Genomic DNA, 56685 nt, shown 5'->3' on the forward strand with positions numbered 1-56685 from the left:
TGGAGTGGTATATACATGGTTGCTGAACGCTTCCGGCATGTCGGGATTTATCGCCTGGCTTGGCATCGCCATCAGCCATTACCGTTTCCGCAAAGCGTATGTGGCGCAAGGAAAAAGTCTTGATGATTTACCGTATAAAGCGAAATGGTTTCCGTTTGGTCCGATCTTTGCCTTTGTTCTTTGCTCCATCGTCATTTTAGGGCAAAACTACCCAGCGTTCATAGGCGGGACGATCGACTGGTACGGAGTGCTTGTTTCCTATATCGGGTTGCCTCTTTTCCTTATCGTCTGGCTTGGCTATAAGTTCGCGAAAAAAACAAAAGTCATTCCATTGCATGAGTGCGATTTGGAACAAAAATAAGGACTTGGCATGCAGCACCAAGTCCTTATTTTTGTATTTTTTGTTCCTCGTCGTCAATGATTCCTTTTGTCGCGTTTTTAAATTCCCGCAACGTTTTTCCCGCCGCTTGTCCCAATTCCGGCAATTTTTTCGGTCCAAAAATCAACAACGCGAAGAAAACGATAAGGGCAATTTCGCCAAACCCGATGTTCATTTGATTCACTCCATATGTTGAGTTATTTTTTTTCATTATATCATACAAACAAGAAACGTGCCATCCGCATGTACGACTATCCTTCTTGCAAAAGGCGAACCGGTACTTCCATTTCTTCCTCCGGTTTGTTCTTGAGATAAATACGCGCCATTTTCCGTTCTTCATCCACGTGTTGAATCATTACTTGCTGGCCTTCGTATGTGACTGGTACGATTTTTCCTGACTCCGCGATTTGTTTTGCACGCACCATTTCCATTACAAATGTTCCCTCCCTTCCTCATCTGTTTTGGCGCTATCTTCCGCTAACGCGCGCAAACTTTTCCAGAATAACTCGTCGTTGCATACGGGATGGACAATTTGTTCTATCTCCCCTTCGTCCCCTTTTGCGTTGATGATTTGTAAAAGCTGGGTCATGTCGGTAGTTTCCCGTTCTTCCTTATCGATCATGCGCTTGCCACACCTTTCCAAATGAATAATCAACTATTGACCCCTTAAAAAAGAAGGAGTATGATTCGAATTGGTGTAAATAAGAAGGGAGGAAGACACTATGAGTGAGCGGGATTATTATTTCGATAACGCGAAATGCGTATTGATGCTCCTCGTCGTGTTCGGCCACTTTCTCCGCCCATATATCGACAATGTGCTATGGGTGCATAGCTTATACGTTTGGATTTTCTTTTTCCATATGCCAGCGTTCATCTTTATTTCCGGCTATTTCGCAAAAAAGTTTCATCAACAAGGATATTTTAAAAAAATTACGAAAAAGCTGCTTGTTCCCTATCTTATTTTTCAACTGCTCTACTCTATTTATTATTTCTTCTTATATGAAGAAGATTCGCTCGAATTTGATTTGTTAACTCCTCATTGGGGTTTATGGTTTTTGATCAGCTTGTTCAGCTGGAACGTGCTGTTATGGGTATTTGCCAAAATGCCAAAATCGATATCGCTGTCACTTGCCCTTCTTTTAGGGGTCGGAGCCGGAATGCTTGATGCGGAAAAATGGCTGAGCCTATCGCGTACATTTACGTTTTTCCCGTTCTTTTTGCTAGGATTTTTTCTTGAAAAAAGCGAGATTGAGCGCTTATTTACATGGCGCATTCGCTTATTTTCCATTGTTGCACTCATCACCATGTTCGTTCTGATTCATTTTGGTTTTCCGGATTTGCCACAGGAATGGCTGTACGGCTCTAAATCATATGATACACTTGGCGTTCCCGAAAAGGTTGGTGTTGCCGGACGTCTCATGATTTATGGGGCAAGCACACTGATGATGATCAGTTTTCTCGCTCTGATCCCAAACCAGCGTTATTCGTTTTCCGTGTTCGGGCAAAGAACGTTTTATATTTATATATTGCACGGGTTTATTTTAAAATATTTGCACGAGACAAAGTTTCCGAATTTTATCATGAGCGTTCACGGCTATCCGCTGCTGTTAGGATTGTCGTTTCTCGTTGTGTTCCTTCTTGGAAGCAAACCGATCGTACAAATCACACAACCGCTTTTAGAGCTGCGTTTGCCGAAAAGAAAACAAGCCGTTTCTTAGGCAAGCAAAAAAAGTGCCCTTACTTTTGGGCACCCTTTTTGCTTAAATGCACTGCTTGGGCCAGCTGTCTGGCAGCCACCGCCGGAGATGGGGCAGAAGCGATGGCGCTGATCACGGAAACACCGTCCGCCCCTGCCGCGATGACCTCGCCGACATTGCCCGCCGTAATGCCCCCAATAGCAACCAGCGGAATGGCGATGCCATGGCGGCGAAGCAAACGGATGATCCCCGGTCCTTGCGCTTTTTTCGCATCTTCCTTCGATTTCGTCGGATAGATGGGACCGACGCCGATATAATCGGCGCCAGCGGCGACTGCCGCTAGCGCTTCTTGCAAATTATGCGCGGAAACGCCAAGAATTTTATCACCAATTTTTTCACGGACGATGCGCGCGTCTCCATCCTCCTGCCCGATATGCACTCCATCTGCGTCGAGAGCGAGGGCTAGTTCGACATCGTCATTGACGATAAACGGAATGCCATGCTCTTGGCAAATGTGCTGCAATTGCTTGGCGAGCTCATATTTTTGTTCGCCAACTAGCGCACCGCTTCCTTTTTCTCGGAATTGAAAAAGCGTAATGCCGCCTGCAATCGCTTCCGCTAATATTTCTGCCGGCGGTTTGGCACAGTTTACGCTTCCCATGATAAAATATACTTCCAATTGTTCCCTCATTGCCTCACTTGCTATTCGCGCCACCTTTACTCACCTACCGCACCGTTTTTTTCCCGGTACGCCCAATGGTTCGTCGGACCGTGACCATGGCCGATGCCTAACGTATGGCTAATAGCGGCTTGAATGAACGATTTCGCCGTCTGCACCGCTTCCTGCACCGTTTTTCCTTTGGCAAGCTCGGCCGTGATCGCCGCGGCAAACGTGCAGCCTGTTCCATGCGTATGCTTCGTCTCAATCCGTTTGCCCGTAAAATAGGAAAACTCGCGGCCATTGTATAACAAATCGACCGTTTCCTCTCCATCATCGTCGTGGCCGCCTTTGATCACCACATATCGGACTCCCATTTCATAAAGGCGGCGCGCCGCTTCCCTACGGTCATCCATCGTGCGGATCATAAGACCGGTTAATGCTTCTGCTTCCGGAATATTTGGCGTGACGACCATCGCAAGCGGCAACAAATAGGTTTTCAGCGCATTTACCGCCTCTTCTTGCAGCAGTGGTGCGCCGCCTTTGGCGATCATAACCGGGTCGACAACGAGGCGATCCCAGTCAAACTGTTTCACTTTCGCAGCGACCACTTCAATAATTTCAGCGCTAAAAAGCATTCCTGTTTTCACTGCGTCTGCTCCTAAATCCGTCGCGACCGATTCGATTTGCTTTGCGACCGCTTCCGGCGACAGCGGGTATACTCCCTGCACGCCAAGCGTATTTTGCGCCGTTACCGCAGTGAGGGCGGACATGCCAAATACGCCTAATTCTTGAAATGTTTTTAAATCGGCCTGAATCCCGGCGCCGCCGCCGCTGTCAGAACCAGCAATTGTCAATGCTTTATATACCATGATTTTCTCCCTTCTTTACCCTTTTTGTTCGATGCGGCCGTATCGGCCAATCTCCTCCGCTCCGATGCGGGAAAGCGCGTTTAAAAAGGCGATTTGGAAGCTTCCAAGCCCCTGTTCTCCCGCTTCGCCCGCCGCGATTTCGGCGGCGACGCCATAGCTGATAAGCGCGGCCGCCGCTGCTTTCAGCACATCTTGTTCCACCGCGGCAAAAGCGCCGATCACAGAGGTCAATAAACAGCCCGTTCCTGTTACTTTCGTGAGCAGCGGATGTCCGTTATGGATAACGTACGTTGTCTTGCCGTCTGTGACAACATCGTCTTTTCCTGTGATCGCAACAACCGTTTGCAGCTGCGCCGCCGCTTTTTCCGCCAAAGCGACGACATCGCCGCTTCCTTCTCCGGCGTCGACCCCTTTAATCTTCCACGTTTCCCCAATGACATTGGCGATTTCCGCGGCATTGCCGCGAATAACGGACAGTTTGACAGCAGCGGCAATGTTGCGCGCCGTCTCCGTGCGGTATGGCGTCGCCCCAGCGCCGACCGGATCGAAAACAACCGGAACGCCGGCTTCATTCGCCGCTTTTCCGGCAATCAACATCGCTTCCACTTCTTCTGGATGCAGCGTTCCGATATTTAAGACAAGCGCCCCGGCTATTTTGGCCATATCGGCCACTTCCTCTTTGGCGTATGCCATCACCGGTGAGGCGCCAAGCGCCAGCAAGCCGTTGGCGGTAAAATTCGTGACGACAACATTGGTGATGTTATGTACAAGTGGATTAGCTTGTCTCACCTTTTGCAGCACGCTTGCCGCTTCCTGATTATTCACCATTCCCATCTTCTCCTTTTTTGTGAAAATAAAAAACACTTTGCGCGCAAGCAAAGTGTATAAGCGGCCCCATCCTCACTTTCCCTGCGCTGGCATTACCCAAACAGGTTCAAACGGTCAACGGCGGAATATAGCCGTACTCTCAGCCTGCTTCCGCAAGCTCCCGCATGCTATATCGTTGTTCATCAAACAGTCTACTCTTTCTGTTTCGATATTGCAAGCAAAATGTTAGGATGGGCGATGAGGTGGAATTTCCTGCACTCCTGCCCCTTCAGGCAGGGAAGAAGACTGGTGCCAACGATGCGGTATTGGCAGATTAAATAAGTCTAAATCGACGATATAGCGGGGCCGCCGTTTTGTTTCTTTGTAAATTTTTCCAATATATTCGCCAATCAATCCAAAGGCAATGAGCTGCAGGCCGCCAAGCAGCCAAATCGAGGTGATCAGCGACGTCCATCCTGTTTGCGTGTGGCCGGTAAATTTTAAAATAAGAAAATAGACGCCGAATAGTAAGCTGACGAAAAAAGAAACAAAGCCGATAAGAGAAATCATGCGGATTGGTGTAATGCTGAACGATGTGATTCCGTCGAGGGCAAACGCGATCATTTTCTTCAGCGGATACTTTGTCGTTCCGGCAACCCGTTCCTTGCGGTCATAGTACACCGTTGTTGAACGGAAGCCAAGCAAAGGAACAATGCCGCGCAAAAACATGTTCACCTCTTCAAACCGCTCGAGCGCCTCGACCGCACGCCGGCTCATTAAACGATAATCAGCATGATTATAAACGAGGTCGACCCCCATCGCTTTCATTAATTTGTAAAAACCTTGCGCCGTATGTCGTTTAAAAAACGTATCGGCATCGCGCCGCTTGCGCACCCCATACACAATTTCATAGCCTTCTTGAAATTTTTGGATAAAATCGCGAATGACCGCAATATCATCCTGCAAGTCGGCATCAATCGAAACGATGCAGTCCGAACGCGTTTTTGCGGCAAACATTCCCGCCAGCAATGCATTTTGATGGCCGGCATTGCGCGCCAGTTTCAGCCCCTTTACTTCCGGATAGCGCAAACTTGCTTTGTAAATGATGTCCCATGTCGCATCACGGCTCCCATCATCAACAAAAAGGAGCGTGCTGTCAGCCGAAATCAGCTTTTCCGCAATGAGCGCCTCCCGCAGCGCGCGGAGCTGGCGGATCGTTTCCGGCAACACTTCCTCTTCATTATAACAAGGCACGACAATCGTAAGCATCGGCTCACCCATTGGATTTCCCTCCTTATGGCATCACTTTGTACAAATAAATCTTCCATGCCGACTCTTTCGAGTGAAACACTTTTTCGAGCGCCAACTTATTTTGTTTGGCGTTTTTAATCGGCAGTGCCGAAAAAATGTAGCGGCCGCCCATTTGATAGAACACATCGGTGTTGAGATCTAAATGTTTAATCGTTCGTTTCGAATTCTTTTTAAACATATAATGTTTTCCCAGTTCATCGACAAAAATATAGCAGCGTCCGCCCCACTCATCGAAGTACTCGCGCAACTTTTTGTTTTTCGCGAGTTCGTTGGCGATGATTTGGCGGAACTGATGCTTATAGGAAAGCGGATAAAAATTGTTATACGTATCGAGCGTATAAAACCCGTTATATTGCGCAATCGCCGGATGAATGCCAATGCTGGCGACGCGGTATGTATGAACAGGACGGCCAATATACTCTTTTATTTCTTGAAACTGCTTTTCCGCATAAAACTCACGAAACGACGGCTTATGGCGATGGGCAATTTCTTCATTAAATGCAGTGAGCACCACCAACTGAGCGGCGATGGCGGCAAAACATAGCCTTTTCCACGCTTGTCCTTGCTGCCACAAAATTTTTAATGAGACAGCAAACAACACGTAAATAACCATCGGCCGCAAAAAGTGATAGCGGGCGAAATTAAATTTATCCAACAAGTCGAAGCGTTCTGTCAGTGGAGCCCAGCCTTTGTAAAACCAAAACGCATACCAGGTGGACAGCGCGAAATTGAGCACGTGCAAAAAGATAAATAATTTTTCCCGCTGCCATATTTTTTTCTTCCAGACGATATATAACGCAACTAGCGTCACCGGCAGAATGACAAGACCATGCATCGTCATCACATGCGTGTGGCCGAGAATATAGTTTTTGAAAATTAAGCGGATCACCCGCCAAAGCGGCAAACGGGCATGGAAGTATTCATCACGGCTCGTCGGTTCATCGGAAAATAACAGCGAATGAACGAGACGGTAATCAATCGCCAAATAAAGCAGCGTCATATAGACGATTGCCAAGAAAAAGCGCCAGTTCCAACCTCTTCCGCGGAGAACATCGACAAGCCACCATATGCCTAGCGCGCTTAAGAAAAAGAAAAAGCCAAGCACAAAGCTCGAATAAAACGGCAATAACGTAAGCACGGCATAATTTATCCATGAGCGCTCGCCGTTGCGGATATTGAGAAACGCCCATAGCGCGAGCGGCATGCCAAGTGTACTCAGCATCCCCGACGGCCAAAACGGCGTCAGCGCAAACGCAAGCGATGCTCCAACGCGGACCCATCCCCACTTTTCTCCAGGCATCACATGCTTTCTCAGCAACAAATACATGCCGATAAACGCAAAGACGCGTGTAATCGCCTGGCTTAAGCCATAGGCGTAAATCGAGGGAAACAGCGCATGAAGCCAAACGATCCCGCTAAACTCTGTACCGAACGCGTTGCGCGGCAGACCGTTAATGATTTGCGGGATGACCGCATGGACCGAGCCAAACAGTTCCCCGCTCCTAGTGACAACTTTGTACCAGGCAATGTTCGAATCTAAATTATCGTGGACTCGCATATGCGCATCCTCGCCGAGCAGAAAGTACGGCGATACAAACAAAGCAATCGCAAGGAATGAGAAGAATAGGAGTCGCTTTTCTATTGCCGGCACCTTTTCCCCTCCTTTGTCTATCAGTATCTTCCTTATATTTTCTAACGAAAGTGGAAAAATATTCATCTTTTTTGTGCAACAAAAAAAGACCATCCCAAAAAGCAACGGATCGTTGCTTTCTGGAAACGGCCTTTTCCCTTTTCATCGGCGCTTACGCAAACAAAGCGGCAGGATTTTTCAAAAACATTTGCTCTAGCTGTTCCTCTGTCACTCCTTCTTTCGTTAAAATTGGAATAATATGTTCGAATACATGTTCGACATGCCAGTTTTTCGTCATCGTCGCAAATGGTTCTGGCAGCTGCAGCGGACGGCCGAGCCAAATATTGACGGTATCATGAGCGAGCATAATCTTATCAGCAAAGCCTTCGCGAAGCAGCACGAGCAACGTGCGGATCCGTTCTTCATCCGTCGGGGCACCGACCATACCTTGAAGGCCAAAGCGGTCAAAAGCGATGTACACTCCGTATTGCAGCGTCTTTTTATGGTATTCCGGATCGGTGTTTCCGCACATATGGCCGATGACAATCTTTTGCGGAACGGCACCGTGCTCGAGCAAGTATGCCGCCTGTTCCGGCCCCATCGTTCCTTCCTGCGTATGGGTGATAATCACGATTCCTGTTTCTTTTTGCACGCGGGCCGCGGCGCGGAAAAACATTTTTTCATATTCGGTGATCCGGTTTTTGCTTGACGCCAGTTTGATGACGCCTGGTTTAATGCCGGTGCCAGCAATGCCGTTTGTAATTTCCGCCATAAACATGTCATATATTTCTTCTTCCGCCGTACCGAGCAGCCGGCGAAACTTAAAATACGGCGTTGCCCCTTCGCCTTCGTAATAATATCCAGTTGCACAGATAATGTTCAGCCCGGTCGCTTCGGAAATGCGGCGGAGCAGCTCCGGATTGCGGCCGCAGTCATTCGGCGTCGGATCGACAACGGTTTGGATGCCATGGGCCATCATTTTTTGCGCGACGGCAATTCCCGCCTCGAGCGCTTCCTCAAAGCGGAGCGGTCCGAGCGTCACATCGCCTTGAAACCCGGGATACCCAAAGACAAAATGCTCATGGATCAGCGTTTTGCCAAGCTCGCTCGCCGGCACAGGGCCGCAGACGGTCTCCACCATTCCTTTTTTCATGCTTTCGCCCCTTTTTCTAATTTTTGATACTCTTCCTCTTGCAATTTCCGCCACAGCAATTTTCCGCTTGATGTCATCGGCAAAGACGAGCGAAACTCGACAAGGCGCGGATATTTATAGGCGGCCATTTGCGTTTTTGCCCATTCAATAATTTCCTCCTCTGTTATTTTGCCGACGTATTCGTCCTGGAGCACAATAAACGCCTTCACCGTCTCGCCGCGGCGCGGATCAGGGACGCCGACAACGCACGCTTGCTGGACGGCCGGATGTTTATACAGAAGCGATTCAACTTCCGTCGGCCATACTTTATATCCGGACGCGTTGATCATCCGTTTGACACGGTCGACAATAAAGAAATATCCTTCCTCATCCATGCGGCCGATATCGCCAGTGCGGAAAAACCGCTTTCCGTCAAGTTCAATAAACGCTTCTTCCGTTTCTTTTTCGCGGCGGTAATAGCCTTTAAACACTTGCGGACCGTGCACGACGATTTCCCCGACTTCCCCGACGCCAAGCTCTTTTCCGGTCGCCGGGTCAATGATGCGCGCATCGACATCAAAGGACGGCACCCCTAAGCATTGCAGCTTCGGGCGGTCCGGCGGGTTGAAGTGTGTATGGGAAATCGTTTCCGAAAGCCCATATCCTTCGAAATATCGCACCCCTGTCACCTGAAATAATTTTTCGCCAACAGCTTCCGGAAGCGGCGCGCCCCCGCCAGAGATGCTCGTCAAAGAAGAAATGTCATATTTTGATAAGGAAGGATTGGATAGAAAATCAATCAGCATCGTGCTGATATTGACCCAGTGGCTGCACCCGTACAATTCGATTAAGCGCGCGGCGCTGTCGCGATTCCAGCGCGTCATCACCACCATGGCCGATCCCGCAAAAATCGGAAGATGCATGCTGTGAACCATTCCCGTCACATGAAAGAGCGGCAAGGTGACAAGGCAAACGGCATCGCTTGTTACGTTCGCCCAATGATAGGCGCTAATAATGCTGGCGTTGACCGTCCGGTGCGGATGAATGCATCCTTTTGGCACTCCCGTTGTTCCCGATGTATATGGAAGCACGGCAATATCGTCAACATGCCCTTGATATGGGTTTGGCGCAAGATTTGCTTCTAAACAATCGGCCCAATAGTAAACATGTTCATGGTCATACGCTTGCCGCGGCAATGCGACTTCATCCGGAAGCGCGACCGGCGAAGATTCGGAAATATAGTCCGAATAAGCGGCGACGATGATATGCTCGAGCGGGGTTGTAGATAATAGCGGCTCCGCTTTGGCAAACAGCTCCTGCCCGACAATGCCGACTTTCGTTTCGCAATCTTTGACGTAAAACGAAAGTTCTTCGGACGTGTTCATCGGGTTAATCGGAACAACAATCGCTTCGGCACGCAAAATCGCATAGTAGGAAATGATAAACTGCGGGGAATTTTGCATGTATAAAAGCACTCGGTCTCCTGGCTGAACGGAAAGCTTTTGCTGCAGATAGCCGGCGAGCGTGTTGACTTGCTCCCATAATTGCTTGTAAGAATAAGAGGCGCCGTAATAATGGATAGCAGTTTTCTGAGGATAGCGCTTCGCTGTCGTTTCTAAATGATCGACGATCGTCGTTTCCGGAACGGTCAGCGTTTTGCTCAACCGTTTTGGCCAATACGGAAAATGGCGTTTATTCATGGAATCCCCTCTCCTCCATCTATAAAATTTCAATAGAAAGCGGTTACAATCCCATGCATTAGTAAAACAATATGTCGCCTTTTAATCTATTGCCTCTATCATTTGTACCACTTATTAACTAACCGGTCAGTATGCCATGTGTATGCATTTTCTTTCATGATACCGTATCTTTTCAGTAATATCAATAATATTTTGAATATTCCTTTTATACAAACACTTTGTCATCCATAACCATGAAAGGCGCCAAGAGCAGAGAACAAGCGGTACGGGAGATGTGGCGCGTTTTGCGTCCGAACGGAAGGCTGGTGACCGATATGCAGCGAGTATCGGAATACACCAAGATACTCACGCCTTTAGCCAACCGCATCGAGACGAGAAAAGTGTTTTACACGTTTCCGTTTTCAGAAATCGTGGTTGCTTATAAAAAATAGCACGGCTAAAAAGGACCAAATCGATTTCCCCGTCTGTTCCCCGTAAAAGCCCATTCGCTAACCGGGCGACAAAATAAAAGGCCGGCGCAATGCCGGCGTTATAGGAGGCGGCGCAACACTGGGACGCATTCCGACATCGAAGCGACGATGACATCGGCGTCGCCTTGCTTAGCCAGTCCATACGCATCGATAAAAATAGTGCGGCAGCCAAGCCGTCGTGCCGGGAGGATGTCATTTTCCAAATTGTCGCCGATGCTGATCACCTCTTCATACTGGATATGATAACGATCCCGAATCGTTTGCAGATGGCTTGCTGTTTTGATCGGCTTGCCCGCTTGAAAAATCTTATGATGAAAAACATCAGCCAGTTTTAGTTTGTGCAAAATCGCCTCGCTATCCGGTTCCGGGCTGTTCGTCATTAAAATGAGCACGGTACGGTTTTTCAGTTGCTCTAGCGTTTCGGCCAGCCCGGGAACTCCGTTCATCGCAAAATCCGGCCCCATCATCCATTCTCTCGTTTCTAAAAACGCCGCATATGTATCTTCATTCGTTAAACCATAATGACGGCCGATCGAGCTTGGCACCCACCAAAAATCGCCGATGCTAAACAAGCGGTCAAGATCAATCGTCACCCGCTCCGGATATATTTTTTTCACTTCCTCCTCGTCCAGCTTTTTCCCATCCCAGTGGTATGCCTCGTTAACGATGCCGTTTTGCAAAAACAGAATAAGATCTTCTCCTGCGTCGTACACACTGCCGATGCGAAGCGGATGGCGGCCGGAGAGAACCGCGCGGTAATCTTCCCAAAAACGGTGTTGGTCTTCTTCGCGCAGCCGCTTGGCGACCTGTTCCGCATAATATTCAAAGTGATGGGTTTCTTCATACAATGTTCCGTCCAAATCAAAGACAATTGCTTTTACGTTTGCCCCGTCCATCTTGTTTCCCCTTTCTTTATCGTTGCGATCGGTTTATCATTTTTTCGGTTGCAGGAGCAACAATGCACTGCCGACGTACATTTTTGGTTCGGCATTTACACAAGCAAAGCAGTCAGTTATTGCGGCATGTTTATTCTGCGCCTTTTTATATTACAGAACGGCATAGGGGGATGCAAATGATGGAAACTATCATTCTCCTGAAACAAGAGACGGCAAGTTGAGCCGAGATAATTCGCCAAACCGCTGAATCACAATATCCGCCTCACGCAGCTCTTCATCGTTGGCAAATCCAAACCGGCATCCAATCGTCCAAAGTCCATTATCCTTCGCCGCCTCGATATCGGAACGCCGGTCCCCTACCATCACCGCTCTTTCAATCTCGTAATCATTCAACAATTGCTTGACTAACGCGGATTTCGACGGCAGGGAAAACCGATCGAGGCTGTAAAAGTCGATAAAATAGCGCTCGAGCTGGAAGGCGGTCCGAATCGCGTCGAGATAGCGCTGGCGCCCGTTGCTTGCGACAAAAAGCGGTATTCCTTGATCGGCAAGGGCCGCAAGCGTCGTGAGCACGTCTGGGTATAATCGCCCGTTTCCTTGCTCGATTTCAGCAATGATATCATCCAAAAACCATTCGGCTGCTCGGCCGCGCACCGCTTCGTCCGCTTCCGGCATCAACCGGCGCCATACTTCTAAAACCGGAGCGCCAAGAATGCGCAAATATTCCCGGACTGGCGTATCTCCTTGCCACAGCCCTTCGCGGCGCAGACGGTCAAACGTCTTATGCAGGGCAGGAACAAGAACGGTTTCCGTTTGAAACAGCGTGCCGTCCATATCAAAAATGACGGCAAACGGAATTTTGCCCATTGGGTTCCCTCCTTTTGAAACAACCGCAAAATCGAATCCATGATTTTGACAAAATGAGCTGGCGCGGATGCGTTTGCAGAAGGACAAGCGCCAGCTCGCCATCTTTGTTCACCGTTCCCATATACAACGGCTTCATATTCATGATTACATCTAGCGGCAAATGGTTTTCTCCTTCATGCTGTTATATACGGGATGGGCGTGGAATTAGCGGTTTGGAAGAGCGAGCCGTCCTTTGTGAACGAGGAAGGATCGATGCCGCCGAAAAACAAATTTGGTTTGCCCTTTCTGTTTCATTACTAACCCCCATGCGATATTGGACGCCATCGGAGTGATTGGCACCAATTCATTGAATAATGATGGATCCGAAAAAGTTACTTTTACCGGCGCCTGTATTTCCGTTTCTTGGCTGTGGTTTTTCTTTCTTGCCATTGCCGGAAAAATGATTGGCTAGATTGTATAGAAAAGGAAAGCAGATGACGCGCATTCATCAGGTTTCCGCTCTCATTATACGGGCGGTGGCAGCGGATCTGATCGTAATTTTGAAAAATACATTTGGTTGAAGTGGGGGGCTCCTTTGCTTTCTTCCTCTAGTTTATCGAACAGACGCCCACACCTTCTTGTCGCAGCGCTTCATATAACCGCTTCGCAAACAGCACCGCTTTCTTGCCGTCGCCGTGAATGCATACCGTTTCTGCTTCGATCGGAACCTCGATGCCTTGCAAAGAGCGGACGCGTTTTTCTTTCACCATCGTCAGCACTTGCTGGACCGCTTCCTGTTCATCGACAATCAACGCGCGCGGATCGCTGCGCGGTGTAAGCGATCCATCGCTCTGATACGTTCGGTCGGCGAACACCTCGTTTGCCGTGCGCAAGCCAAATTTCTTTCCAGCGCGAATCAGTTCGCTTCCGGCAAGTCCGTATAAGATTAAGGCCGGATCGACATCGTACACCGCTTTGGCGATCGCCTCGGCCAACGCCGCGTCCTTAGCCGCCATGTTGTAAAGCGCGCCGTGCGGCTTAACGTGCGACATCGTTCCTCCTTCCGCTTTTACAAATGCGGCGAGCGCCCCGATTTGATAAACGACATACGCATACGCTTCCTCTGGAGTGACTGCTATATTGCGCCGGCCAAATCCGAGCAAGTCCGGAAACCCCGGGTGAGCGCCGATCGCCACTTTCCGTTCCAACGCCATCTGCACCGTTTTCCGCATCACAAGCGGATCGCCGGCATGAAAGCCGCAAGCGACATTGACCGAAGTGACGTATTGCAAAATCTCTTTTTCTTCGCCAAGACGATAAATGCCGAAACTTTCGCCGAAATCGCAATTTAAATCAATGCGCATAACCCATTTCCCTCCATTTTTGCTGAATGATGATTTTCCATCTTTTTAGTTGCCGCTCCCGTTCAACATATAACCGCTGTGCTTCTTGCCAAGATACTTTTTGAAATTGAATGAGATCACCTGGCCGCGCCTGCGCTAAAATCGGCAAATCCGCCGCAATGACTTGGGCAATCCGCGGATACCCGCCTGTCGTTTGGCAATCGGCCATCAATACAATCGGCTGGCCGAATGCGGGCACTTGCACCGTTCCAAACGCAACCGCTTCCGAAATCATCTCGGTATTATCTTTTCGCCTAAGCACTTGTCCTTGCAGACGGTAGCCCATGCGGTCCGACTGGGGCGTTACTTCATAAGCGAGAGAAAAAAATTGTGCGCGGCTTTCGGCAGTAAACGTGCTGTACTCCGGTCCTGCTGCGGCACGAATTACTTTTTTCTTTCCATCTATGTAATTTCTGGCGGAAAAGGCGATGCCCCAACGGATTGGAATGTTTGGCACAGCCATCGCCCGCGAACGCAGCGATAATATATCGCCTTTTTGCAACGGTTTTCCATGTAAGCCACCAATTGCTGCTTGCACATATGTCGAACGGCTGTTCATCACGAGCGGAAGGTCCAATCCGCCGGCAAACGCGATATAGCCGCGATATCCCTTTTGACACGCTCCGATGGCCAGCACATCGCCGCGCCGCACGGTGAGCGGCCTCCACATCGATACAGGCCGTTCGTTTAACGTACAGAAAAATTCCCCTCCGCAAATGGCGATGACGGCGTCTGTTGCAAAACGCAGCGTTGGGCCGTTCATCGTCATTTCCAACACCGCTTCGTTCTCATCATTGCCAACGAGAAGATTGGCAAGGCGGCTGGCCAGCGAATCCATCGCTCCGCCGGCCGGCACCCCGGCTTTGCGGTAGCCGACGCGTCCTTGATCTTGCACGGTTGTAAAAAATCCGCTATGGATGATTTCAATCATGCTGATCGCTCCACATTCGATATTCGTCTTCGGTAATCGGACGGAATTGCACTATATCCCCCGCTCTAAGCAGACTCGGCTCGTCATGCTCCGGGCGGAATAAAGCAAGCGGCGTTCTCCCGATGATTTGCCATCCGCCCGGCGTCGCCAACGGATACACCCCGGTCTGGCTACCGGCAATCCCGACAGACCCGGCAGGAACGCGTGTCCTTGGTGTGGCGCGGCGCGGTGTCGCAATTTTAGGCGACAGTCCGCCTAAATAGGCAAAACCGGGAGAAAAGCCAATCATATAAACGCGATAGCGCCCTTGCGCATGAATGGCAATGACTTCTTCTTCCGTCATCCCGTGAAAGCGGGCGACTTCTTCTAAATCAGGACCAAACTCTCCACCGTAACAAACAGGAATGACAACGGTTCGTGATGGCGGCGCTTCCACCTGTTCGACACGCTCGAGCTCTGTTCGAAGCCACTCGCACATTTCCTCGTAGTTTCCAACGACAAGCGGATCGTAATACACCGTCACTGAGGAAAATGTTGGGACAATATCAAAAATCCCATCCTTTTTCTGTTGTTCTAAAAAAACGGCGACACGATGAACGTAGTCATTCACTGCTTCATCTACTTTCGTGGAAAAACGAATCGTCACCGCATATTCACTTAACGGAAACATCATATAATCCATTGTCATCCCTTCCTTGAAAAACCGAGCTGGGTGGAAATTTGCTGGGCAGCCTGCTTTAGCATTGGAACCATTCGTTCGATCGCTTCCGGTGAAAACCGATGTTCCGGGCCAGCGACACTTAATCCTGCTGCCGCTTTTCCTTCATGATTGAAAATCGGCACCGCAATCGCGGCTGAATAATCTTCTAATTCCGAATAACTGACCGTATATTGCCGCTTTCGGTCTTGTTCAATCCTATCCCGCAATGTGTCCCGCTGGACAATTGTATTTTTTGCAATCTTCACCAACTGAACACGGTCGATGTAGCGCTGTTGTTCATCTCGTTCCATAAACGTAAGCAAGATGCGAGGACACGCCCCGGCGTATAACGGAGCACGCCGCCCGACTTTCGTATACACGCGCACCGGTTCCGATGTATCGACTTTCTCAATATAAATTGCTTCATCGCCGTCACGAATGACTAAATTGACTGCTTCCTTCGTGTCTTCTTTCAGCTGCTGCATAATCGGAAGCGCGATTTGCCGGAGATCTAGCCGTTCCGCAACGAGCATGCCAAACGACAACAATGTTAAACCGAGCTGATAATAATCATTAGTTTTGTGTAAAAAACCGAGCTCTACTAACGATTGCGCCATCCGATAGACCGACGTTTTTGGCATTTGCAATAATTCGACCATTTCCTGCAGCGTAAGCCGCTCATGGTCAATGAACAGTTTTAATATTTCCATCGTTTTAACGACTGTTTTATTCATCTTGCTCTCCCTTTGTTCCATATAATGAAACATATATTCCATAAAATGAATCGTATATTCATTATAATAAAAATAAACAAAATTTTCTATCTATCATTTCATCAAAAAATCCTGCCGATATCGTCCCGTACGGTTCTTCCTTTATAAAACCGACGATCTTCCTCTAACGGTTTTTCTTTCGCTGTAATAAGGTCAGGAATGATTTTGATGACAACGGCGGCGCTGCCCATGGATGAACGGTATGACGCCACATGTTGCTGTGACAACGGACGGTGAAAATAGCCGGGCACATATTTGCCAAGCAGCTGCCTAAGCGCATCGGTCGCTTCGTCTAAATCGGAAACAATCTCGGCTTTGCCAAACAACATAACGCTCATATAAGCGGTGCTTGTTTTGGCTGGCACTGGATGCACCATTGTCCCTATATGTTCACTAACGGTAAAGCAAACGCGCGGATTGCGCTGGATGATATCGATTTTTCTCCCTTCTTCCGCTCCATGGACATATACACAACCGTTCCACCATACGAAATTCAGCGGCACGACATACGGCTCACCACCATCTGCCAGACCTAAAAAGCCGGTCAACGCTTCCTGTAAAAACCGGTTGATTTTTTGCTCGTCTTTGCACCCCAACATGTCTCTTCTCATCCATTTCTCCTCCTTCATGGTGATATAATTGAATCATAGAGAAAAACTGACCTGATGAACAGGGACAGAATGCAAGAAAAAAGAAGGGTCAGAGGAGGAAAATGTAGTGGAATTGCAGCCCATTCTCGATCCAACAAACCGTACACCGCTTTACATGCAGGTGTATACGTATATAAAAGAGGAAATTGCAAACGGCCATCTCCAAAAAGGAAGCAAACTCCCATCGATTCGCGCGCTTTCCCAACATTTAGCCATCAGCAAAAATACCGTCGAAGCCGCATACCAGCAGCTTCTTGCCGAAGGATATATCGAAAGCAAACCGCGCGTAGGGTTTATTGTCAAAGAACTGGAAGAGCCTCTCCAATCATTTGTTTTCCAACCAGATGTACTCGTGAAGGCTCCGAAAAGCAAGCAAATTCGCTATAACTTTCGCTACGGTCATATTGACCTTGCCCATTTTCCAATGAAAACATGGCGGAAATGTCTTCTTGCAGCGATGGATTCGGAGCAAAGTGAATTACTATGGTATGGCGATCGTCAAGGAGATATCGGCTTGCGCGAGGAAATTCAACACTATTTGTACTACGCACGCGGCATTCGCTGTTCGGCTGAGCAAATCGTTATTGGCTCTGGCACGCCACAACTGATTGGCGTCTTATGCCAGCTGTTCGATTTTCGTCACGATGCGGTCGCTTTAGAAAATCCTTGTTATGATGTCATTCGCACCGTGTTTCAAAATCACCATTTTTCTATTCTCCCAATTGAACTGGAAGAAGATGGGCTGAACATCGACCAGCTGCAAGCAACAAACGCCAAACTTGTCTATGTCACCCCCTCCCACCAATTGCCGCTTGGGATGGTGCTGCCGATCGGCAAGCGGCAAAAGCTGCTGAAATGGACGCAACAGTCTAACGGATTGATAATCGAAGACGATTACGATAGCGAATTCCGCTACGGGAGCAAACCAGTCCCTGCGTTAAAAGCGCTCGATACGGAAGATCGCGTCATTTACGTCGGCACGTTTTCGAAAGTGTTTACTCCTGCCATCCGCACGAGCTATATGGTGTTGCCGCAACGTTTGCTGGCGCGGTTTCATGAACGCTGTGCCAACTATCATCAAACCGTCCCTATTATCATTCAAAAAGCGCTCGCCCGATTTATGCGTGAAGGCCATTTTGAACGCCATATCCGCCGCATGCGCACCATCTACGCAAAAAAACGGCAAGCGCTCATCGAAGCGATTCGCGAATACTTCGGTGATCAAGCAACGATCATCGGTGACAAAGCGGGACTCCATCTTCTTGTAAAAATAAAAGACAAAAACGCCAACGAACTGGTGCAAAAAGCAGAAAAAGCGGGCATTTTCGTCTATTCGGCAGCGAAATATTGGTTTGGAAACGATGGAACACCGCCTTCTTATATTTTGCTAGGCTTTGGAGGGATGAGCGAGGAGGGCATCCGCGCCGGAATTCGCGAACTAAAACGGGTATGGGAGATTTGAGCTACTCCCTACGATAAAAAGAAAAGCGATGCGCTTCTATACTCTAGCGCATCGCTTCTTTACGCAGAAACCATATCCCAATGGCGAATAAAATTGCCCCTGCCGAGCGATACATACGAATCGCTTCGGATAAGATAATATGATAAGTATCCGCGTCCGCATGTCCCCCGCTTTCGCGAAGCCAATGATTGGCGTATGCTTCGCCAAGGTCAACACTCCCCCCAAAGCAAAAAAGCACCGATTCTCATCATTACATGTCCCACCACCATCTCCCATTTTTCACCCCATATCCCCCCTTTGTTTCTCCTGCACATACGAAAGCACTGCCGGAATTGCTTCGATCAAATCGCCAGCGAGCACATCCCATTGTGAATGGCTGCGTTCTACAAGCATATCGGCGGTTTTTCCATGAACCCAGACAGCATTGCTAATGGCTTCTTGTACAGAATGATGCTGCATAAGAAACGCGGAAACCATACCCGTCAGCACATCGCCGCTTCCGCCTTTCGCCAAGGCTGGATTTCCGGTCGTGTTGACGTATTGCGAACCGTCTGGCGTTGTCACAATCGTATAAGGTCCTTTCAACACGACGTAGATACCGTACTCCATCGCTAGACGCTTCGATGTGCCAAACCGATCACCTTCGATGTCACGGATCGATAGATTGAGCATGCGCGCCATTTCTCCGGGATGCGGGGTGACCACCGTTGCTGCTTTTCGTTCATGGATCAGCGCGGCGTACTCGTTCCAGAAAAACAGCGCATCCGCGTCAATAACAAGCGGCACTGGCTTCTGCACGATGTTGGAAACAAGTTCGCGGACACCATCCGTACGGCCAAGCCCCGGACCGATGGCGATCGCATCGATATCAAGCGCCGATACATCCATGGCGCCGGAAAACGCCCCGTCCCGCGCCGGGCAAGGATAGTACATCGCTTCCGGAACACGGTTGGCGACAACGGAATAAATGTCATCCGGCACCGCCATCGTCAATAATCCCGCTCCGCTTCGCAGCGCCGCTTTGGCTGTTAACGTAATCGCTCCTGTCATCGCGCGAGAACCGCCAACAACCAACAATTTTCCATGTGTTCCTTTATGAGACGATCGTTTTCGTTTTGGCAGCGTCCGCACGACGTCGTCCTCTTTCCATACAAAGCGGGGCGCGGCATTCCGCTTGACGGCAAGCGGCGGAATGCCGATATCGATAAGGAGCAGTTCACCGTAATAATCTGCTGTCGGAAACGTATAAGCCCCTAATTTCGGGCATTGAATCGTGATCGTGACATCGGCGCGAACCGCTTTTTCTGCCTCTCCCCCATCCGCTGGCGTTCCGCTTGGGATATCGATCGCATAGACAATAGCGCGGGAGCGGTTGACAAGCTCAATGATCTCTTTATACGGCGGACGCACCTCCCCTTTGATGCCAATGCCAAGCAAGGCGTCAATGATGACATCGTATTGTAAAATGTGCGTGGCAAACGCTTGTTCATTTCCCGCATATGGTTTCCAGTCATATCCGGAACGCTCATACACCTCAAGCGCCGTTTTCGCCGCCCCTTTTATCTTTTCTTTCGGCGGAATAAGCCATAAATCAGCATCATATCCGTAGCTTTTCAACATTCTTGCGACGACAAATCCGTCACCGCCGTTATTCCCTGTTCCCGCTAGCACCGCTACCCGGGCCGAACGGGGAATGCGTTCGCGCAGCACATGAAACAGCGACTGCCCGGCGTTTTCCATTAAGGAATCGGCGCTGATGCCGATTTGTTCAATTGTGTCGCGGTCGATTTCGTACATTTCTGCGGCTGTAACGATATGCATTCTGCTCACCTCATCTATTAAATATGTATTTTGTCCCGTTTCATTAATTTGTTCTCCACGAAAGAGGAAAACACCTGCGAAAAAATTTTTTTGCGGTATAACAATGATGTAAGCGTTGTCTTATCCCGTCTTCGCCAAAACCAATATTGACAACCGGCTTTCTTGGAATTATGATGAATGTAAAAATTGCATACAACGAACCGCTTATCAAGAGTGACCGAGGGAACAGGCCCAATGACGTCCGGCAACCTCCCTTTTAGGGAACGGTGCCAATTCCTGCAGAATGGCTTTCATTCTGAAAGATAAGTCGGGTAATTTACATACCGATGCCTCTTTCTGAATGAAAGGGGCGTTTTTGTTTTTTCAGCTCCAGGAAAAACAAAGAAGCAACACTTCTTAATATACAATAGTTTTTCAGAATTACTAAAACTCCGCAAATAGATCGGGAGGGAAGAAGTGATGATTGAAATAAAAAATGTAACAAAAATCTATTCCACGAAAAAAAAGCAAGTTGTCGGCGTCGACAACGTATCCTTAACCATTCAAGACGGGGAGATCTTTGGAATTATCGGCTATAGCGGCGCCGGCAAAAGCTCGTTGCTGCGCTGCTTAAATCTTTTGGAACGCCCAACATCCGGCCAAGTCATCATCGATGGTGTCGATTTAACGACATTGAACAACAAACAGCTGCGGCAAGCCCGTTTAAAAATCGGCATGATTTTTCAGCACTTTTATCTTGTCAGCTCCAAAACAGTGTTTGACAATGTCGCCTTTGCCTTAAAAGCGGCAAAAAAGCCAAAAGAAGAAATTGAAAAAAGAGTCAATGAATTGCTTGAAATGGTCGGGCTTTCCGATAAACGGGACGCGTATCCTTCCCAGCTAAGCGGCGGGCAAAAGCAGCGGGTTGGCATCGCGCGGGCGCTTGCCAACGACCCGACCGTCCTCTTGTGCGACGAAGCAACATCGGCACTCGACCCAAGTACAACGAAATCGATTTTGGCGCTGTTGAAAAAAATCAACCGTGAACTTGGCATTACGATTGTGCTGATTACGCATGAAATGGAAGTGGTCAAGGATATATGCGACCGCGTCGCCGTCATGCAAAACGGGAAAATCATCGAATTAGGAACCGTATACGACATTTTTACAAATCCGAAAGAAAAACTAACGAAGACCTTTATCAACAGTGTATTGCGGTTTGAACTCCCTGATCATCTGCTGCAGAAGCGGACAGGAACGATTGTCAAGATCCAATTCAAAGGGAAGACCGCCGAGGAAGCGATTGTTTCTGATATGCTGCAATCCTTTAAAGTAAAAGGCAATATTTTGCATGGAAAAATCGAGTATATCCAAGAGATGCCGCTCGGAATTTTTGTCATGGAGCTGACCGGCGAACCGGAAGAAATCAAGCGGGCCATTCACTACATTTCGCAAAGAACGAACGGATTGGAAGTGATTGCACATGCTGCTTGATGCGCTAATTGATTTAATTCCTGAACTGAACAAAGCGTTTTTAGAGACGATTTATATGGTGGCGATTTCCCTTTTCGTCGCGGTCCTTGCCGGTTTGCCGCTGGGAATTCTCCTATTCGTCACCGACTGCGGTCTGTTTTTGGAGAACACAGTGGTCAAATCCGTCCTTGGCTTTATCGTCAATATGATTCGCTCGATACCGTTTGTCATCCTGCTCGTCGGGCTGCTGCCGCTTACGAAACTGATTACCGGAACAACGATCGGACCTACCGCCGCGTCCGTATCCTTGTCGGTCGCTGCCGTTCCGTTTTTTGCAAGAATTGTAGAAACATCGTTGCGGGAAATCGAAAAAGGGGTGATTGAAGCGGCGGTTGCCGTCGGGGCGACACCGTGGATGATTATCAAAGATGTGCTGCTGCCTGAGGCACGCCCTGGCATTGTGCATGGAATTACAATCACAACGATTAGTTTAGTGGGATATTCGGCAATGGCCGGAATTGTCGGTGGCGGCGGCATCGGCGACCTTGCCATTCGCTTCGGATATTACCGCTACGACAATACCGTTATGATTACAACGATCGTCATTTTAATTTGTCTTGTCCAAATCATTCAGTTTGTCGGCGACCGCATTGCCCGCTTGGTCGATAAGCGGTGAGGTCGTTAAAATATAAACTACTAAGGGGGACTTTATCATGAAAAAACTATCGGTCTTTCTCGTTTTCTTGCTTTCCATTGAGCTTCTTGCCGCATGCGCGGGCAAGGAAACAGCTTCCGGCACTCCAGAGAAAAAAGAGCTAACGATCGGAGCTACTTCCGGTCCTTACAGCGACATGGTCAATAAAGCGATTAAACCGATATTGGAAAAGAAAGGCTACAAAGTAAAAGTAGTCGAATTCAGCGACTATATTCAGCCAAACTTGGCGCTAGCCAACGGTGATTTAGACGCTAATTTGTTCCAGCATAAAATTTATATGGAAAATTTCGCAAAAGAACATCACCTCGACCTTTCCGAAGTGATTATCGTTCCAACGGCGCCGATGGGCATTTACTCGAAGAAATTTAAATCGCTCGATGAAATTAAAGATGGAAGTGAAATTGCGATTCCGAACGATCCCACCAACTTGGCAAGAGCGCTTTTAATCTTACAAGACAAAAAATTAATTAAGCTCGATCCATCTGTCAACCCGCTGACTGTTTCGGAAAAAGATATAAAAGAAAATGTAAAACACCTTCAGTTTAAGCCGGTTGAAGCTGGCCAATTGCCGCGTACTGTGGAAAGCGTTGATTTGGCCGCTGTTCCTGGCAACTATGCCTTAGCCGCAAAAATGAACTTAACGGATGCCCTTGCATTAGAAAACATGCCTGATGACTATCGCAACCGCATCGTTGTCAACACAAAAGATTTAAATAAACCATTTGTCAAAGATATTAAAGAAGCCGTTGAATCGAAAGAGTTCGAAGAAATAATCGACAAAGATTTTAAAGGATTTGGAAAACCAAAATGGATGCTGGAACGAAAACAGTAACAATGATGCAAACACGCCGTCTGATTGCGGCGTGTTTGTTTTCGTGATTTTCGATGGCATTTCAGGACATGGACGTCTTCCGTCTAAAAGAGTTATAGTAAGAATATAACAATAAACGAAATAAAAGAGGCGAGAAACATTGACGTACATCGAAAAAGGCAGCACCGAATACATAAAAGCAAGTTTGGCCCTATTTTTCGGCGGGTTTGTCACCTTTGCGATTTTATACACGACACAGCCGCTGTTGCCGATTTTCGCGAAAGAATTTCACGTTTCCGCCGCGTCCGCCAGCTTAACGGTGTCCGCGTCTACCGGAACGTTAGCGGTAATGATGCTCGTAGCGGCCAGTTTATCGGACCAAACTGGCAAAAAGAATGTGATGATGATGTCCATGCTGCTGACATCGATGCTGGCGATGGCCATGGCGTTTTGCCCGAACTTTATTTCCCTTGTCCTTGCACGCACCTTTCTCGGCATGGCGGCCGCGGGCATCCCGTCTCTGGCAATGGCCTACGTCGCCGAGGAATTTCATCCGGCTGGGATTGGAAAAGTGATGGGGCTCTATATTAGCGGAACAAGCATCGGCGGTATGGCTGGGCGGATTTTAACAGGCGTGTTGACCGACTTGTTTTCGTGGCGGACGGCGCTATTTGCCATTGGGGCCATTTCTCTTCTATTAAGCGTGATTTTTGCTCTCATTCTCCCGGCGCCTCGTCATTCGGTGAAAAAACCGCTCAATGGAAAAACCGCGCTGCGGGCGTATGCCGTTCATTTGCGAAACAAACCGTTAATGGCTCTCATTGTGCTTGGCTTTTTATTTATGGGCGGATTTGTGACACTGTATAACTATATCGGCTTTTTATTGAGCGAACCGCCGTATTCGTTCAGCCAATCCGTTCTCGGATTCCTTTTTATCGTATACATATTCGGCAGCTTTAGTTCGGTTTATATGGGAAGAAAAGCCGATTTACACGGCCATGCGCTGGTGTTAAGCATTTCGGTGGCATTAACCGCGCTTGGTGCGGTTGCTACGCTCGTTCCATCTGTTATTGCCAAAATCATCGGCCTTTCGTTATTTACCTTTGGCTTTTTCGGCTGCCACTCGATCGCGAGCGCCTGGATTGGCGAACGTGCGAACGTAAATAAAGCGCAAGCGTCTTCCCTTTACCTCTTATTCTATTATTTAGGCTCCAGCCTTGCTGGCACAGCCGGCGGCTATTTTTGGACGCACTTGCATTGGCTTGGCGTCATCGCATTTATCGTGACTTTATTGCTATTAAGCTATCCGCTGATCGGCTATGCTCATAAACGGCTTGAGTAGTTTCCACGGTTCCCGCAATATTAGATGGAAAAGCTGTGGTAAGTGTCACTGTATCGAAAATCGGTGAGGATATGAATGATGTTAAAGAGCCTCACATTTCTTATGGACAAGAAAACGCAGCAGAACTTCAAACATTTGTTGATGCTATTCAGAAAGCAAAAAAGGTAAATGGTATTGTCGATATAGTAAAACCAGATTTTCTTCTTAATATTACATTTCGAAAACAAAACAACTGCTAATTATTACTTATGGTTGCGTTCAGATAGTGGCTCAATTATGAACGAAAAAGACACACATACAATCTACAATTTACCATCTAACATTATTGAAGACTTAAATAAATATAAAACACTCGGCAGATAGTCTTTAACCGAGTGTTTTATTTATATCTTTGATGCCAAAAACTTTCTCTGTAATGCCAAGTCGCTGAGCAGAAGTTCCAGTTTTATTGTTTCTGTTTGTACCAGGCTAACGCTTTCTTCTCGATTTCTCTTACAAATTCGTCTTTCCCTTTTATATATGCTTCGATATCGGCAGGAAACTGTTTGGCAAGCCCTTCTTTCAGGCGGCTGTATGCCCTGGCCTCCTCGGGATGGGCGATCATATATTCCTTAAATGCTATATGTCTCGCAATATGCTCGCTTCCCGTCGGAAACACATGGACATGGTGGGTGCGCTCATCCCCGCCTTTTTGGAAAAAGCGGCGCTTCGGAATGCCGTTTTCCCCCATCGCCTGATAGCCAAGCACTGCCATCGCATCGTTATAACTGTCGACATGGTCAATATCATGGACTTCTATCATGATATCAACGATAGGCTTGGCACTCATTCCCGGGATGGCCGTGCTGCCGATATGATAGATGCGCAAACACTCTTTCCCAAATACCCGTTTCAGCTTTTCCGCTTCCTCGGCAAACATCGTTGCCCATTGTTTACAAAACGGGACGACTTCTACTTTCCGCGCGATGATCATCACGTCCTTTTCATCTTCTATCGCTGTAAAACAATTATTTTTGACTTTCGATAACCTGTAGCCCAAATTGCAAACAGTCTTCGCAAATCGACGCAAACGGCCCTCTGGCAAGCTGCGCTTTCTGTTGTAAACAAAAGGAGCATCGTTCGTTCGTATTTTCTTGAGCCGTTGAGAACGTATCGTCTATTTCCGCCACGTTCAGCATTTTCATGTTCTCGTACACATGATGGATAAATTCTTCATCAATATATTCAAACTCCCCTTTGAGTTTCATAGCTGCGAGCTTGCTAGCGACTGCCATTCCTTCATAAAATCGCTGTTTCTCTTTATCTTCGCCATTTTCCACTGCCGCCATCATATCTTCGGAAAACTGTTCCAACGCTTCCGCCGTCAAGCTGTCCAGCCATGTTTTTTGGCCACCGTTCATGAAATCATCTCCTCCTATTCCAGTTACTTACTTATTGTCGCTCATCAAGAAACCGCGCGCGGATGTCGGGGGTGGGCATCAGGCAATGATCGCGCTTTCCGAACCATTCATACCGATGCTTAGCGACAAAACCATATACATAATCGCGCAGCGGCTTCGGAACAAGCCAAAATATATAAAACAGCTTCCATGCGCCGGCAAGCCGCCGGCAAATGCGGAGAGCGGCGCTCGATTTTGTGTAATAGCGGCCGTCTTCGAGCAGCACGAGGCTGTCCACCTCCGGAACGCCAAACTTCTGCCGCAGCGCCTCTCCTGTTTCACTTTGCAAAGAGGCAAAGCGAAATACGGCATGCGGGTCGCGCGCGATAATAAATTGCACGCTGGCGCTGCAAAGCGAACAAACGCCGTCAAACAAGATAATTGTATTCATCTTTCTCCTCCGTTTACTCGCTATTGACTGGTTCAATGCATTCCATTACATCGTTTTTCGGCGAATTGACAATCGTTGACACTTCGTACATTTTCATCTCTTCGGCAGGATACGGCTGCAACAGCGATTTCACATAATCGCTATCATCGAGCCGCGGATCCAGCCATGCCTCCTGCCGCTCTGGCGGCAAAATGACAGGCATCCGCTCATGAATCGTACTTACCAATTCGTTTGCCGTTGTGGTGATAATCGTGCACGTATATAGCGGTTCGCCCTGTTTGTCCCATCTCTCCCACAGCCCGGCAAACGCAAATGGTTCCCCGTTTCGCAGTGTAAAACGGTACGGAATTTTTTTCGCCCCTTCCTTTTTCCATTCATAAAAGCCGTCAGCCAAAATCAAACAGCGCCGCCGCTTGAGAGCATGGCGGAAGCTCGCTTTTTCATCGACCGTTTCCGCCCTGGCGTTGATCATCTTCCAGCCGATTTTCGGATCGTTCGCCCAAGATGGCACGAGCCCCCACTTCATCATCTTCCCAATCCGTATCCCATTCTCCTCCACAACGGTCAACACCTCTTGACTTGGGGCGATATTGAAGCGGGGAGGGAACGTTCCAGTATAGACAAAACGGAACAATGCTTGCAGCTGCACAATATCAACCGTTAACGAAAAGCGTCCACACATAGGATTTCCTCCTATCTATAATAAACGGATAAAAAAGGAATTTGTTTCATATATGTAGAAGTATAATACAAAAAAAGGGGCTGTATGCGTAAAACCCGTTGCGCTTTGCCATTGATAAGTCATCCGAATATTTGTACCCTTCTCTGGAGAATGGAAGGCTCTTGAAGGAGTAGCAAGTTTATTAAAAACATATGTTCTATTTACGAATATATGTTTTTATATTTTGTTAAAAAAGTCAAGATGTCATTAGAAAAATAAGGAATTATGATAAAGGGTGCCATTATGCTTATTAAAAATAAAAGACCGGATATATCTGGTTTGATGCTTATAGTTTTTATGTTGGGAATTGCTTGTTGCGTATAGTCCATCGTTTAATACAAACACATTGATTAAAGGATATCTATTATAAGTTTTCTTTTGAAGATGTAAATTAAATTTGGAAAGTTTTCGGAGAAACGTTTAAACACCCAGTCAAAGGCATGTCTCACGTCTTCAGGTTCTAAGATTTTCATGCACGCCTCGATGTCGACGCGACTGACGCCGTCAAAATTGCGATCTTCTGGAGCAAGTTATGTTCCTTCAGCGGTTTATCAAGGTACATTACTTGTTCGATCGGTGCGTTAAACCTCGTCCGCAGCAAGGTTGTCTTCGGCACGGAAATCCTGAAAAAGATATCATTATGACTATAAGTAGCACGTCATTATCGTCGTAGCTGATAGAGCGGAATTCATTTAAAATTCCAATCTTATTTCTTTTGCTTTACTAATGATTTTCTTGTTTGGGCCAACGACGTCACTCGTAGTCATTTTCACCCATTGTACATCTTCCCCGTTCGGCTCTTTTAGAATAAACCCTAGATTACCTTGTTTCTTGCCGTTTCCTTCAATTTCCCCATGTAAGTTTTCAAGATAAATATCTTTTTCCCAATCAAATTTCTCACCTGTGCTTGATTCCAATAAAGCTATCGGCGCGAAATTTACTTTCTGTGAAGATGTATTTTTCATCTCTACGAATACTTTGATAAAGTCGAACTGTTCCTCATGTGTTAAGGCGTGAAAATAATCAATCAGGCTGTAATCGGGAACTAAATGGATCACTTTCACATCTTTGACTGTAAGTTCAATTGGCCCAACATGGTATGTCTTGTTTACGATTTTTATTTTCTTTAAAGTAGCTTCTCCCTTTTCATCTACATAATAATCACCTGGCTTTTGTAAATTCTGGTCATCTGTTACTTGCGGGTTTGAAACATATTCGTTTGTCTTTTTTGTCAGCTTATCTTGCTTTGCATCTTTGGCCGACTTATCCATTAGTTCGTTTTTTGTTTGCTGTTGAGTGCCTGAATTAGAAGCCTTGTTTCCGTTATCTATATGTTGGCCGCATCCGACAAGCAAAGTTATCAGACTTGTAAGCAAAAATAGTTTTTTCATCGTTTAAACCTCCATATGCAATATCAAAAAAGTTCCCGTTGCTTGAGCGAGCAACGGGATGTGTGTTCTTTTTCCGTGCTTTTTTGATCACTACTTATCTTCAATGACAATTTTTTGTTTTCCTTTTCCTAAAATATCAAAGATGATTTTGGCATGATCCGTGTTCTCTATTTGTCCAGCGAAACGTTCACTTCCCGGACCATATGCATAAACAGGAACGTCTTCCCCGGTATGGGCGCTTGTTGTCCAGCCAGTATGTGAACGCTTGTCAAAAATATGTTCGATCGCATCATCCACTCTTTTTACACCTTTATCCTTGTCCGCTTTCCCTCGTTCAGCGGCATCTTTTACAGATTGTATTTCTTCAGCCGTCAATTCCAAATCGATATACTTTTTCAACGTCTCTTCAACATCGGCGCCATTGGCAATCTCTTCTGCCATAAAGTCAGGCGTGCGTTTTGCCGCTTTAATTGGCGCACCAAACCAATTATAAATGCCGTCTGCTCCAATGGAGTAACCACCAGTGGAGTGGTCAGCTGTAGCGACAACAAGCGTATGCTTGTCCTTTTTGGCAAACTCTATAGCCGCTTTGAATGCTTTTTCAAAATCCTCCATTTCACTCATCGCAGAAACAATATCATTGTCGTGTCCCGCCCAGTCAATCTGGCTTCCTTCCACCATCAAGAAGAACCCATCTTTATCTTTGCTTAAACGCTCAATTGCCGATTTTGTCATTTCTTCAAGGGAAGGAATGTCTTCAGTTCGGTCGATCATTTTCGGAAGTCCTCTTGGGGCAAACAAACCAAGAACTTGTTCGTTTTGATCTTTTAATAATTCGTTGCGATTCGTCACATAGCTGTATCCGTCTTTTTTGAATTCTTCCACAAGGTTGCGATCCTTACGGATAAATAGATCGGTTCCTCCCCCCAGCAAAACATCGACTTTATGCTCGCTATTGATTAATTCATCATAGTAGTCATTGGCAATAGCGTTCATATTTTGACGGTTTTCATCATGAGCACCGAATGATGCAGGAGTTGCGTGTGTAATTTCAGAAGTGGCGACAAGACCAGTTGCTTTACCTGCTGCTTTTGCAGCTTCGAGTACAGTTTTTACTTCTGAACCATCATTATCCACAGAAATGGCTGCATTATATGTTTTAATTCCAGCTGCCATCGCTGTCGCAGCGGAAGCAGAATCAGTGATATTTTCTTTAGGGTCTTCAGGATAAGTCATCTGTTGACCGACAAGATATTTGTCAAACTCAGTTCGCTCAACAAATTTTGTGTTTGGGTTGTCTTTTAAGTAACGATATGCGGAAGTATAAGATACACCCATTCCGTCACCAATCATAAAAATGATATTTTTTACTTTTCCATGGTCATGACCTTTCTTTTCTTTTGCATCTGTTTCTGTGATGCTTCCCATTCCTAATAAACTTCCTAAAGCTATGGTAGAAACAACTGCCAAGGGTAAGATTTTTTTTCTGAACAATTTTAACCCTCCCTCAAAAATTTTCCAGAACCATTGTATTGGGAAAACGTTAAACCCAGTTTAATTGAGTTTAATAATTGTGTAAAAAAGAATAATAGGAATAAAAGATTTCTTTTGCTTGAATGAACCCTTTCATAATAAAACATCGTAGACTCCTGTTTCCTTCTCTTATGTTTAAACATCATTCTATTATTTTCTATATTTTCAATAAAATTTTAACAAATTTCACCATTTATGATAAGTATAAAAATGTATTCATCACCATTTTTTATAAAAAAAGAAAACTTTCACGATACCGTCAAGAAGATAGATAGAGTATCTCTGAAATGGATTTAGAATAGAGGGGGGATTCCTCCGCACAGTCTATTGTTTGGAAAGGGGGAATTCTCTTTTTTGTTGTTCATGCTTTCGGAGAAACGTTTAAACGACCGGTCAAAGGTGTGTCTCACCTCTTCCGGTTTTAACACTTTTTCATACACGCCTTGATGTCGTCCTGATTGACGCTGTCAAAAAAGCGTATGGCAACACGATGTCGCGACTGCAGTCGCGGTATTTCAGACTGGATCGACGTCAGCTCTCCCTGGGTGTCCGCCGGGGTAAAAATGGCTAATGCCTGCTTAAGGAATGTGGGCACGCCGTCGTAGTCAACGATGAGGCCGTATATCTTCTTGGCATAGGTCCGGTTCGTTCTTGTGACTCCTAGAGCAAGTGATGTTCTTCAGCGGTTTACTGAGGTACATGACTACCTGATCGGCGCGTCACCCCCTGTCCGCAGCATGTCGCACACGATGGTGAACGCCAGCTTTTCCTCATGCAACGGCTTTTTGAAGCATTCGATGTAGTGTCTTTAGGTGGCATTTTTCAAGCAGTCGCTGTTGTTAGAGGAGATGATGGCGACCAGCTCCGGACCGTTGAGTTCATCGGGAATTTCTTTATACAGAACCGCGATCTCACGGTTGATCGCGACATTTGCGCTTTGAAGCCGCTTGGTGCGATATATTCCCCATAATGTTCGGTGATGTCGAGGCAGATCCGGCGGATGCGCTGCGGCGCCCCCATAATGTCCTCCTCTGTCTCGTGTTTCTTCTTGATTCATTCCCTGTCCTCTTCGAATTCTTGAAAGACGCGGTTAAAAGCCTCGTTCAGCGACTCGCCCTCAAACCGTAATCCGGAAGGGGGCTTTCGGGACTGTCTCGCCATTGCCGACGGCCTGTCGGATAGAGTATGGTCTATTGTGTTCCAAACGTTTGGACAGTGTTGCGGTCTTGTTTGTTAATGGTGTCTTGGGGAATGCCATATATACTGCGTTTGGCAACGACGGCCGCATGTTCATCACCAAGTCTCCCGTAATCGTTCGGTGCGACTCATCAATGAGGGCAAGGATGCCGTCCGCTTCATTTCAGAACAGTTCATCCCTGTTGTCAACGTAGTCCTGAAACTTTTGGCTGGTTGTCATGATGGTCACGCTTGTCGCCGTCCGCAGCAATTCACGCAAATCCCGGATACCTTGGCACGCCGTGGGGTCGAGAATCCTCATATTTGTTCGTCCAAGTCGGTGTGGTCCGTCATGATGACAATGGAAGGATTGCGCAGTTCCTTAGGGCTTCGCAGTTCCAAGCCCAAGCAGGTGGGAATAGGGAGGTAAAAAAAGGAAGGAATATTTTTATTTAAATTTTTTGTGCTTTTGTCTTTCATCATTTATTGAATCACATCATACATTAAGGATGTGACGGATAGTTGCTAAAAATTTTTGTCCACAATAATTAATATTTTATAAAGAGATTAGTAGCATAAAATCATAGCTTTTGCTAATATTTATTTTAAAGAGAGAATAATAGAATAATAGATAAAAAAAGAGCTACTCTGTTATCGAGTAGCTAAAAGTAAAAAGTTGAATTTCGCAGGTTTCAAAAGTTACAGAGAACAAAGGTATTACAGTTTCACCAATGTGTACATTACAACAATTAGGCTGATAATAATGCACCCTTTCAGTACTCTTGTTTGTGGCAGAGAAAGAGCATTTTTAATGGGTGTATCGGGGTGCTGGACTAAGTGTTTAATCACATCATACAAGGCACTTCCAGCTATCCCCATTATTAGCCCAAAAAGTAATGTAACGAGTGTAGTATCATTCATCATTTCTCCCCCCCTTCATTATTATATTTATATGAATGATTTTCACGAAACATAAAAAAATTGTCTAAAATATTGGTTATTTTTCCCTAAATTAGGTATATCTACCTATCTGCACCATGTCATGTTGACTATAAAAAACAATATATAGTATGGTTATTTGGTAAGAAATTACTGTATATTGTATTTTTTTGATTTAACCAATTAAAAAGGTTAAGTAAATAAAAATGTTATTTTTGTAAGAAAAACATTAAAAAATAAAGAAAGTTTCTATACCTAAAAGGATCAATGATTCTGATTTTTATTTATTAAGTAGAACATAGTTTTAAAATATATATAAACGTCGAAAATCGATGGCATTACATTTTATTTGTTGATCTTTACAGAAATTTCCGTTCATTGGTTTCATCAATCCTATTGAATATAAAAATGGTCTCGTTTAGTTCCGTTCATTTTTTAAAGGAAAATATATGGAAAAACAAGATCCTTTCCCTTGCTCACTTTTAATATCGATTTTACCATTCATGGATTTTATAATATTAAACACAACCATCATACCTAATCCGGTTCCCTTTTCTTTTGTGGAGTAATAAGGCATTCCTAATCGATGAATTTGTTCTGGTGTCATACAATAGATAGCGGTAGGCAAGGATACCAAGATATAACCATATGTCTAACCTATACCCTCCATACAAACTTCCCAAAATCAAAGGAATTTGTCGCAAGTCAAAATTATTAAAACCTGTTGAGAAGGTAATGGGAAAACTCATGTACAGTAGAATGGATGATAAGATACATAATGTGCCTACTATTTGGCTCGACTTTGTGCTAGATAAACGATAATGATGTATGTATTATGTATTACATCTCCTTGAAAATGATCCGATTCCATTCTTCATATTGTTGCTCGTCGTGATGGGAGGGCTGGATTCGCTCTTCTTTTTCACGAAGCTCCTTTAGCATGTTGCGGTGTTCTGGCATTAAAAAGGGTGCGTATTTGATGATTCCTCGATCGTGATGGTTCATGCCTGATGCCCTCCTATATAGCCGTTGCGGATGCGTGCGATGCTTTCAGGTGTATAGCTGACAGCGCGCAAAAGGGCGTTTGGACCGAATTTGTCGCGAATCGCATCCATTGCTTTGGCAAGGCGCATTCTTTGGTTCTGTCTTCGAAAAGGGACAGCTGCAAACTTTCCTCATCCATTAAATTTTCAAGGGACACATGAATGACGCGAACGCTTCTTCCGTCATAAAACTTATGAAAAATCCGCTTGCAAACGCGGTAGATATCCATCGTTAAGTTTGTGCGGTATCAAGGGTGACGGACTGATGGAATCCCCCTTCATTATGCGAATAGCGCACGCTGAACGAAACGGTGCGCCCTACTTTCCCGATTTCACGAGTCCGTTTCGCCACTTCCTCACAAAGTTCCAGCGCAACCGTTAAAATTTCGTTTTCCCGCCAGTAATCGCGCAGTACATAAAGGGATTGACCAAGTCAAACAAGTATTGGTTAATATAGAGTTAAGATTATGAGAAGAAATGAGGGAGAACGTTGGCACGAGTTTTATACATAGAAGATGAACAGGAAATCGGCCGTTGGGTGACCATGAACCTTACGGAACGTGGGCATCATGTAACTTGGCTCCGGTCCGGAGAAGAGGTCGAAGAGCACCTTGCCCATTGCGACCTTGTCATTTTGGATGTGATGCTGCCGGGTCTGGACGGCTTTTCCATCGGCAAACGGATTAAAAAGGAGCATCCAGATCTGCCGATTTTGATGCTTTCAGCGCGGACTGCCATCGAGGACAAAGTGGAAGGATTGAGTTTCGCCGATGATTATCTGACCAAGCCGTTCCACCCCGATGAGTTGGCCGCCCGCGTGGAGGTTTTGCTCCGGCGCTTCAACAAAAATGATGAAATCCTGAAACTGAAGCATTTGACCATCCATACAAAGGATATGCGCATCGTCAATCATGAAACGGGGGAAGAAATCCTGTTGACAGGAAAACAATATCAAATTTTTCAATACTTCCTTCGTCATCTCAATCAAATTTTGACAAAGGAGCAGTTATATGAGGGCGTTTGGGGTGAACCTTATATTGAAGGGGATAAAACATTGATGGTGCACATCCGTTATCTTCGCGAAAAACTGGAAAAAGATCCAAAAAATCCAGAAATCATTGAAACGATCCGGGGAATCGGTTATCGGGTGAGAAAATGAAAAGAGTAAAAAGATTGCGGTCGCTTACGGCAAAATATATGGCCATTATTTTAACCGCCCTGTTTTTCATCAACCTCCTTGTCATCGGAACTAGCCTTTTGGTCTTCAATGTCTATGACCATAAAGACCCGGAAACGTTGCAGATCGAAAAAGCCTGGCACGAGGATGCCCGTAGTCTCAAAAACCCCGGAAGCGAAGACATCAACCGGATGTTTGAAGAATGGCAAAACCGTTATCCGAAAGCGCGCTTGTTTTGGGTGGACAGCAAAGGCCGGCTCGCCGCCGGAAGGAACCTTGCTGCGGATATTCCGAAACATTGGAATGCCGCCTATACCGCCAACTTCATCAAGGCGCGTTATGACAACGACCCCTTTACGGTCATTGCCTTTCCAAAAAATGATGCATCCTATGGATTCGTCGTTTTTGAAATCGAGAGGAAGCTGCTTCAACCCGCATTTACCGAAGTGAATACCGATTTTATGTATTTCATCGTTCCCGCGGGAATCGTGTTATTTGTGACCGTATCGTATTTGTTTTTCTTGGGGATCCGCAAACGTCTCCTTTATTTGCAACATGCCATGGAGATACGGGACGTGGACGGATTGCCGGTATCCATCACGGTGAGAAAACAGGATGAAATCGGCCAACTGGAGATGGCCTTCAATCAAATGGTGGATGAGCTCCGAGAAAGCCGGAAACGGGAAGAAGCGGAGGAACAGCTGCGGAAAGAACTGATCGCCAATCTGTCCCATGATTTGCGTACGCCGCTTACCAAAATCCGGGCGCATGCCTATACGTTGGGGAAAGAGGCTTTGACTCCAGTGGCAAGACAAGCTGTGAACACGATCGAACAGTCGGTTTCGAAAATGGACCGGTTGATCGAGAATTTGATATCGTATACGCTTTTAAACGCCAAAAAATTGAAATATGAACCGGCTCCGACGGATGTGGTCCGGCTTGCCCGTTCCTTCATCGCCGCCTGGTATCCAGTTTTTGAAAAAGAAGGTTTTTCTATAGATGTCCAGCTGGATGATTTGGAAAAAAAGCATTGGAACGTCGATCCGCTTTGGATGGAACGGATTTTTGACAATTTGTTTCAAAATGTCATCCGCCACGCCAAGGACGGAAAATATATCGGGCTGAAAACGAAAAAAACCGATTCTTATGACGCGTTGGTCGTGCTTGACCGTGGCAAAGGATTCCGGCACAAAAGCTCCGAAAAAGGGGCGGGAGTCGGGCTTGCCATCGTGGATTTGATGGTGAAGAAGATGGGGCTGGACTGGAAAATCGAATCATCGGAAACTGGGACAATCATAAAAATCATTCATTATCGATAATGCTAGGAAAGGAATCCATTTCCTTTCCTTTTTTGTTTTTAAACAAATTTTAAACTGTCTCGACACCTCATTTTAACCTTCTATTCCTATGATGGTGTTGCGAGGTGATGGAAGGATGGAATATATCGTCGAAACTCATAATCTGACGAAACGATTTGGAAAGGAGATCGCCGTAAGCGCCCTGAACCTGAAAATTCCCAAAGGGGAAGTATACGGGTTTTTGGGTCCGAACGGAGCGGGGAAATCGACAACTCTCCGGATGCTTCTAGGCCTCATGAGACCGACGGCTGGATCGGTCCGGATTTTTGGCAGAGACTTGAAAAAAGATCGGATTTCGATTCTTCGGAATGTTGGGTCATTGGTGGAAAGCCCGTCTTATTACTCCCACTTGACCTCCTATGAAAATTTGGAAGCCATGCGGAAAATCTTGGGCTCTCCCAAGGAAAAAATTGATGAAGTTCTGGAACTTGTCCACCTGAGTAAAGCAGCCGATAAAAAGGTAAAAGGCTTTTCTCTTGGGATGAAACAACGGTTGGGGATTGCGATGGCATTGTTGAACGATCCAAAATTGCTGATTCTGGATGAGCCGACAAACGGCCTCGACCCTTCAGGAATCATTGAGATGCGGAATTTAATCAAGCGTTTACCGAAAGAAAAAGACATGACCGTGCTGATTTCAAGCCACTTGCTTTCTGAAATCGATCAAGTCGCGACCTATGTCGGTGTCATTTCGAAGGGGAAGCTGATTTTCCAAGATTCCATTAAAGCAATGCGCAAAAAAGCCCAGCTGAAAATCCGATTAAAGGTGAGCGACGCCAACAATGCATACCGTTCTTTGCTGGCAAAAGGAATAAAAACGGACTATCAGGATAACATCATTTATTTGTATGAACAGTCGGATGAAGCGGTCGCCGCAGTGGTCGAAATCCTCGTGGATGAAGGATACTCGGTTTACCGGGTGGAAGAAGAACATCAATCGCTGGAAGACATTTTCCTGAAGATGACCGCAGGTGGTGACGACAGATGATCGCGAAACTGCTTGCGACCGATTTTTTGAAAATCAAACGGAAAGGATTATGGTTTTTGACCGTCCTAGGTCCATTTGGTGTCGTCCTGCTGCAGTGGTTCAATTACGAGCTCGTCCCCGGCAGGAGAGAATGGCTCCTTCAAAGAAGCGATGATGACTGGCTGTTTTATTTGCAGAATGTCAACAGCTTCACGCCGCTTGCACTGGTACTCGGGATCACCATTTTGACATCCCTTGCAGCCAGTATCGAAAATGAAACGAATGCCTGGAAACAACTTGTCGCCTTGCCGGTATCGAAAATGGGGGTGTTTTTGTCCAAATTCACGGTATTGGCGTTCTTGTTGGCTGTCGCTTCGGTTCTATTATTCTTTTTCACATGGCTTCTAGGTATTTATTTGGATCTCGGTTCTGTCATACCGTACGCGGAAATCGCCAAATTCAGCTTCTACCCATATTTTGCATCGCTTCCTTTGTTGGCTTTGCACCTTTGGGTAGCAACCGTAAGCAATAACCAGGGGATTCCGATCTCCCTCGGAGTGGTTGGATTTTTGTTTACCTCCTACAGTTTTAAGTTGCCGGATTGGCTGCCATGGAAGTGGCCATCGTTGCAAAACCAATGGGATGAACCGCTCGTCAATGTCGTTTTGGGCATTTGTGTCGGTGTCATCCTTTATATCACCGGGATGCTGGATTTTGCACGAAGGGATGTGAAATGAATGATTTCTCTTTTGCAGTCGGAGTGGTTTAAGTTAAGAAAATCCAAATTCGTCTTCACCGCCATTTTGCTTGGTCCACTCATTACGTTTTTCTATGCACTGACGCTCCAGCCGGACAAATTCGGATTCGAAAAAATATTTTTGTGGGAATTTTTGATCGCGTTTACCACGCTTCTTTACGCCTTGCATTTTTTGCCACTCACGACCGGCATCTTGGCTGGCCTCATCTGCCGGTATGAACATCAAAACGGAGGGTGGAAGCAACTGTTGGCCATGCCGGTGACAAGGAACCAGGTATTTCTCGCCAAATATACGATCCTCATCCTCATCGCCTTGACCATTCAATTGCTCTATTTGCTTGCTATTTGGACTTCTGGAGTGCTGAAGGAGGCGGAGGAGCCGTTTCCTATGATGCTCCTTTGGAAAAGCATTTTTGGCGGCTGGATCGCGACGTTCCCTCTTCTTGCTTTGCAATTGTGGATGTCGATGCTTTTTAAAAGTTTCGCCGCGCCCTTTGCCGTGAACGTCGTTTTCACTTTGCCAGCCATTTTGGCAGTAAACTCGGAAAAATTCGGACCATTATACCCTTGGGCACAGCCATTTTTGATGATGTATGTATCCGGGGATGCGGAAAATGATATATTCTTTGTCCCATGGGAACAAGTCTTAACAGTGGTCGGCGGCAGCTTTCTCATTTTCTTCTTTGGCGGTCTGTTGTATTTCCGGCAAAAAGAAAATATCTAAAAACAGCTAGTTTCCTTAATATTTTGGTGGCTCTTGTCCATAGTGAGAAAGCAAAAAGAAAATAATAAAGTAGATGAGTACATTAAGTTCAAAATAGATCGCTTTGTTTCTAGGACATTCATGTTTTCCATTATATTATTATTGGTTATCTTACTAATATCGAACTTTTTCTACCTATATGCCATTCGTGTGGATATATTAGTTTTTTATGTTGTGGCGACTATTTTTATTGCCTTTACTGGTGCAGGAAATATTATAAAGAAAAGCCAATGAAGAAGACCGGAGGTGTAAAAACCTTCGGTCTTCTTTGTTGCTTTCTATCCTAAGGCACAAATTGCCTTTGCTCCAAAATAGCAACCAACAGATACTTCATACAACCAACTGGTATTAAAACGGTCTTACATGTTATAATTAAACTGTCATATTTTTTTATAATTAGGAATAACATCCAAAATTCTTTTAAGAAATTAGGTGGAGTAAATGAAAAATATTTACTCAATAATTTCTTTTGTTTTTTTAGTACTCAGTATTCTACCTTTTCTATTATTAAACATAAAATATGAATACGCTCCTTTAGCAACGTTTGGTCAAAAAGGACCTATAGGATTATTCATACCTATTTTTTATAGTTTTATTAGTTTAATTTTTGCACTGTTATCAAAACGTGGGATTTTACTTATTTTTAGTTTGATTTTCTTATTATTAAATATTGGTTTGCTTTTAATTGGTGCGTTCGGTTTCAAAAATCCTTAAAGGTAATAACAGTATTTTAACTATAAATATTTAACTCCATTAGTAGAATCCTTAAACAAATTGGTTAATTTTACTGTTCAAAAAGCGAGTGAATAAAATTGCCGAAAAGATTAGGACGTAATTTCTATCATTTACTTATAGCTGTATCCTTTTCCACTTTTGGTGATGGACTGACGTTACTGGCTATGCCTTGGTTAGCATCTACGATTACATCTAATACATTTTTCGTTTCGCTGGTTTCTGCCTCGATGACTTTACCTTGGTTATTATTCAGTTTATACATAGGAGCCCTCATTGATTATTATCCAAAAAAGAAATTAATGATTTTAGCAGCCATTATTAGAATAATAGTGTTGATTGCACTAAATGTAAGTATTTTGTTCAAAATAATAAGCATCCCTCTGTTAATTCTCGCAGCATTTCTCATCGGAATAACAAAAGTAGTATTTGACAGTACGGCTCAAACATTAGTTCCCTCTATAGTTTCAAAAGATATTTTAGAGAAAGCTAACGGTTATATAATGACTTCAAGACTAACTATGAGTGATGTGGTAGGACGGTCCATAGGCGGAATCCTGATTAGTTTTGGAATATTTATCCCCTTTGCTCTCGATATTATTTCACTTCTAGCCACTATCCCTTTTTTATTTTTATTAAAGACAACAGCTAGTTTGAAAAGTCATGCTTTAAATAAAAAGAGTAAGTTAGATATTCTTGAAGGAGTAAAATTTGTTTGGAAAAACCAATTATTGTTGACTTTGGCTTTAATGGGGATTGGAATTACTCTCATGTTCACCTCTACGTTGGCCATACAAGTTTTTTATGTGAAAGAGATATTAAAGCTAGACTCCTCTGGCTTTGGACTGTTAATAGCCGTTGGCACTATTGGAAGCATTATTGGTAGCCAAAGTATATCGTTATTGAAAAATAAATTCGGTTTTAACGCCACCATTTTAACGTCGCTATTAATGATGGGATTTACACTTGGAAGTGTTGGATTAACAAGCAATCCGTTTATTGTTGGAATTCTTTATTTTATTGCCAGCTTTTTTATTGTAACTTTCAATATTTGTAACTTATCATTGCGCCAGAGAATAATCCCTGATAATAAATTAGGTAGGGTAAGTGGAGTCTTTCAATTACTATCTTGGGGAATGAGTCCATTAGGCATGTTGCTTGGAGGAGGAATTGTAAATCTGGCGGAAAAATATGTGAGTAGAGATATCGCTTTAAGAATTCCTAACATCTCCTTAGGAATTGTTTATTCTGTGTTATTTGTAGTCTTATTCATTGCTTTAAAGAAATTTAACAAAGAACTTCTAATGAATAATTTGAGAAACAAGCAAGCTAAGCCGAATTAAAATGAAAGTCCGCCTTGACCACCGTCGTTCTGTTATGAAGCGCATCTCCTACAAGTATCTTTTGATGTACGAATGATGAAAAAAGAACTACAATATTATGTAGTTATATACGCTAATTTATGTTAGAGTGGTAGCGTGTGCAAATAGGTCGCATTCTAGCGATTGGGTAAAATCCCCTCTCCGTTCAGTAAACTTAGCCAATCGGAAAATAAAGTTTCTTTTTACTCAATTTCCAGGATGCAATTGTACAAATATCCGATATGAATTACGATGGATATAAGAGAATCCATGTAATTTTTTAACTCTCTATCCATTCATTTTAAAAACTCATGTTAATTAAGCAGAGGGAGATTGGGCCGTCTTTGACTTAAGGAAGCGCTGGTTAAATGGGATAAGAAGACACCAAAGGCCATGGCAATCCTCGAAGAATGATTGCCATGGCCGTACCGGACTATCCCAATCGTTATCGGTACACCTACGACACCTACGCACAACAAACTTTGTTAAAATTTCGGCAGCGCCTCCACAGCATTCTCCAAATTGCTATAACTGTCTTTTAAGTATCGAGATGTTGTGGCGATGTTACTGTGACCGGCGAGCCTCCGCACTTTCTTGATGTCATTGTTCGTTGCTTTTAACATCCACTTACAAAACGTATGCCGGAACATATGAGGGGTTAGCTTTTTGTTCGACAGACTGTAGCTTTCAATCATTCCCTGAATGCCTCGAACAGAAAACTTTAAGGAGCGCTGGCTGTAAAAGACTTATGGCGATGCGGCCACATGTGGTTTCTTTTTTGCCATTTCCGCGCGAGACTAAATAATCTCGCGATCCCGTCGGTATTTATGCGTGGGATATTGTGGAATAAATCCAGTAAAAAAGTGGATAACTGACTTGTATAATAGGGGTATCACTTGATATTTTTGGGGACATGTTTTATGCCTACCTTTCAGTTTGGAACGACAGTGATTGAGTATACATTGCAGCAAGTGAAAGGGAAAGAGGATATTTCGATTGTGGTAGAGTGGATGGAGGGAGTGACGGTGACATCTCCCGGCCATTTGGGTCAAGAGGAGATCGATCACATTTTACGGAAAAAAGCTCCGTAGATTTTAGATAAATGGAGTTCACTGAATGAAATTAAGCAGCCGCCTGCTCCATTAGAATTTGTCAGCGGAGAAAAATTGCCGTATTTAGGGCGTCATTATCGCATCAAGGTGAAACAATGTCAGAACATCGATCAGGTGAAGATCGTTTTTCATCAAGGAAAGTTTTATATTGAAACGCCTACGTCTTCTAATCAGCCGGAGCACGCGCTGATGATTCGAGAGGCATTAAAAGGATGAAAGCAGGCGGAAAAAGCCTGCTTCATATCATACATGCAGTGGTTTCCATATCCGTTCCCTTCGCAACTGCTTATAACAGGCTTGTACGTTGGGAGTCCCCAAATTACCCCCCGTAATAAAATCCGGTTTCCTTCAGTGTCAGCGGATCGCCTTCTCGATGCACACCCGCATTGATTACTTCGCCCACATAAATATAGTGATCGCCTTTTTCTACTTTTTCGACGACTTTGCACTCAAAGAAACTGAGCGCATCTTTAAAAATCGGGCATCCTGTTTCTTCGGTATAGAATTCGTACCCTGCCAGCTTATTTCCTTCCGGTTCTAAAGATTTAAAGAAAGCGGTGACCATATCCTTTTGGCCCGTTTCTAAAATATTGACGCTAAATACGCCACTTTTGGCAATTTGCTCTTGGGAACGAGTGCCTACTTTCACTGCAACCGCTACCAATGGAGGATTAAAAGACGTTTGTGTCAGCCAGTTTCCCGCAAAAGCATTGGCAGCACCATTTTCATCTTTTGTGCCGACAATGTATAAACCGTATGTAATTCCGCGTAAAGCCGTTTTTTTCGCCTTGGCGTCCATGTATGGAACTCCTCCTTCCGTAAAAATCGCGTTTTTCAGTTGTGTAGATGTTCTATTTCCATTTTATCCAAGTTAATAATATATGTCCATCTTTTCATTTTTAGGAGACAAAGGAGATTTCACAACTTAGAATACAGCGGCCAAACTTTTCTATATAGTCTCTAAATGTACTTGGACAGCTCCGATGCTAAAACTGTCATCCATCTTGATGTTAAAATTTCGGCAACGCCTCTAACGCATCCGCCAGATCGCTATAGCTGTCTTTTAAGTATCGGGACGTTGTGGCGATATTGCTGTGGCCGGCGAGCCTCCGTACTTTCTCGATGTCATTGTTCGTCGCCTTTAGCATCCACTTACAAAACGTATGCCGGAACATATGAGGGGTTAGCTTTTTGTTCGGCAGGCTGTAGCTTTCAATCATTCGCTGGATGCCCCGGACAGAAAATTTCGGCGAGCGCTGGCTGTAAAAGACGTATGGTGACTCGGCGACATGCGGCTTCTTTTTCGCCATTTCCGCGCGAAACTTGAGCCAATCCTCGAGTTCTGCCAACAAGATGTTCGAGATCGGCACCGTTCTTACCTTCATCCCTTTTCCCACGATCCGAATTCGCTTCATCTCTAAATCTAAGTCCGTTAATTTCAAATTTGATAACTCTTCTACCCGCAATCCCGCATAGGTAAGCAAGTACACCACCGCGCGGTCGCGGCGATATTTCTCTTCGGGATCCACTCCTCTGCTGCGAACCGGTTTTTTCCGCATCCGATGCAATAAGTCCTCGAATTCTTCTTCTGTGAGCCACATGATTTTTTCGTTGTCTTCATCGGCCGATTTTAAATCCTGGATGTCGCCATTACCCCAGATGGAACTCGTGCTTATGTTACCAATTATGGTGCCGGTACTGTATCAGTCATTAACACCTCAACCAACACAGTCATCGGAGCACCTATACCGGTTGGATCCCCCACTCCTTTTGGTATTGCGATTACGCCGAGTGGTATTTAAACACATTTCCCGTACTAAATCTAAAATTATTTTCAAAAGCTTTATAAATAATAGGAGTGAATTAAATTGAAAAAAGAAGAAATTCAAACCATTATTGAAAAAGAATTAGAACAAAATCCAGAAATAACAAGCATTGATATTGCCAAAAAACATCGAATTCCCTTAGCCATTGTTGAACTATTGAAAAGAAAAATAAAAAATCAATGAAACAGTTTCTTATATTTTAAGATTCCTAGCTTTAACTTCTAAAAACAATTTCCGCCCTCCAACATACTATTTTGGTGTATAGAACTTTCGATAACGCTGATTATATTGCATTCCAAACTGCTCAATGAATCAGCACCGTTTGATCGAAGCTGGAGCAAAAAATGTTCATTTATCCTTATTTGATGATGTGCATGACACTACAGGCTTGTACAAAAATGCAGATGGTACACCATATCAATACAATGGACATTGGTCATGGATTTATGTATATAACAACGAATATGTAACAACAATTAATGGCAAAACAACAACAATTATGGAATGGTTGGCTGCCCAGTCATTAAATAAATAGATTCATCACAAACTGGTGATACAGCATAAGCTTATTTTATCTGCTCCATAAATTATATGGAGAACTTTATTCTAAATAGTGTGGAAAAAACTACGAAATCCAACGCATTAAACAAGTCATTCAGGAGGATGAGGGCAAAGGAAACGTGCATAAACCAGGAAAGATTGTTAAACAATAATAACGCTCACCAAAGATATATGATGAGGTGATTGAATGAAAGTATGGTCTAAGTTTTTAATCTGTATATGTTTGCTGTTTACGTTTCATTTACCTGTTCAGGCGCATAATATTACCATTCCAAAACAAGCAGTAAATATCAAGCGTGTCGCAAACTTAAAGGATTTAGTAAGAGGCTCAACATTAATTGCTTATGGTTGGTTCGATACTTCTTTTCAGAAACAGCCGTTAAATAAGTCTGTACAAGGTGGGCAGCTCGTCAATTTTGTACAAAGCTTTCATGTCGACAAATATTTAAAGGGAACCGGCGGAAAAATCATCAACGTGTTATCAACCGGTATTGAACCCCTTCCTGATCCTTTACATCCTCTCAACAAAGTTTATCCAGGACCGATGGCTGAGGGTCGATATGTTTGCTTTCTAAAACCTGTTCCAGGAACAAAATTGTATACCATTGTCGGGGGATGGCAAGGAGTCTACCCTGTTTACGAAGGAAAAACCATTTCCTTGAAAGAAGAAGGTTTTCCAGAGTTAAATCAATTAACGCTTAGACAATTTGAAGCAAAAATCAAGTCCCGCTAAATACTGGACACAGAAAAGATAGGCGGCAGGCCTATCTTTTCACAATAGATGCAGCAAACTTCCTTCATACATAATAAAACAGAAAATAAATAAAAAGATGATTGTAAAACCTATTCATTTTCCATTTACATCATTCATCTGATAACATTTTTTCGCCCATCCTTATTTTCTCACGTCTCGATGAACTACAACATCTTTTATATATGCTCTAAAGTGACTGTTCTAGCAAATCCTACAAGACAATCTCATTGCCATACTCCAACAGCAATATTTGAATTCAGTATTTTTGCAATATCTTTCTCGCTGTACTCAGGCCACCATCCGGCGTTGTTAAAAAGCTCTTTTACAGCACGAGGAGGAATAGGTTGGTCTTTATGTAACCTTGTCTGTTTACTCCTTAATAGTTATGTGAACACGAAAATGTTAGTGGTTTCATTCTTGGACGACCCCGTTTAGAGGAAATGGTTTTTCCTCTACGTTCTTTTAGTCCTTCTTCCCTATACTGTTGATAGTTCCTTACCCAAATACGTACCTTTTTAGAATTTTTTATCTCCATTCTCCTGGCCACTTTTCGCTACCCTAATTGTTCATTCAAATACATCGCGACTGCACGTAATCTAATTCAAAACTATAGCTTATGTATTTTGCATCTGATTTATCCAAAAAAATCCCTCCTGTATAGCAGTGTGTCCTTTTTCTACACTGTCCACACAAGAGGGATAATATCAGCTCTCCCCTCTTTTTCTTATTTCGAAAGGAGTGATACGATGGCAACGACAACGGTAAAAAACAACCGATAAAGCCAACGGCTGTGGCTACACCAAAGCCAGCGCCATGACAGTGACAAGCACAGCAAAACCAACCGCAACACCGATCAATCCGAATAAACAACCGACACCTACGTTCCGTCTGTTCATGGAACACCAACTATTAAGCCGATACCAATACCAATAATACCGATAGGTCAATCACCAAGAATCACACTAAAAAATAAGGTCCATGAAAAAACAGAGCCGTGATGAAAAACGACTCTGTTTGAAGCGTTCATTTTGGCAATAAACTATGCGCCGTTATATCTTATATCTTGTCTCAGTTACTCCAGCAATTCCCGAAGTTCATTGACATACTCGCCCGAGCCAGTGACAATCAAGCGATCCTCCTTTTGCAGCTTTGTGTCCCCGTGCGGAACGATCGATTCATTTTCGCGGAAAATGCGGACGATAATGCAATCTCCCATAAACGGAAAGCGGCGGAGCGGGATTCCATCATATTCATTGTTATTCATCGTAATTTCATGCAATGTCGCATCCTTGTTTATAAACATCCGCGCCACTCGCGGCGATTCAATCGACGCCTTCAGCATCGATGTCGACGACAGCAAGACGGACATGGTTTCGATGCCTTCCTCCTTTAGCCGTTCGACTTGTGTCGGTGTTTCCGCCAGCGCAAGCACCCGCTCGACTCCCCGCTCTTTGGCCGCCAATGCGACGGCAGCGTTCACCTTTTCATTTCCCGTCCAAGCAACAACGATATCGGCAGCAAACGCTTTATGTTTCTCCAATGTTGGCAGCGAATAGTCCTCGATATCCACAATCGGGAACACGTGATCGGAAAGCGGCAGCTCCATTTTTTCTTGCTGGATATGATACAGCGTCGCTTCATAGCGTTGTTCGTCTAATTCCTTTGCCGCCGATAACGTAAATTGGTTCGTGCCAATAAACGAAATGGCAATCTTTTTGTCTTCCTCTTTCGGCTTCACAAATAATTTTTTAAATAAAATCGGTGAAATGATGCTGGAGATGACCGCCACCAAAATAAGCGCGCCCTTCATATTTTCATCAATGACGCCGATGCGTTCGGCAATCGTAGCCGCTGCAATAACGAGTGACAAAGTCGAAACAAGCAAAAACGCCGCGGCGAGCGTTGTTTTTGTGTCATACCAGATTTTTAATAGGGAGACAGGAATAATTTTCGAAATCGCCAGCGCAGCCACCAACAGCGGAATCATCATTAAAATCTTCGGTTCAGTGACCAGCGCCCGCAAATCTAAATCGACTCCAACCATGACAAAAAAGATCGGGATGAAAAATCCGTAGCCAAAGGAATCTAATTGATGCATCAATTCTTTATTCGGCGACAGCAAAGAAACGAGCACCCCTGCTAAAAACGCCCCTAAAATATTTTCGGCACCAAATGTCTCCGATAGGGCGACCAAGACGATAATCAGCGTAAATACAGCACGCGTGCCGATCTGTACTGTTCCTTTTGCCATTGTTTCCACAAAGGAACGTTTTTTAAAATATTTACCAACAAAATAAAAGACGACACCTGCGGCAAACAAGCCAAGAAGTAGCCAAACGCTTTTATGTCCTGATTCATAGATCGAAACGAAAACCGCCAGTAAAATCATTGTCGCCAAATCGGCAATAACCGCAACAAGCAAAATCGTCTGCCCGATCGTCGTTTTCATGAGATTGGTGTCTTTTAACGTAGGAACGACGACACCAAGCGAAATAGTAGAAATGATTAATGTCATTAAAAACGCATTATCAATATAACCTGCTAATACAAATAAATAGGAAAGCCCGTAAGACAACACGAAAATGGCCAAAAAGATAATCGAAGCGACGACAAATTGATTCGGTTCCTTTTGTTTCTTGTTTGCTTTCGGTTTATTCGCAAACGCGGAAAAATCAATTTCTAATCCACTTAAAAACATTAAAAACAAAAAGCCTAATGTCGATAACGTTTCAATCCACATGTCCGGTTTGACAAGGTTAAATCCGGTCTTCCCGATCATAATGCCGGCGATAATTTCCGCCACGACAACAGGAATGACCTGCAGGCGCAAACGATTCAATAATATGGGCGTCAAAAAAGCAACGACAACGACAATCAACAACGAAGTAATCGATGACTGTTCCGCCATACCATTCTCCTTTCCAAACGTTTTCTAGACTTTAGATATTATCCCATAGAAACAAATTTGGCAACAAAACAGTTTCAAAAATAATGGATCGCTCACTAAATTGAGCTCTCGAATCACGGTATGATTAGACCGCCGCTGTAGCGCAACTCATACACTTTTTCTCCCGCGATGAAAATGCGCTCTTCCCCACAAAAGCGTTCCATGTGCCTTCATAATCATTTTGATATGTATACGAGCCATCTCGCCATTGACGCGGGCCGCGATATGGCGCTTGCACATCAACTAATCGGAGCACCTTACGTAAAAACGCATAAACAGAAGCTACTTGTGCCCGTGGCAAGCTGGGAGTAACGATACCTCCTGAATATACCATCGACCATACTGGCCTCTCTTTTTCTTCCACTACTTCTTGTCCGGCGAAAAAAACGGAGCAAAAATAAATATCGCGGTACAAATAGTCATCCTTCTGATATTCCAGCTGCTTTGCCTCGTTCCATAAAGGACGGACCGACGCATCATTCGTCTCGGAAGCGTATGTCTGTTTTTTTGCTTCCACTAGAAAATCAATAAAATTTGCCGTATCTCTTTCCATCGATGTTTCCCTCTCCTTCCTCCAACGAGCTAATATATTGTTGATTATATCGAATTGCGCCCAATTCATTCATCAATAAAACAGAGCCGTCATAAAAGCGGCTCTGTATCATTTCATTATGTCCATTATGAAGGAGATAGCTGTTTCTGTTCATGAATAACCGTTTCAAAATAGCGAACAGAAAGCATCTGTTCATCCAGCAAATGACGGTTCCAAATGTGCTGCAAAAAGAGCTGGGCAATCAAGCGATTCCGTTCATTTTCTTGCGCGCGCTTGAGGGCGACAACGCTTAAATAAATGTCGCAAAGGCGGTTGGCGATTTTTTTCGCGTGGCATGTTTGCACCTCTTCCGGTTGGCCGTCAAGCTGTTTCAATGCTTCCGCAAGTTCGTGCAATCCTTGCTTCACCGGGGTGGCGAGCCGCTCTACATCGGCGGAAAGCGTAGAGAGCGCCTTCGTCATTTTGGCAATAAACTGCTCATGAACGCGATATTTGCGCATTAACCGTAATACTTCCAGTCCTAAAATGTTGGCCGTCCCTTCCCATACCGTCAGCACTTGCGCGTCGCGAAGCAAGCGCGGTGTCACAAAATCTTCGATATAGCCGTTGCCGCCGTGCATTTCGATCGCTTCATGGGCAAAGGCAATCGCTTCTTCAGCGGTGCGCATCTTGAGCAAGGCGATGAGAAGACGGTTCCACGCTTTTTCGTCCTCCGTCGCTTCATCCGGCGCAGTCATGACGTGGTCGAACACGGAAATCATTTGAAAGCAGGCGCTCGTTTGTACTTCTTGCCTTGCCGTCAAATTGGCGAGCGTTTCCCTTACCATCGGATAGTCAGTCAGCTTGCGGCCAAAAGCGGTGCGGTTAGCGGCATACTGCTTCGCTTCCTCTAACGCCCGCTTCATAATGCCGATCGACCCGACCGCATTGCAGACGCGCGACAAGTTTAACGCTTCCATCATATAATAGAAGCCTTTTTTCGGATCGCCGATGACATACGCTTTCGCTCCGTCAAAGACAACCTCTGCGGATGGAACGGCGCGCACTCCGAGCTTATCTTTCAAGCGGCGGATTTGAATGCCGTTTAGCGTGCCGTTTTCGTTGCGCCATGGGACAAGAAATAAGCTTAGCCCTTTTGTTCCCGGCTCGCTCCCGTCGATGCGCGCCAAAACGGTGGCGACACCGCAGCGGCCGGCGTTGCTGGCAAAATATTTTTCTCCATACAACTTGTAATGATCGCCGCACGGAACGGCGCGCACCGCATTGGCGCCAACGTCAGAGCCGCCCTGGCGCTCCGTTAAAAACGTGGCACCTTCATAAAGCTCGACTTCCCCAGTAGAAATGACATGCGGCAAATATTTCTTCTTCAATTCCTCATCGGCAAAATGCTCTAGCAAATAGGCGGTGGCCATTGTCAGCGTCACCGGGCAGTAAAAACCTGTCTCCACCTGCGACAACAGGTAGCCTTGCGCGTACGAATAAATGTAATTCCCTTTCCGTCCCAGCTCCGGAATCGGCTTATGGACATAGCCGACGATTCCCGTTTCATACGTTTGTTTCGCGGTCTGCTCGTAGCCTTCATTGACCCATACTTCGGAAATATCATTGCCAAAGCGATCGTATTTGATCAGGCGTGGCTGTCCTTCACGGTCGGTGTGCACAGCGCGGCGGTCAATATCGGTCATGCAAAGCTGATAGAATTGTTCCAGCTTTTCTTCGGCATAGGCATACAACTCGTCATCTAAATACTTTTTCAAGTTGGCGAGTAAATTCGGATCAACGTCGCGCAGCCGTCTCATCGTGCTTCCCCCTCAACACTTGTTTTAACACCTTTCCTGTCGCGTTGCGCGGCAGTTCCTCGATTTGCTCATATAATCGCGGAATTTTATAGTCCGCGATCTTTTCTTTTAGAAAACGTTTACAATCTTCCACAAGATTTTCCAACGGTTTGGCGGCAACGACAAACGCTTTTGCCGTTTCTCCCCATTCCGGATGCGGAACGCCGACGATCGCGACATCGATAATATCTGGATGTGTGCGCAGCACATCTTCCACTTCTTTCGGATAAATGTTGACGCCGCCGGAAATAATGATATCTTTTTTACGATCGACCACCCAAATATAGCCGTCTTCATCGCGGCGGGCCAAATCGCCGGTATAGACCCAGCCGTCTTTGATCGTTTCTTTCGTCTTTTCTTCATCTTTATAGTAGCCTTTCATCACGCTTTCCCCGCGCAGGACAATTTCGCCGATTTCCCCTGGCCGCACTTCCTTCCCTTGGTCATCGACAATTTTCACCTCGCAATGAAGGGCAGCGTATTTGCCGACGCTGCCGGCTTTTGTGGCGTGCTCTTCCGGCGACAAGTACGTTCCGTTCGGACCCGCTTCTGTGAGACCGTACAAACACATGAGGCGGTCGGTGCGGAATTGACTGGCAACAAACAACACCTCATCACGTGACAATGGCGCGCCGCCGTACGTCCAATAGCGGATGGAAGAAAGATTATAGTCATGCAGGCGCGGATGCTTTGCGGTCAGTAAATAAGCAACAGGCGCGCCAAAAAAGTGGGTGATTTCGTGCTGTTCGACGAGCTGGAGCAACGCTTCTGGAGAAAACGCTGGTGCTAGTACATGGGTGGCGCCGACATAGGTACCGCCGACAAAAAACAAATGCAGCGGTGCGGAATGGCTGAGAGGCATCATATGCAAAATGCGGCTGTGGCGGTCCATTTTCGTCTCGATGACCATCATCGTCGCGACGGCAAAAATGTTGCGGTAAGTAAACAATACTCCCTTCGGCTTCCCTGTTGTTCCCGATGTGTACAAAATCGTTGCTTCATCCTCTTCGTTCAGCGGGCAAACAATCGGATCCGGCGCCCCTGCCGCTATCAAGTCAGCCATGGATGCCCATCCATCGGCTGCTTCTCCTGTTTTGATCCAAATGACATTCCCTTGTCCTACCAGCGGGGCAAGCTGCCCGCAAATCCATTCATGGGCGATCACCGCTTTGGCTTCACTATGATGAAGAATATATTGTACTTCGGAAGCAGTGAGGCGCGCGTTGACTGGAACGACAATGGCGCCAAGGCGAAGCACGGCAAAATACGCAAACGCAAATTCTTTCGTATTCGGCATATACAAAATGACTTTATCGCCTTGGCAAATGCCAAGCCGGGAAAGCGACGAAGCCAAGCGGTTGACCGTCCGGTCGACCTCTACGTACGAAAGCTCTATGTCCCCATCAATGATCGCAGTCTTATCCGGAAATTTTCTCGCATTGCGGGCGAGCAGCTCTGAAATGTTCATCCATCCGATCCCTCCAATTCGCGCAATCGCTTTTCCAAATCCACTAGCATCGCTTCCATCTCTTCTTTCAGCTGCATAAGATCGTCGATCCGCTCATTCACCTCCTTTATTTTCTGCCTTCCATATTCAATCGTTTTTTCCAGCTGTTTCCGTCCGGTGCGGTCTTGATCAAAAAGCGAAATCATTTCATGGATTTCCTCAAGCGAAAAGCCAAAGCGCTTGCCTCGCAAAATCAGCTTTAATTTCGCGCGCTCCTTTTTTGTGTACAGACGCTGCCCCGATTCCGTGCGAATCGGCGCAATCAGACCGCGCTCTTCATAATAGCGGATCGTCCGTGTGCTGATATCAAATTCCTGTGCCAGCTGGGAAATCGTGAACTGAACCTCTGCACGACTAAAGTCGGCAGGTTCTTGTGTACCAAAGAGCTTCGTCTATACCTTCGTATAGACACTCACTCTTGTTCCACAAGACTTTCATGGACAAGCACAACATGTGTTTCGCGTCCTGTCGGTTCGGTTCAAAACCGTTGGTTCGTTTAGATTCCCATACTGCTCAATAAGCGAGTATGGCTTTTTCTTAAACGTGTGATTTCTTGGTCATGAAAGTATTTAAATGCTTCCCAATGTTTGAAACATTGTTCACGGTCAATTTCTTTTAAATTGTCCCTGACATTCATGATTAAAAATGCGCTATATAAATCACGTTGAATACGGTCCTCACCGATGATCGTCCAGCGATCACTCAAATTCTTTTTCTTGTATTCATTCGAGAGGTGGTTGTATTGGCTTGCTTTGACCGCAACGGTATCCACTTTTTTCAGACTCTTTCCTGCATCGTTCAATTTTTGTTCGAGTATGATCAAAAACAAACTGGGTGCTTTGTTGGCAATCGACTTTCCAAATCGTTTCTTTCGGTTATACCTTCCTGTTTTCTCATTCATCGTCGTTTCTTTGGCTCTGGCTTGCAACGTTTTATAATTCATTCTTTCCACTTTAACATCATTGCCTAACGATAATATCCAATTGGCCAACTTATGATGATCTTGCTTGCGTTTTTCCGCTAACTTCCTTTGCAGTTCCGCTAATTGATTTTTTGTTTTGATAATAATTTTTGCTCCACACCCTCTTTTCTTTGTTTCCTCGCTGGATGGTTCCATCTTCGTTGTACTTATGTGGATTATTTGCTCTCCGTTGTCGGTCTAGTTTTCGCTGCAACCGCCTTTTTTCCCGGTGGATGTCCTCCACACTTGGAGCGAGTTCCAACAATTTTATTTCGTTCGGAGCGCAAATGGCGATCGTTTGCGTGCCAATGTCGATGCCGACCACCCCTTCACTAAGGGGATGCTTGGCTTCTCCGGTTTGCTGATTGATTTTTTGCGGCGGAACCCCTTCCAAAATGAGTTGGGCGTAATACTTTACTTTTCCCCGAATCCGTTTGCGAACGATGCGGCAATACTTGATTCGGTCCTGCAAGGCGAGATGGGCATACACATCATTTGGTTTGACGATGGCAGGAATTATCAGTCCATTCCAATAGAGCACATGGTTTTTGAAACGAATCCCTGCGGAATTCGATTTTCCCTCTAACGAATCCATTTCGCCGAACCGTTTAAAATACACTCGTTTGGCATCACCAAACAAGAGCTCTTTCATTGCATTCCACGCTCTGGTGGCGATCTTTTGCGCTGTATGCGAGTCGATGTGTTTACGGAAGTGGTCCTGCATTGGCTGAACGAAAGCGTGCATCGCATATTCGGAGAGTCCGTACTCGGCTCGAAGGTCGGCAAGTTGACGATTTCTTTTTTTTGAGGGTTTCTGTTGAGCAAGGTCTTGATAGCGGGAATCATGTTGGAGCTTTTTGTACCGCTTCAAACATTCCTCTAAACAGGCGTTATACAAACTGCGTCCGATTTCAAACCGCTTTTCGAGAATATGTTCTTGCCATGTTTCTGTCTGGAGCCGCAACGTCAATACATAGCTTGGTGTTTTCGCTCCCGTCAATGCAACCCACCTCCTTTACACATGCTTTTGATTTTCCATGTATTTCATAACGGTTTCTTCTGAAATGCATCCAACTGTACAACAAAATAGCTGCGAGTCTAAAGGGAAGGCAGTCTGCTTTTCCATGACGGATATTTTTCATGCAACATACGACTGCTTCTACCTTTCAATTTCTGGATTAGCGTATGAATATGAATTCTTGGGTCAAAGGAAATAAACAGATGAACATGGTCAATCAACACCTTTCCTTTCGCCACTTGATAAAAAATTTCTCTCCAATCTTTTTCCATCTCACCGACTCACACTTTTCGTCTGTATTTTGGAAAGAAAATCATATGATATGGATGAAGATAAACCATTCCTTCTTTATGTATATATTGATCATTAGACATTAAATACCCCTATCTAATATCATGATAACCAAACATTAGATAGGTTACAATTATAATAAAGAATATTCTAATAATTTTATCATTCAGCCACTTCATCCCGATGACTAACGTCACGGGCTTTCGTGGCAGTTATTCTTGTAATTTACCATATTTTAAATGGTGCACAAGTCCCATATCCCCCTTATAATGATAGCGTTATCACAAAGGGGGGGTGCTCATGTTCAAAAAAATTGCTAGTTTAGTAACATTTTGTTTCATTTGCGTTATCATGTTTGGAAATATTGCAATGGCTGCAACGTATACTGTTTAACCAGGGGACACTCTAGGGAAAATTGCTGCCAATCATGGAACAACAGTCGATAAGTTAGTAAACCAAAACAAATTGGCATATACAGCAATCCACCCAGGGGAAAAGTTGGAAATTCCGGAACCAAATACTTATAAAGTGGTTGCAGGCGATACATTCTATAAAATTTCTACGAGCGAATCCTCAGATGAAAGATCCGAATCGGATTTATCCCGGACAAGTTCTCCATATTCCGAATAAAACTCAGCCAAGAATGATTTACATGGGGAATTCCAGTCAGAAAAGGATTGCGCTTACTTTTGACGATGGTCCCGAAGGCATCTATACGCCGAAAATCTTAGAAATTTTGCGGCAAAAGGGCGTTAAAGCAGCATTTTTCGTCATAGACACAAACGACTGGAGTGGCGCTTCTTCTGAGGAAATTTTATCTAGGGTACATCGAAATGTGGTTCCGGGGGGCATTATCCTCCAACACAACTTCCGTGTTCCGTGCCAATTAGATGGAAGCATTAAGGCACTCCCTCAAATCATTGATCAATTACGTGCACAGGGGGATGAATTTGTGACAGTTGATCAGTTATTAGGAAAATAGAATTATACAGACTGTTGGCAAATGGGTTGCAAACGTGCAACCCATTTTGCTTGCTGGGGAGAACTTCCCCTCCTTAACTGCTCGCGCTCGTATAAAAGCGAAGCGCAAAGCGCCAAAAGCGGCGCGCCAGCCATAAAAAGACCAAAGCCAGCGAAACGGCAATGAGCGCGGTTGCCATATTCCACTTTCCTAACAGGGACAACGCCGGCATGTTCGTGATCACCGCAGCGGGCAGTACATATGTCAGCACGACGCGCATCCAGCCGCGGTACATGCCGACCGGAAACCGCGCTGTTTCAAAAAACGAATCAAAAATAAAGGACAAGTCGTCAATGCGGATGACCCAAAACGACGTCGTCATCAGCATCATCCACAACGAATAAATCAACACGAATGACGCCGCGATGGTGATAAGAAAAATCAGCACATCGAATAATGACGGAATATAACGCTTGACCATCAAGCCGTAGCCAATGACGCCAAGGCCAAGCAAAACGTCAATCAGGCGCCAAAACACCAAATGGCGGAAGCTGACGTAAAACATGCTGTCGACCGGTTTCGTCAAAATATAATCGAGCGTGCCGCGGCGGACATGTTCGAGCAGGCGCGGCATATTTGGGCGTAGCGCAAAATCAATCATCCCTCTAAGCGTATTAAAGACGCCAAGCAATACAAGAACATCGGCATACGCCCATCCTCCCAATTGATCGGTCTGATAGAAAAAGATGTTGACCGTCAAAATCGCAATTCCAATGCCAAAAAAGCTGGAAACGAGATTGCCGAGAAACTCGCTGCGATATTCCAATTCTTCCACAAAACAGGCGCGGAAAAACTCGCGGAAAATCCGCACATATCTTCGCACGCTTAACCACCTACCGCCTGATTTTTCTTTAATCCCGCTATCCATATCCACCGCAGGGCGATAATGAACACCGCGACCCAAATCGACGCGATGGCGAAACCTTGCAGCATATCATGGCCGTTGGCTGCTCCGGTAACGATGTCAATCGGAAACCCGATCATATAGCGAAACGGCAAAAAGACACTCCATTGCTGCAGCATCGGCGGAAGCATGGACAGCGGCGCAATCCGCCCCGATAAAAATAAGGAAATTGCTTCTAGCACGCCATAGACCGCCGTGACTTTGGTAATCCAAAAGCCGAGCAGCCCGCAAATGTAACTGAGCAAAAAGCGAAGCGCAGCGCCAAGCAGCACCGCCGCCAAAAACAGAAGCGCCTGTCCGCCTGTCACATCAAAGCGAAGCGCGGGCACAAACAGCGCTGCTATCGCCCATATCGGCGCCAAGATAGCTACAAACAATACTTTATACACCACATTTTCCGCAATCGCCCAGTGAATCGGATGGAGCGGGCGAATAATATAGTTGGAAAACGTCCCTTCGCGAATTTCGCGATCGAGCTCCCAAACGTCCCAAGCGCTCGTCATCCGCTCGACAAAAATGACCGCCATAAAGTAAAAAAGGAAAGCATCGCTTTGGGACGGATCAATATTCATCCATACGGCCATGGTAATGAGCGGCTGGACAATCGCTCCCGTCATCCAGACGAGCGTTGCAAGGCGATAGGCTAACATTTCAATATATTTCATGCGCAGAAGGGCGATGTATTTACGAATCATGCAACCCCTCCTGAAACGCGCGTGTAATCACTTCTTCCATCGGCGGGTCTTGAATGTTAATGTCATGGACGTGGAAATGCTGCAAAAAATGCGCCGACACTTCTGCCACTTTCTCCCGCGCCACCCGCAATGCCACATTGCCGTCTTCGATTTCCACAACCTCTCCGTAATCTTCCCAGCGCACATCAGGCACCTTGGCAAAGCGAACTTCGAGCCGCTTGTACGGGGCGAGTTTCTCTGTCAGCACCGTCAACTCCCCATCATAAATCAGCTTTCCATAATTAATAATCATGACGCGGTCGCACAGCGCCGTCACATCGCCCATATAATGCGACGTCAGCAAAATCGTCGTTTCATGCTCTCGATTGTAATCAACGATAAAACGGCGCACTTTTTCCTGTGTATGGACATCAAGCCCGATCGTCGGTTCGTCTAAAAACAATACTTGCGGGCGATGCAATAGCGCCGCCGCCAGTTCGCAGCGCATCCGC

Annotated in this window: 62 protein-coding genes, 8 pseudogenes and 2 riboswitches (1 of these 72 only partly in view); of the genes and pseudogenes, 22 read left to right on the forward strand and 48 right to left on the reverse strand. The window is 45.4% G+C overall.

The window, feature by feature from the left end; genetic code table 11:
* A pseudogene (locus tag GCA01S_RS10045) lies at window positions 1-361 on the forward strand (amino acid permease); the annotation flags it as partial.
* A gap of 25 nt (window positions 362-386) precedes the next feature.
* Here the strand turns inward: GCA01S_RS10045 and GCA01S_RS10050 are convergent.
* From GCA01S_RS10050 to GCA01S_RS10060, 3 genes are all read right to left on the reverse strand, one after another.
* Window positions 387-554 (reverse strand): twin-arginine translocase TatA/TatE family subunit, encoded by a 168-nt coding sequence (locus GCA01S_RS10050; protein WP_017437465.1) that lies wholly within the window; start codon window positions 552-554, stop codon window positions 387-389.
* A 76-nt stretch (window positions 555-630) separates the two neighbouring features.
* Complete coding sequence (locus GCA01S_RS10055) at window positions 631-810, reverse strand: H-type small acid-soluble spore protein (protein WP_042409601.1); 180 nt, start codon at window positions 808-810, stop codon at window positions 631-633.
* The gene (locus GCA01S_RS10060; RefSeq protein WP_042409704.1) at window positions 810-1001 is read right to left on the reverse strand and encodes a hypothetical protein; all 192 of its coding nucleotides are present in this window, start codon (window positions 999-1001) and stop codon (window positions 810-812) included. The genes GCA01S_RS10055 and GCA01S_RS10060 overlap by 1 nt, the downstream gene beginning before the upstream one ends.
* A 100-nt stretch (window positions 1002-1101) precedes the next feature.
* Between GCA01S_RS10060 and GCA01S_RS10065 the strand changes: the two genes are divergently transcribed.
* A complete protein-coding gene (locus GCA01S_RS10065; protein ID WP_042409604.1) occupies window positions 1102-2097 on the forward strand; it encodes an acyltransferase family protein in 996 nt (331 codons plus the stop codon).
* 19 nt (window positions 2098-2116) lie between these two features.
* On the opposite strand, the gene thiE is transcribed toward GCA01S_RS10065, so the two are convergent.
* The 7 genes from thiE to GCA01S_RS10100 form a co-directional block, all read right to left on the reverse strand.
* Complete coding sequence (gene thiE / locus GCA01S_RS10070) at window positions 2117-2791, reverse strand: thiamine phosphate synthase (protein WP_042409607.1); 675 nt, start codon at window positions 2789-2791, stop codon at window positions 2117-2119.
* Window positions 2792-2793: 2 nt separating this feature from the next.
* On the reverse strand, window positions 2794-3606 hold the full coding sequence (gene thiD / locus GCA01S_RS10075; RefSeq protein WP_042409609.1) for a bifunctional hydroxymethylpyrimidine kinase/phosphomethylpyrimidine kinase: 813 nt from the start codon (window positions 3604-3606) through the stop codon (window positions 2794-2796).
* A 15-nt stretch (window positions 3607-3621) separates the two neighbouring features.
* Window positions 3622-4434 carry a hydroxyethylthiazole kinase gene (thiM, locus tag GCA01S_RS10080; protein ID WP_042409612.1) on the reverse strand — a complete coding sequence of 271 codons (813 nt, stop codon included), beginning with the start codon at window positions 4432-4434 and terminating at the stop codon, window positions 3622-3624.
* A gap of 61 nt (window positions 4435-4495) precedes the next feature.
* Window positions 4496-4608, reverse strand: a riboswitch (TPP riboswitch).
* 51 nt (window positions 4609-4659) lie between these two features.
* Complete coding sequence (locus tag GCA01S_RS10085) at window positions 4660-5694, reverse strand: glycosyltransferase family 2 protein (protein WP_042409614.1); 1035 nt, start codon at window positions 5692-5694, stop codon at window positions 4660-4662.
* Between the two features lie 13 nt (window positions 5695-5707).
* The gene (locus tag GCA01S_RS10090; RefSeq protein ID WP_042409616.1) at window positions 5708-7375 is read right to left on the reverse strand and encodes a DUF6044 family protein; all 1668 of its coding nucleotides are present in this window, start codon (window positions 7373-7375) and stop codon (window positions 5708-5710) included.
* Window positions 7376-7526: 151 nt separating this feature from the next.
* On the reverse strand, window positions 7527-8507 hold the full coding sequence (locus tag GCA01S_RS10095) for a phosphotriesterase family protein (protein ID WP_017437474.1): 981 nt from the start codon (window positions 8505-8507) through the stop codon (window positions 7527-7529).
* Window positions 8504-10186, reverse strand: a complete 1683-nt coding sequence (locus tag GCA01S_RS10100) for a long-chain fatty acid--CoA ligase (protein WP_042409619.1) — start codon at window positions 10184-10186, stop codon at window positions 8504-8506. The genes GCA01S_RS10095 and GCA01S_RS10100 overlap by 4 nt, the downstream gene beginning before the upstream one ends.
* A 272-nt stretch (window positions 10187-10458) precedes the next feature.
* Between GCA01S_RS10100 and GCA01S_RS20110 the strand changes: the two genes are divergently transcribed.
* Entirely contained in the window at window positions 10459-10617 is a 159-nt protein-coding gene (locus tag GCA01S_RS20110; protein WP_155835563.1) for a hypothetical protein, read from the forward strand.
* A 98-nt stretch (window positions 10618-10715) separates the two neighbouring features.
* On the opposite strand, the gene GCA01S_RS10105 is transcribed toward GCA01S_RS20110, so the two are convergent.
* The 7 genes from GCA01S_RS10105 to GCA01S_RS10140 form a co-directional block, all read right to left on the reverse strand.
* Window positions 10716-11552: an HAD family hydrolase gene (locus GCA01S_RS10105; protein ID WP_042409621.1), complete on the reverse strand. Its 837-nt coding sequence runs from the start codon at window positions 11550-11552 to the stop codon at window positions 10716-10718.
* Between the two features lie 189 nt (window positions 11553-11741).
* Window positions 11742-12419, reverse strand: a complete 678-nt coding sequence (locus GCA01S_RS10110; protein ID WP_042409623.1) for an HAD-IA family hydrolase — start codon at window positions 12417-12419, stop codon at window positions 11742-11744.
* Between the two features lie 587 nt (window positions 12420-13006).
* On the reverse strand, window positions 13007-13762 hold the full coding sequence (locus GCA01S_RS10120; RefSeq protein WP_042409629.1) for a LamB/YcsF family protein: 756 nt from the start codon (window positions 13760-13762) through the stop codon (window positions 13007-13009).
* Window positions 13752-14732: a 5-oxoprolinase subunit C family protein gene (locus GCA01S_RS10125; RefSeq protein ID WP_017437497.1), complete on the reverse strand. Its 981-nt coding sequence runs from the start codon at window positions 14730-14732 to the stop codon at window positions 13752-13754. Before GCA01S_RS10125 ends, GCA01S_RS10120 begins: the two co-directional genes overlap by 11 nt.
* Window positions 14725-15414 carry a 5-oxoprolinase subunit PxpB gene (pxpB, locus tag GCA01S_RS10130; RefSeq protein ID WP_017437498.1) on the reverse strand — a complete coding sequence of 230 codons (690 nt, stop codon included), beginning with the start codon at window positions 15412-15414 and terminating at the stop codon, window positions 14725-14727. The genes GCA01S_RS10125 and pxpB overlap by 8 nt, the downstream gene beginning before the upstream one ends.
* A 2-nt stretch (window positions 15415-15416) precedes the next feature.
* Window positions 15417-16166, reverse strand: a complete 750-nt coding sequence (locus tag GCA01S_RS10135) for an IclR family transcriptional regulator (protein ID WP_042409634.1) — start codon at window positions 16164-16166, stop codon at window positions 15417-15419.
* Between the two features lie 101 nt (window positions 16167-16267).
* Entirely contained in the window at window positions 16268-16816 is a 549-nt protein-coding gene (locus tag GCA01S_RS10140) for a pyridoxamine 5'-phosphate oxidase family protein (protein WP_042409636.1), read from the reverse strand.
* Between the two features lie 106 nt (window positions 16817-16922).
* Between GCA01S_RS10140 and pdxR the strand changes: the two genes are divergently transcribed.
* Window positions 16923-18317 carry a MocR-like pyridoxine biosynthesis transcription factor PdxR gene (gene pdxR / locus GCA01S_RS10145; RefSeq protein ID WP_042409639.1) on the forward strand — a complete coding sequence of 465 codons (1395 nt, stop codon included), beginning with the start codon at window positions 16923-16925 and terminating at the stop codon, window positions 18315-18317.
* Window positions 18318-18360: 43 nt separating this feature from the next.
* Here pdxR and GCA01S_RS10150 read toward each other — a convergent pair whose 3' ends face one another.
* Together GCA01S_RS10150 and GCA01S_RS10155 are read right to left on the reverse strand one after the other, a co-directional pair.
* A complete protein-coding gene (locus GCA01S_RS10150; protein ID WP_017437502.1) occupies window positions 18361-18555 on the reverse strand; it encodes a hypothetical protein in 195 nt (64 codons plus the stop codon).
* 41 nt (window positions 18556-18596) lie between these two features.
* On the reverse strand, window positions 18597-20138 hold the full coding sequence (locus GCA01S_RS10155) for a bifunctional ADP-dependent NAD(P)H-hydrate dehydratase/NAD(P)H-hydrate epimerase (RefSeq protein WP_042409641.1): 1542 nt from the start codon (window positions 20136-20138) through the stop codon (window positions 18597-18599).
* 201 nt (window positions 20139-20339) lie between these two features.
* A riboswitch (SAM riboswitch) is annotated at window positions 20340-20447 on the forward strand.
* A 150-nt stretch (window positions 20448-20597) separates the two neighbouring features.
* On the opposite strand from GCA01S_RS10155, the gene GCA01S_RS10160 reads away from it, so the two are divergent.
* From GCA01S_RS10160 to GCA01S_RS10180, 5 genes are all read left to right on the forward strand, one after another.
* Window positions 20598-21611: a methionine ABC transporter ATP-binding protein gene (locus GCA01S_RS10160; RefSeq protein ID WP_042409643.1), complete on the forward strand. Its 1014-nt coding sequence runs from the start codon at window positions 20598-20600 to the stop codon at window positions 21609-21611.
* Complete coding sequence (locus GCA01S_RS10165; RefSeq protein ID WP_042409647.1) at window positions 21601-22266, forward strand: methionine ABC transporter permease; 666 nt, start codon at window positions 21601-21603, stop codon at window positions 22264-22266. Before GCA01S_RS10160 ends, GCA01S_RS10165 begins: the two co-directional genes overlap by 11 nt.
* 37 nt (window positions 22267-22303) lie before the next feature.
* Complete coding sequence (locus GCA01S_RS10170; protein WP_174407495.1) at window positions 22304-23137, forward strand: MetQ/NlpA family ABC transporter substrate-binding protein; 834 nt, start codon at window positions 22304-22306, stop codon at window positions 23135-23137.
* A gap of 139 nt (window positions 23138-23276) precedes the next feature.
* Entirely contained in the window at window positions 23277-24458 is a 1182-nt protein-coding gene (locus tag GCA01S_RS10175; RefSeq protein WP_042409652.1) for an MFS transporter, read from the forward strand.
* Window positions 24459-24493: 35 nt separating this feature from the next.
* Complete coding sequence (locus GCA01S_RS10180; RefSeq protein ID WP_017437505.1) at window positions 24494-24697, forward strand: hypothetical protein; 204 nt, start codon at window positions 24494-24496, stop codon at window positions 24695-24697.
* 206 nt (window positions 24698-24903) lie between these two features.
* On the opposite strand, the gene GCA01S_RS10185 is transcribed toward GCA01S_RS10180, so the two are convergent.
* The 14 genes and pseudogenes from GCA01S_RS10185 to GCA01S_RS20950 all read right to left on the reverse strand — a co-directional run.
* Window positions 24904-25434: a GrpB family protein gene (locus GCA01S_RS10185; RefSeq protein ID WP_042409705.1), complete on the reverse strand. Its 531-nt coding sequence runs from the start codon at window positions 25432-25434 to the stop codon at window positions 24904-24906.
* Between the two features lie 31 nt (window positions 25435-25465).
* A complete protein-coding gene (locus tag GCA01S_RS10190; RefSeq protein ID WP_017437507.1) occupies window positions 25466-25858 on the reverse strand; it encodes a hypothetical protein in 393 nt (130 codons plus the stop codon).
* Between the two features lie 31 nt (window positions 25859-25889).
* Window positions 25890-26288 (reverse strand): thiol-disulfide oxidoreductase DCC family protein, encoded by a 399-nt coding sequence (locus tag GCA01S_RS10195; protein ID WP_017437508.1) that lies wholly within the window; start codon window positions 26286-26288, stop codon window positions 25890-25892.
* Window positions 26289-26301: 13 nt separating this feature from the next.
* Window positions 26302-26970, reverse strand: a complete 669-nt coding sequence (locus GCA01S_RS10200) for an SOS response-associated peptidase (protein WP_017437509.1) — start codon at window positions 26968-26970, stop codon at window positions 26302-26304.
* 443 nt (window positions 26971-27413) lie between these two features.
* A pseudogene (locus GCA01S_RS20935) lies at window positions 27414-27607 on the reverse strand (hypothetical protein); the annotation flags it as partial.
* Between the two features lie 94 nt (window positions 27608-27701).
* Complete coding sequence (locus GCA01S_RS10205; RefSeq protein WP_042409655.1) at window positions 27702-28400, reverse strand: hypothetical protein; 699 nt, start codon at window positions 28398-28400, stop codon at window positions 27702-27704.
* Window positions 28401-28490: 90 nt separating this feature from the next.
* Entirely contained in the window at window positions 28491-29894 is a 1404-nt protein-coding gene (locus tag GCA01S_RS10210) for an alkaline phosphatase (RefSeq protein WP_260178578.1), read from the reverse strand.
* A gap of 847 nt (window positions 29895-30741) precedes the next feature.
* On the reverse strand, window positions 30742-30990 hold the full coding sequence (locus tag GCA01S_RS10215; protein ID WP_017437512.1) for a hypothetical protein: 249 nt from the start codon (window positions 30988-30990) through the stop codon (window positions 30742-30744).
* Between the two features lie 60 nt (window positions 30991-31050).
* A complete protein-coding gene (locus GCA01S_RS21305) occupies window positions 31051-31278 on the reverse strand; it encodes a hypothetical protein (RefSeq protein ID WP_162163126.1) in 228 nt (75 codons plus the stop codon).
* A 548-nt stretch (window positions 31279-31826) separates the two neighbouring features.
* Window positions 31827-32033 carry a hypothetical protein gene (locus GCA01S_RS10220; protein WP_017437513.1) on the reverse strand — a complete coding sequence of 69 codons (207 nt, stop codon included), beginning with the start codon at window positions 32031-32033 and terminating at the stop codon, window positions 31827-31829.
* A 433-nt stretch (window positions 32034-32466) separates the two neighbouring features.
* Window positions 32467-32655: pseudogene (locus GCA01S_RS19335) on the reverse strand (ATP-binding protein); the annotation flags it as partial.
* A gap of 233 nt (window positions 32656-32888) precedes the next feature.
* A complete protein-coding gene (locus GCA01S_RS19340) occupies window positions 32889-33053 on the reverse strand; it encodes a YolD-like family protein (protein ID WP_255212275.1) in 165 nt (54 codons plus the stop codon).
* Entirely contained in the window at window positions 33050-33181 is a 132-nt protein-coding gene (locus GCA01S_RS20940) for a hypothetical protein (RefSeq protein ID WP_255212280.1), read from the reverse strand. Before GCA01S_RS20940 ends, GCA01S_RS19340 begins: the two co-directional genes overlap by 4 nt.
* A gap of 80 nt (window positions 33182-33261) precedes the next feature.
* Window positions 33262-33443: pseudogene (locus GCA01S_RS20950) on the reverse strand (DinB/UmuC family translesion DNA polymerase); the annotation flags it as partial.
* A 138-nt stretch (window positions 33444-33581) separates the two neighbouring features.
* Here GCA01S_RS20950 and GCA01S_RS10230 point away from each other — a divergent pair.
* The 7 genes from GCA01S_RS10230 (at window position 33582) to GCA01S_RS10265 (ending at window position 40188) form a co-directional block, all read left to right on the forward strand.
* Window positions 33582-34250 carry a response regulator transcription factor gene (locus GCA01S_RS10230; RefSeq protein WP_017437516.1) on the forward strand — a complete coding sequence of 223 codons (669 nt, stop codon included), beginning with the start codon at window positions 33582-33584 and terminating at the stop codon, window positions 34248-34250.
* Window positions 34247-35587, forward strand: a complete 1341-nt coding sequence (locus GCA01S_RS10235; RefSeq protein WP_042409663.1) for a sensor histidine kinase — start codon at window positions 34247-34249, stop codon at window positions 35585-35587. The genes GCA01S_RS10230 and GCA01S_RS10235 overlap by 4 nt, the downstream gene beginning before the upstream one ends.
* A gap of 115 nt (window positions 35588-35702) precedes the next feature.
* Window positions 35703-36614, forward strand: a complete 912-nt coding sequence (locus GCA01S_RS10240) for an ABC transporter ATP-binding protein (protein WP_017437518.1) — start codon at window positions 35703-35705, stop codon at window positions 36612-36614.
* Window positions 36611-37330 (forward strand): ABC transporter permease, encoded by a 720-nt coding sequence (locus GCA01S_RS10245; protein ID WP_017437519.1) that lies wholly within the window; start codon window positions 36611-36613, stop codon window positions 37328-37330. Before GCA01S_RS10240 ends, GCA01S_RS10245 begins: the two co-directional genes overlap by 4 nt.
* On the forward strand, window positions 37331-38074 hold the full coding sequence (locus GCA01S_RS10250; protein ID WP_042409666.1) for an ABC transporter permease: 744 nt from the start codon (window positions 37331-37333) through the stop codon (window positions 38072-38074). It begins immediately after the preceding gene.
* A 480-nt stretch (window positions 38075-38554) separates the two neighbouring features.
* Entirely contained in the window at window positions 38555-38827 is a 273-nt protein-coding gene (locus tag GCA01S_RS10260; protein WP_017437522.1) for a hypothetical protein, read from the forward strand.
* A gap of 98 nt (window positions 38828-38925) precedes the next feature.
* The gene (locus GCA01S_RS10265) at window positions 38926-40188 is read left to right on the forward strand and encodes an MFS transporter (RefSeq protein WP_071997946.1); all 1263 of its coding nucleotides are present in this window, start codon (window positions 38926-38928) and stop codon (window positions 40186-40188) included.
* A 503-nt stretch (window positions 40189-40691) separates the two neighbouring features.
* Here GCA01S_RS10265 and GCA01S_RS20120 read toward each other — a convergent pair.
* Window positions 40692-41000, reverse strand: a pseudogene (locus GCA01S_RS20120) (tyrosine-type recombinase/integrase); the annotation flags it as partial.
* Between the two features lie 126 nt (window positions 41001-41126).
* Here GCA01S_RS20120 and GCA01S_RS20125 point away from each other — a divergent pair.
* Window positions 41127-41297, forward strand: a complete 171-nt coding sequence (locus GCA01S_RS20125) for a hypothetical protein (protein WP_155835564.1) — start codon at window positions 41127-41129, stop codon at window positions 41295-41297.
* A gap of 340 nt (window positions 41298-41637) precedes the next feature.
* On the opposite strand, the gene GCA01S_RS10275 is transcribed toward GCA01S_RS20125, so the two are convergent.
* On the reverse strand, window positions 41638-42117 hold the full coding sequence (locus tag GCA01S_RS10275) for a flavin reductase family protein (RefSeq protein WP_003247648.1): 480 nt from the start codon (window positions 42115-42117) through the stop codon (window positions 41638-41640).
* A 211-nt stretch (window positions 42118-42328) separates the two neighbouring features.
* Window positions 42329-42964, reverse strand: a pseudogene (locus tag GCA01S_RS10280) (tyrosine-type recombinase/integrase); the annotation flags it as partial.
* A gap of 3 nt (window positions 42965-42967) precedes the next feature.
* Here GCA01S_RS10280 and GCA01S_RS21455 point away from each other — a divergent pair.
* From GCA01S_RS21455 to GCA01S_RS10285, 4 genes and pseudogenes are all read left to right on the forward strand, one after another.
* Window positions 42968-43120, forward strand: coding sequence for a hypothetical protein (locus GCA01S_RS21455; protein ID WP_081162395.1), 153 nt, complete (start codon window positions 42968-42970; stop codon window positions 43118-43120).
* Between the two features lie 66 nt (window positions 43121-43186).
* A complete protein-coding gene (locus GCA01S_RS20130; protein ID WP_155835565.1) occupies window positions 43187-43327 on the forward strand; it encodes a hypothetical protein in 141 nt (46 codons plus the stop codon).
* Between the two features lie 103 nt (window positions 43328-43430).
* Window positions 43431-43679 (forward strand): annotated as a pseudogene (locus GCA01S_RS19355) (prolyl oligopeptidase family serine peptidase); the annotation flags it as partial.
* Window positions 43680-43892: 213 nt separating this feature from the next.
* Complete coding sequence (locus GCA01S_RS10285; protein ID WP_042409674.1) at window positions 43893-44438, forward strand: hypothetical protein; 546 nt, start codon at window positions 43893-43895, stop codon at window positions 44436-44438.
* Between the two features lie 1093 nt (window positions 44439-45531).
* Here the strand turns inward: GCA01S_RS10285 and GCA01S_RS10290 are convergent.
* The 9 genes and pseudogenes from GCA01S_RS10290 to GCA01S_RS20700 all read right to left on the reverse strand — a co-directional run bounded on the left by GCA01S_RS10290 (window position 45532) and on the right by GCA01S_RS20700 (window position 53555).
* The gene (locus GCA01S_RS10290) at window positions 45532-47367 is read right to left on the reverse strand and encodes a monovalent cation:proton antiporter family protein (RefSeq protein ID WP_042409676.1); all 1836 of its coding nucleotides are present in this window, start codon (window positions 47365-47367) and stop codon (window positions 45532-45534) included.
* A gap of 113 nt (window positions 47368-47480) precedes the next feature.
* A complete protein-coding gene (locus GCA01S_RS20955; RefSeq protein WP_255212276.1) occupies window positions 47481-47570 on the reverse strand; it encodes a hypothetical protein in 90 nt (29 codons plus the stop codon).
* Window positions 47570-48028: pseudogene (locus GCA01S_RS10295) on the reverse strand (DUF5680 domain-containing protein); the annotation flags it as partial. The pseudogene GCA01S_RS10295 and the gene GCA01S_RS20955, both read right to left, overlap by 1 nt.
* Before the next feature lie 56 nt (window positions 48029-48084).
* Complete coding sequence (locus GCA01S_RS10300) at window positions 48085-49758, reverse strand: acyl-CoA dehydrogenase family protein (protein WP_042409679.1); 1674 nt, start codon at window positions 49756-49758, stop codon at window positions 48085-48087.
* Window positions 49736-51265: a class I adenylate-forming enzyme family protein gene (locus GCA01S_RS10305; RefSeq protein WP_042409681.1), complete on the reverse strand. Its 1530-nt coding sequence runs from the start codon at window positions 51263-51265 to the stop codon at window positions 49736-49738. The genes GCA01S_RS10300 and GCA01S_RS10305 overlap by 23 nt, the downstream gene beginning before the upstream one ends.
* Window positions 51262-51636: a MerR family transcriptional regulator gene (locus GCA01S_RS10310; protein ID WP_042409685.1), complete on the reverse strand. Its 375-nt coding sequence runs from the start codon at window positions 51634-51636 to the stop codon at window positions 51262-51264. The genes GCA01S_RS10305 and GCA01S_RS10310 overlap by 4 nt, the downstream gene beginning before the upstream one ends.
* A gap of 164 nt (window positions 51637-51800) precedes the next feature.
* Complete coding sequence (locus GCA01S_RS20960) at window positions 51801-52247, reverse strand: hypothetical protein (RefSeq protein WP_255212277.1); 447 nt, start codon at window positions 52245-52247, stop codon at window positions 51801-51803.
* A 49-nt stretch (window positions 52248-52296) separates the two neighbouring features.
* A complete protein-coding gene (locus tag GCA01S_RS10315) occupies window positions 52297-53265 on the reverse strand; it encodes a hypothetical protein (protein WP_255212278.1) in 969 nt (322 codons plus the stop codon).
* A 98-nt stretch (window positions 53266-53363) separates the two neighbouring features.
* A complete protein-coding gene (locus GCA01S_RS20700; RefSeq protein WP_052510033.1) occupies window positions 53364-53555 on the reverse strand; it encodes a transposase in 192 nt (63 codons plus the stop codon).
* Window positions 53556-54151: 596 nt separating this feature from the next.
* Between GCA01S_RS20700 and GCA01S_RS10325 the strand changes: the two genes are divergently transcribed.
* On the forward strand, window positions 54152-54556 hold the full coding sequence (locus GCA01S_RS10325; RefSeq protein ID WP_042409687.1) for a polysaccharide deacetylase family protein: 405 nt from the start codon (window positions 54152-54154) through the stop codon (window positions 54554-54556).
* 73 nt (window positions 54557-54629) lie between these two features.
* On the opposite strand, the gene GCA01S_RS10330 is transcribed toward GCA01S_RS10325, so the two are convergent.
* The 3 genes in view from GCA01S_RS10330 to GCA01S_RS10340 are tightly spaced (at most 2 nt apart) and all read right to left on the reverse strand, a layout consistent with a single transcriptional unit that may run on beyond the window.
* A complete protein-coding gene (locus tag GCA01S_RS10330) occupies window positions 54630-55418 on the reverse strand; it encodes an ABC transporter permease (protein WP_042409689.1) in 789 nt (262 codons plus the stop codon).
* Between the two features lie 2 nt (window positions 55419-55420).
* Window positions 55421-56194 carry an ABC transporter permease gene (locus tag GCA01S_RS10335; protein ID WP_042409692.1) on the reverse strand — a complete coding sequence of 258 codons (774 nt, stop codon included), beginning with the start codon at window positions 56192-56194 and terminating at the stop codon, window positions 55421-55423.
* Window positions 56184-56685 carry the 3' portion of an ABC transporter ATP-binding protein gene (locus tag GCA01S_RS10340; RefSeq protein WP_042409695.1) on the reverse strand. 476 nt of this gene lie beyond the right edge of the window, so only the last 502 of its 978 coding nucleotides appear in the window; its start codon lies beyond the right edge, outside the window; it ends in the stop codon at window positions 56184-56186. Before GCA01S_RS10340 ends, GCA01S_RS10335 begins: the two co-directional genes overlap by 11 nt.

The sequence above is a fragment of the Parageobacillus caldoxylosilyticus NBRC 107762 genome, from assembly GCF_000632715.1.
Taxonomy (GTDB): Bacteria; Bacillota; Bacilli; order Bacillales; family Anoxybacillaceae; genus Saccharococcus; species Saccharococcus caldoxylosilyticus.

Excerpts from the sequence above, each read along its gene's own strand:
- GCA01S_RS10205 (WP_042409655.1), bottom strand. The coding sequence starts at position 28,400 with ATGAAAAAACTATTTTTGCTTACAAGTCTGATAACTTTGCTTGTCGGA.
- GCA01S_RS10260 (WP_017437522.1), top strand. The coding sequence starts at position 38,555 with ATGAAAAATATTTACTCAATAATTTCTTTTGTTTTTTTAGTACTCAGT.
- GCA01S_RS10250 (WP_042409666.1), top strand. The coding sequence starts at position 37,331 with ATGATTTCTCTTTTGCAGTCGGAGTGGTTTAAGTTAAGAAAATCCAAA.
- GCA01S_RS10220 (WP_017437513.1), bottom strand. The coding sequence starts at position 32,033 with ATGATGAATGATACTACACTCGTTACATTACTTTTTGGGCTAATAATG.
- GCA01S_RS10290 (WP_042409676.1), bottom strand. The coding sequence starts at position 47,367 with ATGGCGGAACAGTCATCGATTACTTCGTTGTTGATTGTCGTTGTCGTT.
- GCA01S_RS10060 (WP_042409704.1), bottom strand. The coding sequence starts at position 1,001 with ATGATCGATAAGGAAGAACGGGAAACTACCGACATGACCCAGCTTTTA.
- GCA01S_RS10165 (WP_042409647.1), top strand. The coding sequence starts at position 21,601 with ATGCTGCTTGATGCGCTAATTGATTTAATTCCTGAACTGAACAAAGCG.
- GCA01S_RS10275 (WP_003247648.1), bottom strand. The coding sequence starts at position 42,117 with ATGGACGCCAAGGCGAAAAAAACGGCTTTACGCGGAATTACATACGGT.
- GCA01S_RS19340 (WP_255212275.1), bottom strand. The coding sequence starts at position 33,053 with ATGAACCATCACGATCGAGGAATCATCAAATACGCACCCTTTTTAATG.
- GCA01S_RS10155 (WP_042409641.1), bottom strand. The coding sequence starts at position 20,138 with ATGCATATCGTTACAGCCGCAGAAATGTACGAAATCGACCGCGACACA.
- GCA01S_RS10200 (WP_017437509.1), bottom strand. The coding sequence starts at position 26,970 with ATGTGTGGACGCTTTTCGTTAACGGTTGATATTGTGCAGCTGCAAGCA.
- GCA01S_RS10285 (WP_042409674.1), top strand. The coding sequence starts at position 43,893 with ATGAAAGTATGGTCTAAGTTTTTAATCTGTATATGTTTGCTGTTTACG.
- GCA01S_RS20940 (WP_255212280.1), bottom strand. The coding sequence starts at position 33,181 with ATGCGCCTTGCCAAAGCAATGGATGCGATTCGCGACAAATTCGGTCCA.
- GCA01S_RS10085 (WP_042409614.1), bottom strand. The coding sequence starts at position 5,694 with ATGGGTGAGCCGATGCTTACGATTGTCGTGCCTTGTTATAATGAAGAG.
- GCA01S_RS10335 (WP_042409692.1), bottom strand. The coding sequence starts at position 56,194 with ATGATTCGTAAATACATCGCCCTTCTGCGCATGAAATATATTGAAATG.
- GCA01S_RS10055 (WP_042409601.1), bottom strand. The coding sequence starts at position 810 with ATGGAAATGGTGCGTGCAAAACAAATCGCGGAGTCAGGAAAAATCGTA.
- GCA01S_RS10110 (WP_042409623.1), bottom strand. The coding sequence starts at position 12,419 with ATGGGCAAAATTCCGTTTGCCGTCATTTTTGATATGGACGGCACGCTG.
- GCA01S_RS10140 (WP_042409636.1), bottom strand. The coding sequence starts at position 16,816 with ATGAGAAGAGACATGTTGGGGTGCAAAGACGAGCAAAAAATCAACCGG.
- GCA01S_RS20125 (WP_155835564.1), top strand. The coding sequence starts at position 41,127 with ATGCCTACCTTTCAGTTTGGAACGACAGTGATTGAGTATACATTGCAG.
- GCA01S_RS10245 (WP_017437519.1), top strand. The coding sequence starts at position 36,611 with ATGATCGCGAAACTGCTTGCGACCGATTTTTTGAAAATCAAACGGAAA.
- GCA01S_RS20110 (WP_155835563.1), top strand. The coding sequence starts at position 10,459 with ATGTGGCGCGTTTTGCGTCCGAACGGAAGGCTGGTGACCGATATGCAG.
- GCA01S_RS10105 (WP_042409621.1), bottom strand. The coding sequence starts at position 11,552 with ATGGACGGGGCAAACGTAAAAGCAATTGTCTTTGATTTGGACGGAACA.
- GCA01S_RS10135 (WP_042409634.1), bottom strand. The coding sequence starts at position 16,166 with ATGAATAAAACAGTCGTTAAAACGATGGAAATATTAAAACTGTTCATT.
- GCA01S_RS10215 (WP_017437512.1), bottom strand. The coding sequence starts at position 30,990 with ATGAATCAAGAAGAAACACGAGACAGAGGAGGACATTATGGGGGCGCC.
- GCA01S_RS20955 (WP_255212276.1), bottom strand. The coding sequence starts at position 47,570 with ATGGAACGCTTTTGTGGGGAAGAGCGCATTTTCATCGCGGGAGAAAAA.
- GCA01S_RS10100 (WP_042409619.1), bottom strand. The coding sequence starts at position 10,186 with ATGAATAAACGCCATTTTCCGTATTGGCCAAAACGGTTGAGCAAAACG.
- GCA01S_RS10120 (WP_042409629.1), bottom strand. The coding sequence starts at position 13,762 with ATGCGCATTGATTTAAATTGCGATTTCGGCGAAAGTTTCGGCATTTAT.
- GCA01S_RS10235 (WP_042409663.1), top strand. The coding sequence starts at position 34,247 with ATGAAAAGAGTAAAAAGATTGCGGTCGCTTACGGCAAAATATATGGCC.
- GCA01S_RS10300 (WP_042409679.1), bottom strand. The coding sequence starts at position 49,758 with ATGAGACGGCTGCGCGACGTTGATCCGAATTTACTCGCCAACTTGAAA.
- thiD (WP_042409609.1), bottom strand. The coding sequence starts at position 3,606 with ATGGTATATAAAGCATTGACAATTGCTGGTTCTGACAGCGGCGGCGGC.
- GCA01S_RS10160 (WP_042409643.1), top strand. The coding sequence starts at position 20,598 with ATGATTGAAATAAAAAATGTAACAAAAATCTATTCCACGAAAAAAAAG.
- GCA01S_RS10325 (WP_042409687.1), top strand. The coding sequence starts at position 54,152 with ATGAAAGATCCGAATCGGATTTATCCCGGACAAGTTCTCCATATTCCG.
- thiM (WP_042409612.1), bottom strand. The coding sequence starts at position 4,434 with ATGGTGAATAATCAGGAAGCGGCAAGCGTGCTGCAAAAGGTGAGACAA.
- GCA01S_RS10170 (WP_174407495.1), top strand. The coding sequence starts at position 22,304 with ATGAAAAAACTATCGGTCTTTCTCGTTTTCTTGCTTTCCATTGAGCTT.
- GCA01S_RS10125 (WP_017437497.1), bottom strand. The coding sequence starts at position 14,732 with ATGATTGAAATCATCCATAGCGGATTTTTTACAACCGTGCAAGATCAA.
- GCA01S_RS10240 (WP_017437518.1), top strand. The coding sequence starts at position 35,703 with ATGGAATATATCGTCGAAACTCATAATCTGACGAAACGATTTGGAAAG.
- GCA01S_RS20960 (WP_255212277.1), bottom strand. The coding sequence starts at position 52,247 with ATGAATTATAAAACGTTGCAAGCCAGAGCCAAAGAAACGACGATGAAT.
- GCA01S_RS20700 (WP_052510033.1), bottom strand. The coding sequence starts at position 53,555 with ATGGAAAAAGATTGGAGAGAAATTTTTTATCAAGTGGCGAAAGGAAAG.
- GCA01S_RS10195 (WP_017437508.1), bottom strand. The coding sequence starts at position 26,288 with ATGAATACAATTATCTTGTTTGACGGCGTTTGTTCGCTTTGCAGCGCC.
- GCA01S_RS10305 (WP_042409681.1), bottom strand. The coding sequence starts at position 51,265 with ATGAACATTTCAGAGCTGCTCGCCCGCAATGCGAGAAAATTTCCGGAT.
- GCA01S_RS10050 (WP_017437465.1), bottom strand. The coding sequence starts at position 554 with ATGAACATCGGGTTTGGCGAAATTGCCCTTATCGTTTTCTTCGCGTTG.
- GCA01S_RS10190 (WP_017437507.1), bottom strand. The coding sequence starts at position 25,858 with ATGAACGGTGGCCAAAAAACATGGCTGGACAGCTTGACGGCGGAAGCG.
- GCA01S_RS10095 (WP_017437474.1), bottom strand. The coding sequence starts at position 8,507 with ATGAAAAAAGGAATGGTGGAGACCGTCTGCGGCCCTGTGCCGGCGAGC.
- GCA01S_RS10065 (WP_042409604.1), top strand. The coding sequence starts at position 1,102 with ATGAGTGAGCGGGATTATTATTTCGATAACGCGAAATGCGTATTGATG.
- pxpB (WP_017437498.1), bottom strand. The coding sequence starts at position 15,414 with ATGGATTATATGATGTTTCCGTTAAGTGAATATGCGGTGACGATTCGT.